The sequence below is a fragment of the Flavobacterium aquidurense genome (genome assembly GCF_001404985.1).
In the GTDB taxonomy this organism is placed as follows: Bacteria; Bacteroidota; Bacteroidia; order Flavobacteriales; family Flavobacteriaceae; genus Flavobacterium; species Flavobacterium aquidurense_B.
Genome location: NZ_JRLF01000012.1, coordinates 173015 through 230685, shown reverse-complemented (window position 1 = coordinate 230685; position 57671 = coordinate 173015). Strand labels below are relative to the sequence as shown.

Here is a 57671-nt window from a genome sequence, read left to right as displayed (position 1 = left end):
TGAGGTGCTTAAACCAAAATCTAAATGAAGCCCATCTGCACCTAAAAACAATTTATTACAGGAAAATTGATTCAGTATTGCTTCAGAAATTGGCCCAATAACTGAATTTGAACTTTTCCTGACATCACCACCCAACTGTATTGTATCTACATTTGTTTCATTACTTAGTTCTAATGAAACCTTTAAAGAAGGCGTTAGCACTGTTAATTTTTGAAATCCTGAAATAATCTGCGCTAAGTATTGAATATTAGATCCTGAACCTAATATGATGTAATCGAAATTATTAATGTACTTTAAAGCTTCTTTTGCAATTTGCTTTTTTTGCTCTACCTGCAATCCTTCTTTATCACTTAAATCCCTTTCGAAAGCATAAATAGGCTGTTTACTTGCACCGCCATGTGTACGGTGTAACAAGTTTTCATTTTCTAAAAAGTTCAAATCCTTTCTTATTGTTACGGTTGAAACATTAAGAATTTCACACAAATCAGCCACATTTACATGTCCATTTTTGTCCAGTTCTTTAAGTATTTCTTCTTGTCTTTTGTTTATAATAACCATAATAGCCTGATAATATTAAGATTTTTGAAGGTATAAATGTACGATAAAAAAATAATTCAAAAAAAACCTTATTTTATTACTTTAGTTTCGTTTAGTTTCGTTAATTTTGCTTTAAAGAAACAAAAAACAACAAAAGAAACAAAAACAAACACTATATGAAACGTTCAGAACAGTTATCGAAACTAAAAAACACTGAAAAGTGGGATGTAATTGTAATAGGTGGTGGAGCTAGTGGTCTTGGAACTGCTCTTGATGCAGCAAGCAGAGGGTATAAAACCATTTTAGTAGAAGCGATAGATTTTGCAAAAGGTACTTCAAGCAGAAGCACAAAATTAGTTCATGGCGGTGTACGTTACTTAGAACAAGGTGATGTACACTTAGTAAAAGAAGCCCTTAAAGAAAGAGGTTTAATGGCACAAAATGCCGGACATTTAGTTAAAAACCAATCTTTTGTAATTCCAAATTACAATTGGTGGGGCGGTTATTTTTACACCATTGGTTTAACCATTTACGATTTACTGGCCGGACGTTTGAGTTTGGGCCGTTCAAAATATATTTCGAAAAGAAAAACAATCGAAATGCTTCCTAACGTAGAAGAAAAAGGTCTAACAAGCGGAGTAATTTATCATGACGGACAATTTGATGATTCACGTCTTGCTATCAATATTGCCCAAACAGCAGCAGAAAAAGGCGCCTGTATTTTAAATTACTGTAAAGTTGTAAACTTATTAAAAGATGACAACAATCAAGTTATTGGTGTACAAGTACTAGATCAGGAAACAGGAGACAAATATGATTTAAAAGGATCTGCCATTATTAATGCAACAGGAGTTTTTACAAATGCTATAATGAAACTAAACGATACCGTTTATAAAAAATATATTGTTCCAAGTCAGGGAATTCACCTGGTTTTTGACAAATCGTTTTTACCTGGCGATCATGCTTTAATGATTCCTAAAACAAGCGACGGAAGAGTTTTATTTGCTGTGCCGTGGCATAATCGAATCGTAGTTGGAACAACTGATACATTAATCAAGAAACAAAGTTTAGAGCCAATTGCCTTAGAAAGCGAAATTGAGTTTGTACTGGAAACAGCACAACGATTTTTAGCAAAAAAACCAACCAGAGCCGACGTTTTATCTGTTTACGCTGGTTTACGTCCTTTGGCAGCACCAAAAGAAGAAGGAAAAAGCACCAAAGAAGTTTCAAGAAGTCATAAAATCATAGTTTCTGAAACCGGTTTAATAACCATTACAGGCGGAAAATGGACCACTTATAGAAAAATTGCCGAAGACATTATAGACAAAGCAATTAAAACACGAAAAATACCTGCAAAAGGATGTAATACAGAACATCTTTCTATTCATGGAAATCAGCCTACTACAACTTTAGACAGAGAAAACCACTTATACATTTATGGTTCTGATATTCCTAAAATACGCCAATTGCAACAAAATGAACCTGAATTAAACGAAAAAGTACATCCAGATCACGAGTTCACAATGGCAGAAGCAGCCTGGGCGATTCGATACGAAATGGCAAGAACTGTCGATGATATTTTAGCAAGACGTGTTCGTTTATTATTCTTAGATGCAAGAGCAGCAGTTCAGTCTTCTGAAAAAGTAGCAAGATTACTTGCTAAAGAACTAGGACATGACGAAGCCTGGATAACTCAGGAGATTGCAAATTTCAAAGATATTTCAAAAGGATTTTTTCTATCTGAATTTCGATAGAAGAATCTGAATTTCAATAGAACTTTATTAACTTAAATATATACTATAAACCATGCAAAACAAACTAATTTTAGCTCTAGATCAAGGAACAACTTCCTCCAGAGCTATTCTATTTAATCATGGAGGAGAAATCGTAAGTCTTTCTCAAAAACCATTTGAACAAATTTTTCCAAAACCAGGATGGGTAGAACATGATCCTAACGAAATCTGGTCTTCGCAAATAAGTACAGCCGCAGAAGTAATTGCCAAAGTTGGAATTTCAGGCAGAGAAATTGCTGCGATTGGAATAACCAATCAGCGTGAAACTACTATTGTGTGGGACAGAGAAACCAGTGAACCTGTCTATAATGCTATTGTTTGGCAAGATCGCAGAACAGCAAAATTTTGTGACGAATTAAAAGCGCAAGGTCATGCTGATATGATTCAAAACAAAACAGGCTTAATTCTGGATGCTTATTTCTCCGGAACAAAAGTAAAATGGATTTTAGATAATGTTCCCGGAGCACGTAAAAAAGCAGAAGAAGGAAAACTTTGTTTTGGAACTGTTGATACATGGTTAATATGGAAATTAACCCGCAGCAAATTATTCATGACTGATGTTTCTAATGCCAGCAGAACTTTATTATTCAACATTCATACTTTAGAATGGGACAATGAATTATTAGAATTATTCGACATTCCAAGAGCGATGTTACCTGAAGTAAAACAAAGCAGTGAAATTTACGGTGAAACCTGCACTACCCTATTTGCAACAAAAATTCCTATTGCAGGAGTTGCAGGAGATCAGCAAGCTGCCCTTTTTGGTCAATTGTGTACTAGTTCAGGTATGGTAAAAAATACTTATGGAACAGGTTGTTTCATGCTAATGAATACGGGCGAAAAACCCATTCTTTCCAGAAATAACTTATTGACTACAGTAGCCTGGAAAATTAACGGAAAAACGACCTATGCTTTAGAAGGAAGTGTCTTCGTTGGAGGTGCAGCCGTACAATGGTTACGAGATGGAGCAAAAATGATTAACTCATCAGAAGAAATTGAATCTCTTGCATCAAGCGTACCTGACAACGGCGGAGTATATTTTGTTCCTGCCTTAACCGGTTTAGGAGCTCCATACTGGGATCAATATGCCAGAGGTGCAATGTTTGGAATAACAAGAGGAACAACAAATGCACATATTGCCAGAGCAACTTTAGAAGGAATTGCCTATCAGGTAAATGATTTAGTGAAAGCGATGGAAGCTGATTTTGGAGACAAAGGAAAAGAACTGAGAGTTGACGGAGGTGCTGCTACCAATAATTTATTGATGCAATTTCAATCGGATATTTTTGGATCTACGGTTACCCGACCAAAAACACTGGAAACAACAGCCCTTGGCGCCGCTTATCTCGCCGGACTTGCTGTAGGATATTGGGCAAGCTTAGATGATTTGAAAGAACAATGGTCTATAGATAAGGTCTTTTCGCCAGAAATGGAAGAAAAACAAGTAAATATACTTGTGAAAAACTGGGACAAAGCTGTTGGACGCGCATCAAACTGGATTGAAGAATAACTAAAAACTAACGATATGACCCCTTTTATAGCAGAAATTTTAGGTACAATGGTAATGATTTTACTAGGAAATGGCGTTGTTGCAAACGTCAATCTTAAAGGTACAATTGGTAATAATTCAGGTTGGATTGTTGTTACAACCGCATGGGCTTTTGCCGTATTTGTAGGCGTAACTATTGCAGGACCTGTGAGCGGCGCACATTTAAATCCTGTTGTTACAATTGGTTTAGCACTTATAGGAAAATTTAGCTGGAGTTTAGTTCCTACCTATATATTAGGTGAAATAATCGGTGCAATGTTAGGCGCACTTTTAGTATGGTTATCCCATAAAGACCATTTTGCCGCAACAGAAGATGAAGGTGCAAAACTGGCTTGTTTTTCTACAGGACCAGCCATCAAAAATAATTTCTCTAATTTGCTAAGTGAAGCAATTGCGACTTTCGTTTTGATATTTTCTATTTTTTATATCGCCGGACCAAGTTTACAAATTACAGCTGATACTAATGCAACAATTGGCTTAGGAACTATAGGTGCACTTCCTGTTGCTATAGTCGTATGGGCAATTGGTCTTTCGTTAGGAGGTACTACCGGATATGCTATAAATCCTGCAAGAGATTTAGGACCAAGAATTATACATGCTATTTTACCTATAAAAGGAAGTAGCAACTGGGGATACGCCTGGATACCTATCGTAGGTCCAATAATTGGAGCTTCATTGGCTGCTGGATTATACCTCATTCTTAATTAACAATATCCTCTTTTAATCTAAAAATTTCATGAAAAATCTTTTTCTTTCTATGATCACAATCATAGGACTAGCTGGCTATGCTCAAGAAACAACGCCGGAAATTGCGACCAGTAAAGAACCAAGCCGATTAAATTTTAATGTTACACTTGCAACCAGTCACCTTTGGAGAGGATTAATCATTAGCCCTAGCATGACTGCCATGGGAGATATTCATTACACCTTTGATAAAAAACGAAAATTTTCGGTTGGGGTTTGGGGTGGTAACAGTTTTGATGGTAAATATACTGAGGTAGATTATTATGTTCAGTACAAACATAAAGGTTTTACAATTGGTCTGTGGGATTTATTCAACACTACAAATGTGGAACATCCGGAGGTTTTTAATTACGATAAAAACACTACAACACATCTTATTGATTTAAGAACTTCATATCGCTTTTCTCAGGAATTTCCTTTACGAATAGAGGCTGACATAATTCTATATGGAAATGATAAAGAACTAAAATCTGATCTTGATTATAAAAGCAGATATTCAACTTACGTAGAATTAGGATATCCGTTGATAAAAAACAACGAAATAACATTAGACGCTTATGTAGGTGCAGGATTTTCGCTTGACGGAAAAACAAATCTCTATGTTAAAGATTCTGATAGTAATTTTAATATCGTAAATACAGGACTTAAAGCCTCTAAAGATATTTCGATATTTCAATATAAACTTCCCGTTTTTGCAGGTATTATGTGGAATCCAGCTGAGAAATATACTCGTATGCAACTTGGAGTTTCATTATTCTAAAGCTAAACAGCAATTATTTTTTCCACTAAACCCAACAAGCCTTTAAAAACTTGTTGGGTTTAGTGTTTTTATATCAATCTTTAAAAAAGGAAACTCAAAAATATTAAAGAACTTTAAACTATCGTTAAATATCAAACAATCAATATTTTAAATTAAAAAATATAGTATTTTTATTGCAGTTTTTAAGGAATCACATTACTATCAATTCTAAGTTATTTGAATTAACAAAAAATTAACATGACATTTGTATATACAACTATTAAAAGATATACATTTGTATATACAAATTATACACTTACGACTATGACAATTGAAGAGGTTATAAAAAGTACAGTTAAGATGGATAATGCGAAAAAAGTTATTCTGAATATCATGTACACGCAAAACGTGATTCAGGATCATTTCAACGAGTTGATAAAACCGTATGATTTATCCGGAGAGCAATATAATGTGTTACGTATATTAAGAGGACAAAAAGGAAATCCTGCTAATATGTGTGTAATACAGGAACGTATGCTTGCTAAAACAAGTAATACAACGCGATTAGTAGACAAACTATTATTAAAGGATTTTGTTACAAGAAATGTTTGCCTTGGCAATCGTCGTAAAATTGAAGTTCTGATCACCCAAAAGGGATTAGATGTTTTGAAAGAATTAGACCCGAAAGTAGATGAACACGAGCGTGCATTTGCCGAGAATATAAGTCCTGAAGAATTAGAATTACTGAATAAATTATTAGAAAAATACCGAACCCAACAAAATTAATATTTATGAGCACATTATTAGACAATCTAAACTGGAGATATGCAACTAAAAAATTTGATGCAACCAAAAAAATCTCTGCAGAAGATTTAAATACCTTAAAAGAAGCTGTTAGACTAAGTGCTTCTTCATACGGATTACAACCTTACAAAGTAATTATCGTAGAAAATCCGGAAATTAGAGAGCAATTAAAAGCTGCTGCTTACGGACAAACTCAAATTACAGATGCTTCTCAACTATTTATTTTTGCAAACGACTTAAACGCCGGAGCAGAATCTGTAGATGCTTACATCAAAAATATCAGCGAAACAAGAGGTGTTCCTGTTGATGCTTTGGCTGGATTTGCTGATATGATGAAAGGTACAATCGCTAACTTATCACAAGATGCTAAAAATATCTGGACAGCAAAACAAACTTATATCGCTTTAGGAACTTTATTAAGTGCTGCATCTGAATTAAAAATTGATGCAACGCCAATGGAAGGTTTTAATCCTGCTGCATTCAATGAAATCTTAGGCTTAGATAAATTAGGTTTAAACGCTTCAGTTATTGCTACTGTAGGATACAGACATAATGAGGACGACGCTCAACATTACAAAAAAGTTAGAAAATCTCACGAGGAATTATTTATCACTATATAATTATTATTAATCCAAAATCAATTTTAACAACATGAAAAATTTAAAAACAATTGCAATAGCATTATTCGTAGCAGCGGCTAGTATTTCAGTAAATGCTCAAACTAAAAAAATCGACGTAAAAGCATCTACTATCAAATGGGTAGGTAAAAAAGTAACTGGAGAACACTCTGGAACTGTAAACTTTAAAGATGGAGCTGTAGTTTTTAAAGGAAAAAAATTAACTGGTGGATCTTTCACTGTTGATATGACTTCTTTAACTTCAACTGACTTAACTGGAGAATATCAAGGAAAATTGAATGGTCACTTAAAAGCTGACGATTTCTTTGGAACGGATAAATTCCCAACTGCAAAATTAGTTTTCAAAACTATCGGAGCTAAAGCAACTGACGTTTATACTGTAACTGCTGACTTAACTATCAAAGGAATTACTAAACCAGTAACTTTTGACATCGCTGTAAACGGAAACACTGCTACAACAGCTTTCAAAGTTGACAGAACTAAATACGATATCAAATACAACTCTGGTAACTTCTTCGAAAACTTAGGAGATAAAACTATCAATGACGATTTCGAATTAACTGTAGCTTTAAAATTCTAATTTTAAGATTTACTAATTCTTATAATAACACCCCAATAGTTAGTAACTATTGGGGTTTGTTTTTTTTATTTATTTTCAAAAACATAACCTCCTTAACAATCACGTAACACTTTCGTAACAACATACAGGACTTTGATTAACATTCGGCTTCTAATTTTGGGGTAATTAAAAAACAAAACTAGAAATTCAAAATCATAGTTATGAAAACAAAAACATGTATTGTAATTATTACTCTTCTAAGCACTTTATTTATACAAGCCCAACAACCTAAAGGAATTATAGGCAACACAAACTGGATGAGCAACTGGACCAATTTTAAACCAGCCAACACTGAATATAGCGAAGCTACAAACATTATTGCAGGAACTATTGATAAAGACACTAAACTTACCAAACGTAATACATATCAATTAGTTGGAGTTGTTTACGTAACCAAAAATGCAGTTTTAACCATAGAGCCGGGAACAGTTATTCGCGGCGATGACAAAACTTGTGGAACACTCGTTATTACCAATGGATCAAAAATAATAGCCGAAGGATTAGAAACTGATCCTATTGTTTTTACTTCGAATAAAGAAATAGCAGACAGAAAACCAGGAGATTGGGGCGGCATCATTATACTTGGAAAAGCGCCAATAAACACGATTGGAGGCATACACACGTTACCATTTGATTTAGAACCAATGTTAAATCATTACGGAGGACAAGATGCTGAAGATAATTCAGGAATTTTAAAATATGTTCGTATCGAATATTCCGGCAGAAAACTAAGTGCTGCCAAGGAACTTAACGGACTTTCATTAGCCGGTGTGGGTAAAAAAACAGTTTTAAGTAATATTCAGATTAGTTTTTCTAACGACGATTCTTTCGAATGTTATGGCGGAGATTTGAATATGAATAATCTTGTTTCATACAGAACTACAGATGATGATTTCGATTTTACACAAGGAGCTCAGATTAATATCAATAATAGTATTGCTGTTCGTCATCCATTTTCATCTGATGTTTCAGGATCAAGATGTTTTGAAGTAGATTCATATGATAAAATTGGAAACACTGATATGACTAAAAAAATGACCAAAATAAATGCCAGTAACATTACTTTGGTGAATTTAGAAGAAAACAACCAAGGACTTGTCAGAGAATCCGTTTATGTTAGAGAAGATACTTTTTTTACTTTATCCAATAGTATTATTTCAGGCTTCACTCCGTTTGCGTTATTGGAAGGAAATATTGGAAATGGAGAAGCTAATTTAGCTAAAATAGCTTTCAAAAATTTAATTGTGAATAATTGCAATGGAGGAATTACAAGCGAAGCCGGAGGTGCTAATACAACAATTCAGAAATATTATAATAATCCTGATTTTGAAATTAATTTTACAAGAATAAAAAATATTGAATTGTTTACAATGCCTAATATCAAAGGGAATCCTGATTTTCGAATGAACCAAAACAATACACTGGCAATTGGGAATTAAGCCTTTAAACAAATAATATTTTACAGAATTTAACAATTTTATGGATTATTAAAAGATTTTTTTTACAAATCATGTATTGTAATTCAAATTACATTTATATATTTGTGACATCAAAAATAAGATATGAAAACAATAATGAACAATACTTGGTGGTGGAAGAATTTACGTCAAACGTCGTGAACAAAGCTTCCTATGGTATTGTAAAACTATAAATATAAAAGGCTTGTCATCACGACAAGCCTTTTTTTTTTGGTAAAAACTCAAGCAAAAATATATTAAACTAAAAAACAACATACTTTGAAACCATTTATACTCAACACGCATTACAAACAAATTCTGGCAGATACAATTACTCCGGTAAGTATTTATTTTAAAATCAGAGATAAATTCCCTAATAGTTTATTATTAGAGAGTAGTGATTATCACGGAAATGATAATAGTTTCTCCTACATATGCTGTAACCCTATTGCTACTATTAAAATCGAAAATGAAGTCATATCAAAAACTTTTCCTGATGGAACAACATCACAGGTTAACATTGATTCTTCGACAAACATTCCAGAAGTAATTCAGGAATTTTCGAGCCAGTTTAAATCTGAGAAAAACGATTTTAAATTCATTAATAATGGTTTATTCGGATACATTTCTTACGATGCAGTTCGCTATTTCGAAAAGGTTTCCATCGCTAAAAAAGATAGTGCAACTTTAATTCCGGATGTGTTTTATGCAGTATATCAAAATATCATCGCCATAAATCACTTCAAAAATGAAGCATACATTTTTTGTCATAGTGTAGATGGAAAAAACAATATCTCGGAAATTGAACAATTATTACAATCCAGAAATATTGCATCTTATAAATTCTCTAAAGAAGGCGAAGGTTTCTCTAACTTAACCGATGATGAATTTAAACACAATGTAGCTTTAGCCAAAAAACATTGTTTCCGTGGAGACGTTTTTCAATTGGTATTATCACGTCGTTTCACACAAGGTTTCAAAGGTGATGAATTTAACGTTTACCGCGCTTTAAGAAGTATCAATCCATCACCATATTTATTCTTTTTTGATTATGGAGATTTCAAAATATTTGGTTCTTCGCCCGAAGCACAAATTATCGTAAAAAACAGAAAAGCTGAGATTCACCCAATCGCCGGAACTTTTAAAAGAACCGGAAATGATGAGCGTGATGCCGTTTTAGCAAAACAACTTTCTGAGGATAAAAAAGAAAACAGCGAACACGTAATGTTGGTCGACTTAGCCAGAAATGATTTAAGTAGAAACGGACATGATGTAAATGTCGAAAAATACAGAGAAGTGCAATTTTTCTCGCACGTAATTCATTTGGTTTCTAAAGTTACAGGCCATCTGCATGAAAAAGCAACCACAATGCAGGTTGTTGCAGATACTTTTCCGGCGGGTACTTTAAGCGGTGCTCCAAAACACAGAGCGATGCAATTAATAGAAGATTACGAAAAAACAAATCGTAATTTTTACGGAGGCGCAATTGGTTTCATGGATTTTGAAGGCAACTTTAATCACGCGATTATGATTCGAACATTCCTGAGCAAAAACCATCAGTTACATTGTCAGGCCGGAGCCGGAATCGTAGCAAGTTCTGACGAAGAAAGTGAAATGCAGGAAGTTTATAATAAATTAAGAGCATTGAATACAGCGCTTGAAATGGCGGAGAAAATTTAGTTTTCAGTCGCAGTTTTCAGTCACAGTTGCAAACTTGAAACTTGAAACAAAACAAACAATAAACCATAAAACCTATGAAAAATTTAATTGCTATTGCTTTTGCTTTCGTTCTTTTAGTATCATGTGAATCTAAGAAAGAAACAACAGTAATTCCGTTGGTTGGAACCTGGCGTCTGATATCAGCAGAAACCACTGAAAAAGATTCAACGTTCTCGACTTTCAATCCAAAAACGAAGATGATAAAAATTATAAATAACACTCATTTTGCATTTTTCAATCATGATTTAAATAATGGTAAAGATTCAACAAATGCAGTATTTTTTGGCGGAGGCGGAAAATATACTTTAAAAGATAGTATTTATACTGAGAATTTAGAGTTCTTCAATAACAGACAATGGGAAAATGGAAAATTTGAATTTGTGGTAAAAATTAAAAATGACACTTTAACTCAAAAAGGAATTGAAAAAGTAGAGAAATTAGGAATCGATCGCATTATTACAGAAAAATACGTTCGAGAAAAGTAAAAAAAATAGTTTTCAGTTACAGTTTTCAGTTACAGTTTTCAGTTACAGAACTTGAAACATGAAACAAAAGAAAACTTGAAACAAAATAAAAACAAAATGAAAAAAATATTAGTTATAGACAATTACGATAGTTTCACTTATAATTTAGTGCACTATTTAGAGGATTTAAATTGCGAGGTTACGGTTTACAGAAACGACGAATTCGAAATTGATGAAATCGCTGCTTTCGATAAAATACTTCTTTCCCCAGGTCCCGGAATTCCGGATGAAGCAGGTTTATTAAAAGCAGTAATCGCAAAATATGCTCCAACAAAAAGCATTTTAGGCGTTTGTTTGGGACAACAAGCCATTGGAGAAGTTTTTGGCGGAACACTTTCTAACCTTGATAAAGTATATCATGGTGTTGCAACAAACGTAAAAACAGTAGTTTCAGATGAAATTTTGTTTGAAGGTTTAGGAAATGAATTCGAAGTAGGACGTTATCATTCATGGGTTGTTGATTCAAATTTACCAGATGTTCTGGAAGCAACTTCAATCGATGAAAACGGACAAATTATGTCACTAAGACATAAAACTTATGATGTAAGAGGCGTTCAGTTTCATCCGGAAAGCGTGCTTACGCCAAAAGGGAAATTGATTTTAGAGAACTGGATAAAGAGCTAGTTTACAGTATTCAGTCTCAGAAAAAACCTTAGCAACTTAGAATCTCAAAAAATGATAACTATTTCAGAAACTAAAGAAATCAATCTTGAAGATATATTGGTTTTATACAAAGCAAACGAATGGAGTTCAGCAAATAAGCCAAACGAATTATATAATGCTCTTTTAAATTCAGAAACCTTAATTACGGCTTGGGAAGGAAAAAAATTAGTCGGACTTGGGAATGCAATTTCTGATGGATTTTTAACGGTTTATTATCCGCATTTATTAGTGCTTCCAGATTATCAGGGAAAAGGAATTGGGAAATTGATTGTAGATAAAATGCAGGAAAAATACAGTCACTTTCATATGCAAATGTTAACCGCTGACGGTAGATCTGTTGATTTCTACAAGAAAAACGGATTTGAAAGAGCCGGAAAAACAGAGCCCATGTGGATTTATCAGGGAAATGAACATTAAAGCAGTTTACAGTCTCAGTTTACAGAAAAAAGCCTAGCAACTTAGAACCTTAAAAAAATGAAAAATATACTAAATAAATTAATCAACCACGAAGTGCTTTCTAAAGAAGAAGCTAAAAACGTATTGATTAATATTTCGAGCGGTCAATATAATCCAAGTCAGATTTCGGCATTTTTGACCGTGTTTATGATGCGAAGCATTACAATTGATGAACTTTCCGGATTTCGTGAAGCATTATTAGAATTGTGCGTTCGTGTTGATTTATCAGCTTACAATACAATCGATTTATGCGGGACAGGCGGTGACGGAAAAGACACTTTCAATATCTCAACTTTAGCTTCGTTTATATCTGCAGGAGCAGGAATAAAAGTAGCCAAACACGGAAATTACGGTGTTTCATCGATTTCAGGATCAAGCAACGTAATGGAAAAAATGGGAATTAAATTCAGTAATGATCCTTCATTTTTAGAAAAATGTATAGATAAAGCCGGAATTTGCGTCTTGCACGCTCCCCTATTTCACCCTGCTATGAAAAACGTTGGACCAATCCGTAAAGAATTAGCGGTAAAAACCTTCTTTAATATGTTGGGACCAATGGTGAATCCTTCGTTTCCACAAAATCAATTAGTAGGTGTTTTCAATCTTGAATTAGCTAGAATGTATGCTTATTTATATCAAAATACGGATATCAATTTCACGATTTTACATTCGCTTGACGGATATGACGAAATCTCCTTAACCGGTCCAACCAAAACGATCACATCACATATGGAAGGAATGTTAAACTCTTCAGATTTTGGCGTTAGACTTTTATCTCAAAGCGAAATCGAAGGTGGAAAAACAATCGAAGAGTCGGCAGAAATGTTTACCAATATCATTTCAGGAAAAGGAACTGAAGCACAGAATAATGTAGTTTTAGCCAATGCTGCAATGGCAATCGCAACGGTTACAAAGTGTTCTCCGCTCGAAGGTTTTGAATTGGCAAAAGAGAGTCTGTTCTCAGGAAAGGGATTAAAAGCATTGCAGACATTACAAGAATTAAGCAAATAAGAAACAAACACAAATTTCACGAATTAGCACAAATTAACTTTGCGTCTTTGTGACTTTGTGGCAAAACAAAAGCCATGAATATTTTAGATAAAATAATATTTGATAAACAACGAGAAGTCGTTCTTAAAAAATCGATCATTCCGGTTTCGCAGTTGGAAAGTTCTGTTTTTTTCGAAAGACAAACGATTTCTTTGAGTCAGAAACTAAAAACAAGTTCAACCGGAATTATCGCTGAACACAAACGCCGTTCGCCTTCAAAATCAGTAATCAATCATAGTTTTACGGTTGAAGAAGTTGTGAAAGGTTACGAAAATGCAGGCGCTTGCGGAATTTCTGTTTTAACGGACGGAAAATATTTTGGAGGTTCACTTGATGATTTACTTTTGGCAAGAGCGAGTGTAAATATTCCGCTATTGCGAAAAGAATTTATTGTCGATGAATACCAGATTCTCGAAGCTAAAGCTTTTGGCGCCGATTTAATTTTATTGATTGCTGCGGTTTTAACACGCGAAGAAATCAAATTGTTATCAGAATTTGCAAAAAAATTGGGTTTAGAAGTTTTACTTGAAGTTCACAATCAGGAAGAATTAGAAAAATCGATTATGCCTAGTTTAGATATGATTGGTGTAAACAACAGAAACTTGAAAACTTTTGAAGTAAGTCTGGATTTCAGTAAACAACTGGCATCACAAATTCCGGATGATTTTGTAAAAGTATCCGAAAGCGGAATCTCATCAATAGAAGCCATTTCAGAACTTAGACCTTACGGTTACAACGGATTCTTAATTGGAGAAAACTTCATGAAAACCGACAACGCCGGAAAAGCAGCTATTGACTTTATTAGTCAGCTCTAGGCTTTAAGCTATAAGCAATACCCCTTCTTAACATTACTAATTTAGCCTAAAGCCTACAGCTTAAAGCTTAAAGCATCAAAAAAAATGAAACTCAAAATATGCGGCATGAAATATCCTGAGAATATTCTCGAAGTAGGCGCACTCCTACCCGATTATATGGGATTTATTTTCTATGAGAAATCTGCTCGATATTTTACCGGAAAGATTCCAGAACTTATAAAAACAATTAAAAAAACTGGTGTTTTTGTACATGAATCTATTGAGAATATCATAGTCAAAATAAAAGAACACAATTTACAGGCCATTCAGTTACACGGCGATGAATCTGTTGAATATTGTGAGGAATTAAAAAATAAAATCGATAAGGAAGTCGAAATCATAAAAGTGTTTTCAGTTGGAGACAATTTTGATTTCGAAAGTATAAAGCCTTTTGAAAATGTCTGTGATTATTTTCTGTTTGATACCAAAGGAAAATTACCGGGAGGAAACGGAACAATTTTCGATTGGAAAATATTAAAAAATTATAAATCTGATAAGCCCTTTTTCTTAAGTGGTGGTATTGGAATAGAAGAAATAGCAGCGATTAAAAATCTAAAATTACCGGTTTACGCCATTGATGTAAATAGTAGATTTGAAATTGAGCCCGGATTAAAAAACAAAAACCTATTAACCAATTTCAAACGAAAACTTGAAATTGTCAACCTTTAAAATTTCGAAAAAATGAATTTTAACGTCAACGAAAAAGGATATTACGGAGAATTTGGAGGAGCTTACATTCCTGAAATGCTGTATCCAAATGTAGAAGAATTACGCCAGAATTATTTAAAAATAACAAGCGAGCCTGATTTTAAAGCCGAGTTTGACCAATTACTAAAAGATTACGTTGGGCGTCCAAGTCCGCTTTATTTTGCAAAACGTTTATCTGAAAAATACAATACCAAAGTTTACTTAAAAAGAGAAGACTTAAACCATACCGGAGCACATAAAGTAAACAATACAATTGGACAAATATTAGTAGCGAAACGTTTGGGTAAAAAAAGAATTATCGCCGAAACAGGAGCTGGTCAACATGGCGTGGCAACTGCTACTGTTTGTGCTCTTATGGGAATGGAATGTATCGTGTATATGGGCGAAATCGACATTGCACGTCAGGCACCAAACGTGGCTCGAATGAAAATGTTGGGCGCTGAGGTTCGTCCCGCACTTTCAGGTTCAAGAACCCTAAAAGATGCTACAAATGAAGCCATTCGCGATTGGATTAATAATCCTGTTGACACACATTATATTATTGGATCTGCAATTGGTCCACATCCATATCCGGATATGGTTACCCGTTTTCAGAGTGTAATATCTGAGGAAATAAAATGGCAGTTAAAAGAAAAAGAAGGACGTGAAAATCCTGATTATGTAGTCGCTTGTATTGGTGGCGGAAGTAATGCAGCTGGAACATATTATCACTTTTTGCACGAACCCGAAGTTGGAATTATTGCCGTAGAAGCAGCCGGAAAAGGCGTTGATAGCGGTCATAGTGCAGCAACAAGTAAATTAGGAAAAGTAGGCGTTATTCATGGTTGTAAAACCCTTTTAATGCAAACTCCTGACGGGCAAATTACAGAACCCTATTCAATTTCTGCAGGTTTGGATTACCCCGGAGTTGGACCAATGCACGCACATTTGGCACAAACCGGTCGTGGAGAATTCTTTTCGGTTACAGATGATGATGCAATGAATGCTGGTTTACAATTGACAAAACTAGAAGGAATTATTCCGGCGATTGAAAGCGCGCATGCTTTTGCCGTTTTAGACCAAAAGAAATTTAAACCAACTGATATCGTAGTTATCAGTCTTTCTGGCCGTGGCGATAAAGATTTAGACAATTATATTGATTATTTTAAATTATAAGATTAATTTGGGCGTTCCCTTCGGTCGGGCTGTCTGCTATATTCCCAATTAACAAAAACTATGGCTAAAAAGCCATGTTTTTCTAAATTGGGCGATGCCGCTCCCATCCCTAACGCAAACAAATAACGAGAAAAATAGTAATTTATGGAAAAGTTATTCTCATACGGAACATTAAGATCAAAACAAATTCAGATGCAGCTTTTTAATAAAGTGCTAACCGGAACTCGTGATGAGCTGCTGGGTTACAAACTAAAAAGTCTGCAAATTGAAGAAGAATTTGGAATGGCAGACTATGTTGTAGCAGTACCCAGCGCAGATTCTTCAGATCCTATACATGGTGTTGCTTTTAATATTTTGGCTTCAGATTTAGCTAAAGTAGATATATTCGAATCGAATTCATACAAAAGAGTTCAGGTAACATTGAAGTCTGGGAAAGTGGCCTGGGTTTATATAGAAAATAAATAAAAAGTTGATATGATTTTAGCTGCAGCACAAACAAAACCAACAAGAGGAGACATTAAAACTAATTTATTAGATCATTATCGTCTTGTAGAATTGGCTGTGCAAAACGGAGCGCAATTAATTGCATTTCCTGAAATGTCTATTACAGGTTATGAAAGAGAACATGCTCAAAAATTAGCTTTTGAAAAAGATGATTCACGTTTAGATCATCTGAAAAAATTGGCTTTTGAAAATAATATTATTATTGTTGCCGGAGCTCCAATTCAAATTGATTTGGAAATATTTATTGGGGAATTTATAATTTTTCCGGATAATAGAATTGAAATCTACACAAAGCAGTTTTTACATGAAGGAGAAGAGGAATTTTTTCAACCTTCTTTTGATTATAATCCGATGATTAAGATTGAAAATCAAAACATTTCATTTGCTATTTGTGCCGATATTGATAATCCGCTGCATCCGCAAAAAGCCTCTAAAAGAGAAACTGATATTTATATTGCCAGTATTTTCTTTTCGCCAAACGGAATTCCGAATGCATACAGAGATTTGCAAAACTATGCTCAAAAACATCAAATGAATATTTTGATGTCGAATTTCAGTGGTGAATCCTGGGGTTCACCTTCCGCTGGACAAAGTGCTTTCTGGAATAACAAAGGCGAATTGGTTGCTCAAATGAATGATTCAGATTCCGGATTGTTATTACTAGAAAAACAAAATGATAATTGGACAAGTAAGATTATAAAAAATTAAAAAGATACCACAGATTAGAATGATGTTACTGATTCTTGTTGCAAATTATTTCACGCAGATTTAAATGGATTTAAGCTGATTTGCGCAGATTTATTTTTACTAAATCTGCTTAGTCTGCCAAATCTGCGTGAAATAAAAAATCTGAAACAATCTTTTTAACCTCTGGCTAAATAATAACATACTTAACAAGTTTTGGAAACCTGTTAGGATAAAAAATAAAAATGATGAATAGAATAACTCAAAAATTACAAGAAGATAAAAAGATACTTTCGATTTATTTTTCGGCTGGATATCCTAATTTAAATGACACCGTTCAAATCATTCAGGATTTAGAAAAAAATGGTGTTGACTTAATCGAAATTGGTTTGCCTTTTAGTGATCCTTTGGCAGATGGACCAACTATTCAGGCAAGTTCAACTCAGGCGCTTCATAACGGAATGACGACTCAAATTCTTTTTGATCAGTTGAAGAATATCCGCGAAAGCGTAAAAATTCCGTTGATTATTATGGGATATTTTAACCCGATGTTACAATACGGAGTGGAAGAATTTTGTAAAAAATGTGCTGAAATTGGTATCGACGGATTAATTATTCCTGATTTACCAGTTGATGTTTATGCAGACGAATACAAAGCAATTTTCGAAAAATACGGCTTAATAAATGTGTTTTTGATCACACCGCAAACATCTGACGAACGCATTCGTTTTATCGACAGCGTTTCAAACGGATTCATATATATGGTAAGTTCTGCTAGTGTTACGGGATCTCAATCAGGTTTTGGAAACGTTCAGGAAGATTATTTTGAAAGAATCTCAAACATGAACCTTAAAAATCCACAAATTATTGGTTTCGGTATTTCAAACAAAGAGACCTTTAATCAGGCAACTAAATTTGCAAAAGGAGCGATTATTGGCAGTGCTTTTATCAAACATTTAAGCGAAAGCGGTTCCGGGAAAATTGAAGAATTTGTTGGTGAGATTCGATAATCGAAAGTTCAAAAATCAACAGATTTATGAGCGAAATCAGATAAATAAAATGTAATTTACACGGATTTTATAATTCTTAAAAATCCGTGTATGCTGATATATTTGATAATTAATAAAAAAACATCTTTTCTTTTTATTCTGAATTTGTTGCTTTGCTCGCTTCAGGCACAGGAAAATACATCTCTTAGAATCCCAACTAAGCACGATACACTTAATGGCTCTATTACTCCGGAAAGAATTTGGTGGGATATTCAACATTATGACTTAAGTATTAATCCTGATTACATCAATAAAACGATCACAGGAAAAAATGTAATTGAGTATAATATTACAAGCAAGAAGCATTCTCATTTAATGCAGATTGATTTACTAAGTCCGCTTAAAATAGACAGCGTATTTCAAAAAGGTAAAAAAGTCGATTATACACAAAATCAGAATATCTGGTACTTGAAAATTCCACAAAATCAAGCTTCTAAAAAAAATAAAATTACCATTTATTATTCGGGCAAACCCACAGAATCTATTAAACCACCGTGGGATGGCGGATTAGTTTGGGCAAAAGATTCATTAAATCGTCCATGGATTTCAGTTGCATGCCAATATAAAGGAGCCAGTTTGTGGTATCCCTGCAAAAACACGATGTATGACGAACCTGACAAAGGAGCTACAATTTCTATTACGGTTCCGGATAATTTAAGTGCAATAGCAAACGGACGTTTAAAAAATAAAACCAAAAACAGTAATAATACATCTACTTATAAATGGGAAGTTAAAAACCCAATAAGTCATTATGCGATTTCATTTTATGTAGGTAATTATGTAAATATCAGCAAGGTTTATAAAGGTAAAAAAGGAAATTTATCCATGAATTACCACTTTCTTGATTACAACAAACAAAAAGCTGAAAATCATATGATTCCTGAGGTAAACACAACCATGAAATCTCTGGAACATTGGTTTGGTCCCTACCCTTTTTATGAAGACGGTTTTAAAATGGTTGATGCGCCTTATATTGGCATGGAACATCAAAGTGCGATTGCATATGGCAGTTCCTACAAAAGAGGAACCAATAAAAAAGGAGGAGATATTTCTAATACGGGCTGGGGCAAAAAAACAGATAAAATTATCGTTCATGAAATGGCCCATGAATGGTTTGGTAATAGTATTACCGCTATAGATATCGCTGACAGATGGATTCAGGAAGGCTTTTCAGGTCTGGCAGAAGAACTCATTATTGCAGACATATCAGGTAAACAGGCCGGAAATGAATTTATGGCTGGCAGATTTAGAACTATAGCAAACGACAAACCTATTATTGCGCGATACGGCATAAATGAAGATGGAAGTCAGGATAATTATGTAAAAGGATGGGCAATTTTACATATGATTAAAACGATTGTAAATAATGATTCGAAATTTCTCGAAATATTACAAGGCTTAAATCGCACTTTCTATCATAAAGTGGTTACAACAAATGAGATAGAAAATTATATAAGCGCATCATCAGGAATTGATTTTAAATATCTTTTTGATCAATATCTTAGAACGAACAATGTTCCGGTTTTTGAATATAAAGTACATAATGGTGAATTGATATATCGCTATGCAAATTGCAACGAAAATTTTGCTATGCCTATTAAAACAAACTTGACAAAAGATGTTTGGATTTATCCAAATACAAGTTGGAAAACAACGAAAGCAGAGTTACAAAATAATATAAATCCTTTACAAGTAGATATTAATTTTTACATAAAAGTCAAAGAAATCAATGGATCTGAGTAGTTTTAAAGGCAAAAAACAGTTTCAAATTACTACATGGTTTTCTGTTAAAATTATGTTAAAATAAAATTAAACAACTGTTTAAATTAAACGCTTGTTTAATTTTGTACCCGATTAGAAACAATACCATGTCAAACTTCGAATTTAACGATAAAAAAATTCAGATTCTTGAGGTTGCTGAAAAGCTATTTTCTGAAAAAGGATTTGAAGGTACATCGATACGGGATATCTCCAAACATGCAAAAATAAATATTGCAATGGTTTCGTATTATTTTGGTTCTAAAGAAAGATTGCTAGAGGCTTTAATTATCTACAAAACATCAGATTTAAAACTACAACTGGAAAATTTATTACAGGAAAATCTCGAACCTATTGAAAAAGTCAATAAATTAATCGAAATTTACATTAACAGAATTAGCTGTAACAAAGGAATTTTCAGGGTTTTACATTTTGAACTGAACTCAAAAAACAGAGAAAAAAGCATGGCAGCTTTTACAGAATTAAAAAAAGGAAATTTAAAATCTGTTGAAAGTATTATTACACAAGGTCAGTCAAAAGGTGTTTTCAGGAAAGATGTTATCATTCCGCTTATTACTCCTACTATCATTGGAACCTTTTTTCACTTTCATATGAATAAACCTTTCTTCGAAGAATTATTGAATCTAAAAACAGACGCATTGTACAATGATTATATTAAAACCAGTCTTACAAAGCACATTCAACAAACTATAAAAGCGCTACTTGTTTATGAAAATTAGTCAATTAATGCTCTTTGGGATTTTCTTTATCGGAATTTCATCAATAGAAGCACAAGAAAAAACAAGTTTAACCTTGGACGAAGCCGTTAAATTGGCCTGGGAAAAAAGTAACGAAGTTACGCTTGCCAGCACTAAGGTAAACACAAAAAAGTACGAATTACAATCGGTAAAAAACAATCAATATCCTGATATTAAAGTTTCAGGACAATATCAACGCCTTACAAAAGCATCGATTGATATGCCTAATCAGGGAGAAAATGCATCTTTGGCATCTCCTGACAGAGCAATGATTGGAATGGCTAATTTAAGTCTGCCTCTTTTTGCCGGATTTAAAATTCAAAATAGCATTAGTGCATATGATAACTTATATGAAGCTGAAAATGCAAATGCTTCTAAAACAAGAGAAGATGTAGCTTTAAGAGTTATTACATATTATACTGCTTTATACAAAGCTCAAAAAACTTTGGATGTTTTAAATGAAAATCAAAAAAGCGCCAAACAGCGTGTTACTGATTTTACAGAATTAGAGAAAAACGGAATCATCCCAAGAAATGATTTATTAAAGTCACAATTATTAGTTTCAAAAACACAATTATCTATTGATGAAGCTACTAATAACCTTAATAACATCAACTTTTATCTAACTACTTTACTTAAGCTGGATCCAAGTACAAAACTTCAGGTTAATGAAGATGATTTCTTTAATTTAAAAACTAGTAATGCTCCAACATCTGATGCTTTAGCATTACAAAACAGAAAAGATTTAGAAGCGATTCGTTTTCAACAAAAAGCTTCTGAAGCAAATATTAAAGTCGCAAAGGCTGCATACTATCCTACATTAGCATTACTTGGAGGTTATACTGCTTTAGACCTTAAAGATATTATTACTGTAAAATATGCCATGAACTTTGGTTTGGGCTTAACGTATGATATCTCTGGAATTTACAAAAATAGTGCTCATGTAAGAGAAGCTGAAAGCAGAGCATTAGAAGTTAAGAATACAGAAGCTGTAATGACAGATCGCATTAAAGTTGAGGTTCAAAAATCTATTGAAGATTATGACCTTGCTATTAATCAAAGTGTTGTTTATGACGAAGCGCTTCAACAGGCATCTGAAAATTACAGACTTGTAAAAGATAAGTTCGACAATGGTTTAGCGGACACCAATGATTTGGTTGAGGCTGATGTTGAGCAATTAAGCGCTAAAATCAATACTGCTGTATCTAAAGCAACTATAATTCAAAAATATTACGAATTACTTTCAGTATCAGGACAATTATCACAATCATTCAATCTTTCTAAAATATAATCGATAGCTCTCATGGAAAAGAAAAAAACAAATACTAAATTCATCATCATACTAACCGTATTGATTTTAGTGGGCGGAACTTACGGAATAACAAAATACATGCACTCATTGGCTCATGAAGAAACAGATGATGCCCAAATCGAGAAAAAAATGAATCCAATTATTCCTAGAGTATCTGGATATATTAGCAAAGTGTATGTAAAAGATAATGACTTTGTAAAAAAAGGAGATACATTATTTACTATCGATAAAAGAGATTACCAATTAAAGATTGATGAAGCTAATGCTGCATTATTAGGTGCTGAAGGTCAATATGAAGCTGCAAAAGCCGACATTGGAAGTGCAAATGCAAACATCTCAGTTTCTGATGCTCAAATGAGATCTGCAAGTGGTTCTATCGAAAGTGCTAAAATTAGATTGAGACAAATTACAAACGATTATAACCGTTACAGCAATTTGTATAAAACGCATACAATTACAAAACAACAATATGAGCAGGCATTATCTGCAAAAGATGAAGCTGAAAATCAAGTACGTGTTTTAGAGCAACAACAAAGAGCAAGTTCTTACCAAAAATCAGTGATCCAGTCTAAATCTAAAGTTTCAGACAAACAAACTGAAGTTGCTGCTGCAAATATCAAAAGAGCAAAAACGATGTTGGATGTTGCACATTTAAACTTAACATATACTGTTGTAACTGCAGCAATTGATGGTCAGGTTTCTAAAGTAGATATTCAGCCTGGACAATTGGTTCAGCCAGGACAATCATTATTTTATATTATCAATAACAACGAAGCTTGGGTTGTTGCAAACTTTAAAGAAACACAATTGAACAAAATGGTTGTGGGACAAAAAGTAAGCTTAAAAGTTGATGCTTATCCTAAATATGAATTCAAAGGTACATTAACTTCATTTTCTCCTGCTACAGGATCACGTTTTTCATTATTACCTCCTGATAACGCGACTGGTAACTTCGTAAAAACAATTCAGAGATTACCTGTAAAAATTAGTTTAGATGAATCAAACGATCCTGAAAAAGTAAAATTACTAAGACCAGGGATGAATGTTGACGTAGACGTACATTTAAAATAAAATAATGACAGCAGTACAAGGAGACGACGATTTAGTAGAATACGGTTATAGACGTGTGATCATTACGATTACTGCAGTACTTTGTGCACTGCTGGAAATTGTAGATACCACGATTGTAAACGTAGCACTAACAGACATGCGAGGTAGCCTTGGTGCTACTTTGACTGATGTGGCTTGGGTAATTACAGCATACGCAATTGCGAATGTAATTGTAATTCCGATGACGAGTTGGCTTTCGCAGCAATTTGGGAGACGTAACTATTTTGTGGCTTCTATCATAATATTTACAGTCTGCTCCTTTTTGTGTGGTAACGCCAGTAATATTTGGGAACTGGTCGCCTTTAGATTTGTTCAGGGTATGGGTGGTGGTGCCCTGCTTGTAACAGCTCAAACGATTATTACCGAAAGTTATCCTGTGGCAAAACGTGGTATGGCGCAAGCTATTTACGGAATGGGTGTAATTGTTGGTCCAACTTTAGGCCCGCCTTTAGGAGGATATTTAGTAGATAATTACTCTTGGCCTTATATATTTTATATCAATATTCCGTTAGGAATTATTGCTACAATTCTGGCACTTACTTTTGTAAGAAGTCCTAAATATGGAGAAAAATTAAAAGCAAATCAGGTTGACTGGTGGGGAATTATATTATTAGCCGCATTTATTGGATCGTTACAATTCGTTTTGGAACACGGACAACAAGATGATTGGTTTAATGATTCGCTTATTGTAACCTTAAGTGTAGTTACAGTTCTTGGATTAATTTTATTTGTATGGAGAGAGCTTACTTATAAACATCCAATTGTAAACTTAAGTGTTTTAAAAGATGGTAACTTAAGAATTGGAACCGTAATGTGTTTTATTCTTGGTTTTGGTTTATACGGATCAACTTTGATTATCCCAATTTACACGCAGTCAATTTTAGGATGGACAGCCACTGATGCCGGATTATTATTGATTCCGGGATCGATTACAACAGCGATCATGATGCCATTTGTAGGTAATATGATTCAAAAAGGGGTTCCGCAAGGATATATGGTTGGAATAGGATTTTTAATTTTCTTCTTCTTTACCTTTATGATGAGAAACCGTCTTACGCCTGATACCGGAGTTGAACATATGTATTGGCCTTTGATTTTAAGAGGAATTGGATTAGGATTACTTTTTGTACCAATTACAACACTTTCGCTTTCTACATTAAAAGGAAAACATATTGGTGAAGGAGCTGCTTTTACCGGAATGATGAGACAATTAGGAGGATCATTTGGTATTGCAATCATTACCACTTTTATCACTCGTTTAAGCCAGGAACACAGAGTTAATTTATTAACGAATTTAGATCCTGCCAATTATCAGGTTCAACAACGCATTATAGGAATGCAAAGAGCTTTTGAAGCGAAAGGCTATAGTGCTGATGTTGCCCTTAAAAAAGCCTATCAGGCAATAGATTACGCAGTCTTGAAACAAAGTACAGTGATGTCATACATGGATATATTTATGTATCTGGGAATCATGTTCTTATTCTGTATACCAATTATTCTTTTCATTAAAAAAGGAAAAAACAAAATTAATCCTGCTGATGCAATGCATTAATAATAATTGATTTATAATACGAAAAAGCCGGGCTATTTAATTAGTCCGGCTTTTTTATTTTTTATTTGATTCAGGAGTAATATTTTATAGTTGATTCAATTATATCTAGATCAGATTCTTTGTAACCTAAAACTTCAGCAAAATTCTTCAAAGAAATTTTTCCTTTTTGGTAATAATTAACTAATTCTTTTTTTGCGGAAGCCATTTCATTATTTTTATCTTGTTGAAAGTGAACTTCTACATTTTTCCCTGAAATTAATTTTATTTTGAAAAGATTTCCAATTCCATTTGATAACGTTCCATTATAATTTCCTTTTCCACCATAATTATGGTCACCCTTAAAATCAAAATTTAGAATTTCTATAGATTTGATTTCATCTAAAAAAAAATATCCTTTTTTACAACAATATAATTTTCATGAAGCTCTAAAAAGGAATCTAATTTTCCTTTTAATGGTTCATAAGTATGCCAACTAAAAAATATGACGAAAAAAATTCCTATCAACCATATTGAAAGCAAAATAAACCCTAAAATTTTTTCAGGAATTAAAAAATAACTAAAAACATATTTTTGTAAAATAAATAACAAAAATCCAACGATTAAGGAAGAGTATAAAATCACATTGTTTGTTACAACAAACTTCTTACTTTCTGTAAAAACCCTATATCTAACCATTTATAATTTTAGTATTTGAATTTTTACTCCTTAAAAAGAAGGGATTAAAATGCCTCCCTAAAATATTCTTGAATTTGAAGAGATTAAAATCTCTCCCTACAATATGGCCCGAATCTCCGATTCTCTAATAAGAAACTTAGTACCTCAGAGCCTTTGCAACTTTGAACCTTTGAGCCTTTTTCAAAAAAAACCTATCTTGTAAAAACCAAATGATTCGCTTCAGAAAGATTGGCATCAAAATGATATCCTTCATAATTGAAACCTTTTAAATCATCAATAGTTTCGGCATTCGTATCAATAATATAACGAACCATCATTCCTCTTGCCTTTTTAGCAAAGAAGCTGATTATTTTTAATTTTCCGTCTTTATAATCTTTGAAGTCCGGAGTGATAACAGGAACTTTTAAAGCCTTTACATCTACTGCCGAAAAATATTCATTACTAGCCAAATTCACAAACAATTCTCCTTTTTCAAGTTCTTTATTTAGAGCTTTAGTAACAGTTGGTTTCCAGAATTCGTGCAGATTTTTGTATTCACCAATTGGCAGTTTTGTTCCCATTTCTAAACGATACGCCTGCATTAGATCTAATGGTTTTAAAACACCATAAAGACCGGATAAAATTCTAAGTTTGTTTTGTAAAACTTCTACCTTTTCCAGCGGAATTGTATACGCATCTAATCCTGTATAAACATCTCCGTCAAAAGTATAAATTGCCGGACGTGCATTTTCAGGAGAAAAAGGCGTTTTCCAATCCTGATTTCTTTTCCAGTTTAGATCTGATAATTTATCCGAAATCGACATTAATTCAGATAATTCAGCCGGTTTTTTTTCTTTTAAAACTTTATGAACCTGACGTGCTTCTTTTAAAAAAGCTGGTTCTGTATATTGAGGAGTTGGTAATTCTTTTTCGAAATTTAATGACTTCGCTGGCGATATAACAATTTTCATGTGTACGTTTTTATAGAATTCAAAAATACAAATTGAATTTCTAAAAAAATGTTATTGCAATTGATTTGTTTGATAGTAGTATACATCTTTTTTCGTTTTATTTTCGCCACAAATTCCACTAATTTTCACAAATTTCTTTTTTCTACATTCAATCTAATTCGCGAAAATTAGTGCAATTCGTGGCTACCATTTTTATTTTGATAAAATTCTTCACCTCAAACTGTGAATTTCTATAAAAAAGTGCCCTTTACATTATAATAGGCATTTTCTATGTTGTAAATTTGCGGACGTTTCATTCTCTTCAAGAAAAGAAATGTAATTTTTTAAATTAGTGAATTCGTGGCTATACAAACAAACTATAAAACAGCATTAGAACATAAAATCTTCGGAATAATTTCGAAAGCTTCTCAGGAACTCAACGTAGACAGTTATGTGATTGGTGGTTTTGTCAGGGATTTGCTTTTAAACCGGGGCTCAAAAAAAGACATTGATGTTGTTGCTGTTGGTAGCGGTATCGAACTGGCTTTGAAAGTTTCTGAATTACTTCCAAAAAAACCAAAAGTACAAGTTTTTAAAACGTACGGAACGGCAATGTTACGTTTTGAAGATACAGACATTGAATTTGTTGGCGCCAGAAAAGAGTCTTATAATTTTGACAGCAGAAATCCTATTGTTGAAAACGGAACTCTAGAAGACGATCAAAATCGTCGTGATTTTACCATCAATGCTTTGGCATTATCACTAAACGAAAAAACATTCGGAGATCTTTCTGATCCTTTTAATGGTTTGGCAGATTTAGAAAACAAAACAATTAAAACACCTTTAAATCCAGATATTACTTATTCTGATGATCCTTTGAGAATGTTACGTGCAATTCGTTTTGCAACGCAATTGAATTTCGAAATCGAGAAAAACTCTCTTGACGCGATTACTAAAAATGCAGATCGTATTAAAATTATCTCTGGCGAAAGAATTGTTGATGAATTAAATAAAATATTGTCTACAGATAAACCTTCGATTGGTTTTTTACTTTTATATCAAACCGGACTTTTAGATATTATTTTACCTGAATTAACAGCTTTAAATCAGGTGGAAGAAATTGAAGGTCATACACATAAAAACAATTTTTATCACACTTTAGAAGTTGTTGATAATATTTGCCCAAATACAGATGATGTTTGGTTGCGTTGGTCAGCTTTGCTGCATGATATTGGAAAAGCACCAACAAAACGTTTCACTAAAAAACAAGGATGGACGTTTCACGGACACGAATTTTTAGGCGGTAAAATGGCTAAAAAAATATTCGAACGTTTGCATATGCCATTAAACCACAAAATGAAATTTGTGCAAAAAATGGTTATTATGAGTTCCCGCCCAATTGTTCTGGCGCAGGATATTGTGACTGACAGCGCAGTTCGTCGTCTGGTTTTTGATGCCGGTGAAGATGTAGAGGACTTAATGACATTATGTGAAGCTGATATTACTACCAAGAATCCGTCGAAATTCAAGAAATATCATAAGAACTTTGAAATTGTTCGCAAGAAAATTGTCGAAGTAGAAGAACGAGATCATGTGCGTAATTTTCAACCGCCAATTTCTGGCGAAGAAATTATGGAAATGTTCGATTTAAAACCTTCGCGGGAAATTGGAGTTTTGAAAGAAGCGGTGAAAGAAGCTATTTTAGAAGGTGACATCCCGAATGAATATCAGGCTGCATATGATTTTATTATTAATAGAGCTGCAAAATTAAATTTAACGCCTAAAAAGTAAATGGATCTATTAGGGGCTGTTTTTTCTATTATTTTAATATTAATAGTCTTAGTAACTAATATTATTTTTATTAGAAAAATTAATAGAACGAACGATAGTCACTATAAATATAAAATCTTCTTTTTTTTAATGAGTATTGCTTCGATATCTGCTATAATGATTATAGGTGCAATATTTCAAAATGTAGTTTTAATTGATTATTTTAAAATAACAATGAATATTAAAAGCTATCAATATAGAATAATAATTATGACAGTGATCTTAATTATCAATATTATAGCAAACTTTACTTTATTAAAACTTTATTTAAAAAGAAGAGAAAGAAAAAGCAAAAACAAGATTAACGAGATTGAATTAATTGGAAAAGAATGAAAAAAAAGAATAAATCAGTAATCATTTGGTTACTATCAGGTTGTGTTTTATTATTTTTAATGGTTGTTGTTGGCGGAATTACGCGTTTGACCAATTCAGGTTTATCAATGACGGATTGGCATTTAGTAACAGATACTTTTCCACCATTGACTGAAGCAAAATGGAATGAAGCTTTTGAGCAATACAAGAAATTTCCTGAGTATCAAAAAATCAACATTCACAATGATTTTCAATTAGCCGATTATAAATTTATTTACTTCTGGGAATGGTTTCACCGTTTTATTGGTCGTATCATCGGACTTGTTTTCTTTGTTCCTTTTGTTTATTTCCTAATTAGGAAAAAACTGGATAAAGCTACCATCAAAAAATGTATTGTTCTTCTGGCAATGGGAGGTTTTCAAGGTTTTCTTGGATGGTTTATGGTTCGTAGCGGATTAATTGATAATCCGGATGTTAGTCATTTCAGACTTTCTTTGCATCTTACTTTTGCCTTTATCACTTTTGCATATACTTTATGGGTAGCCTTGGATTTAATTTATCCGGAAAGAACTATTACTAAAGTGATTCCGCTTCGAAATATCGCACGATTTGCACTTGTTGCACTTTTAATTCAGATTATTTATGGTGGTTTTGTAGCAGGTTTAAATGCCGGATTAATTCACAATCATTGGCCTTTAATGAGTGACGGGCAATTTATACACGATTCTGTTTTTATAGAACAATCAACTTTGGTCAAAAATTTAATCGAGGGTAAAAGCGGTGTTCAGTTTGTACACAGAACTTTTGCATATGTTGTCGTTGCTTTTATTTTGTTCTTGTATTATAAAAGCACAAAATTTTCGCTTTCCAGAACACAAGCAAACGGAATTAAAACTTTAGTCGTTTTCGTATTTATTCAATTTGCGCTAGGCGTTTTTACACTTTTATATAGTGTTCCGTTAGCTTTAGGATTAATTCACCAGATTATGGCCTTCTTCCTTTTGAGTGCCATGACTTTTACTTTGCACAGATTGAGTAAGTAAATAACTTTAAACAAAAAAATCCTTCAGCTGAAGGATTTTTTTGTTTTTTATAATGCGATTTAGAGATACTTTTATCCCAGCCAGGCTTTAAAATCCTGTACTTTTTCCCGGCTTACAATTACCTCATCTTCTTTGTAAGTAGGCAAAATCACTTTTAAGCGAGAATTTGTGTAAACCTGAATTTCTTTAATTGCTATAAGCGGAACTATAAATTTACGGCTAACACGAAAAAAATCTTTCATATCCAGTTCCTGCTCCAGAACTTCTAAAGTGGAATCAATTAAATAGTTCCTATTATCGAAAGTATGAATATAAGTTCCTTTGTTTTCACTATAAAAACATTCGATTTCATCAGCAGTAATTACTTTTAAATGCTGACCGATTTTAACGGTAAATCTCTTTTTATAATTCTTCTCGAAAGGATTTGACAACATTTGGCGTATTTGCTCAAAATCAAGCTGCAGATTTTGATTTCCGGAATCTGTTTTAGGAATTCGGGATTTAAATTTCGTAACGGCAATTTCTAAATCATCTTCGTCAATTGGTTTTAAAAGATAATCGATACTATTTAGTTTGAATGCTTTTAAAGCATATTCATCATAAGCAGTGGTAAAAATAATGGCACTTTGAATGTTTATTTTTTCGAAAATTTCAAACGACAAACCGTCTGATAACTGAATATCGAGAAAAATCAAATCAGGATGTTCATTATTGGTAAACCAATGAATTGATTCTTCTACAGAGTGCAGCATGGTTTCTACAGCAATATCTAACTTTTCGAGTTTACGCTGTAATAATCTCGCTGCCGGTTTTTCGTCTTCTATAATTAATGTGGTCATTTAATACAATGCAAAAATTGAAAAATTCAGTCTAAAATTACTCCCATTTATTTTTATTCTGAGCATCTTTATCCATATATTTTTGAATTTTCTTTTGCTCCCAATCATTACTAAAAAAAATATTTGGCCCAAAAACTGTAAATGCATGAATCAGCAACCCAATTCCCCAATAAAATGCTGTCGAATAAATTTCCCAATCTCTAAATCCTCTTACTTCAAAATTATTTCCGGCATAAAAATGACTTCCCAGATAATCTCTATTCAAGCTTGAAACAATTATAATAATATTTACCAAAATGTAAATTTTCAAATGCGAATAAAATCCTTTAATCTTCTTAACTTTTCTGTACGCAACATTATAACTTTCATCTGTACTAAATTCGTGTCTGTAATCTTCATACATACGTTGTCTAAATCGTCCCATTTTATCTTGAATTAAATTATTGCCATTTATTTTTATTCTGTCTTTCTTTTTCCATCAATTCCTGGATTTTTCTTTCTTCCCATCCTTTACCAAGAACCGGAAATACTTCAAAAACCTTTAATCCATGAAAAACAACTCCAAATCCCCACCATATTAAAGGCCAGTAAAACCACAAATGATTGGGTGATGTATACAAATTGATAAAAATTAAAATTGCATTTACGAATAAAAACGAAGTCAAATTCCCATAAAATCCTTTAATATTCTCAACTTTCTTTTTTGCGATATAATATTTATCCTCGTCGTTTAAATTTACTTCCATGATTACTCCCATTTTTGTTTTTTTTCTTTTTTATCTAAAATACTTTTCATTTTGCGTTCCTCCCATTCTTCTCCAAAAATTTTATAAGAGGCAAACAAATCAATAGCCGAAGCTAAAAACACACTGGTCCAGATTACCATTACAACATTATTTAAATATTTTATCGGAAAGAAATTTAAGGGTATCCCGTAATATTCTTTTAATCCATAATATTCCTTTAAGGCATAAATAATTAATCCGATAGTATAAATAAAGGCATGAATATAAAAGGATCTAAGTTTAATGACCTTTTTGCTGAAAAATTCCTCGAATTCAAATTTCTCATAATCTTTATTACAATTTGTTTCCATGATTATTTCCAGCTTTGTTTGTTATTTTCTTTTTGTAAAATCTCTCTGATTTTTCGTTCCTCCCAATCTGAGCTGTAACCAAAAACTTTAAAAGCATGCATTACTACTCCAAATCCCCAACCTAAAGCCGAAAACCAAAACCATTGAAATCCGGGAGAAAATCTTAGATTTATAAATATCAAAAACGGAATCACACAACAATATGATATTATATTAGCATAAAATCCTTTTAATTCTTCTACTCTTTTTTTAGCTCTGAAATAAGCTTTATTTTCATCGCTGTATTCTGCACTTGTTTCCATAACTGTAACTTGTTTGGTTAAAATTGGAATTTTGACTGTGAAATTTTTCTCATTTTGTTCAATCAATACTTTTCTGTTGGTTACAATTCCGTATCGATTAACAATATTCTGCAAACCAACTCCTTGCCTGTCCTGTAAAACTTCTTTCTTTTGAAAATCATTTTGAATCGCCAGATAATCTCCATCAATAAAAATCCTGATATGCAATGGTTTTTGCTCGCTTACTACATTATGTTTTACTGTATTCTCTAATAAAAGCTGCAGCGATAAAGGAACCACTTTTGCATCCGGGTTTATGTTTGTTGTTGGCAATTCGTAAAACAAACTATTCTCGAAACGCATTTTCAGCAAATTCATGTAGGTTTTTGCAAATGATAATTCATCTTCTACTGAAACCAGCTCTTTATCTTTTTGCTCTAAAACGTAGCGGTAAATCTTGGATAAAGAAGTTGTAAATCGCTGTGCATTATCCGGATTTTCTTCGATTAAAGAACTTAAAACATTTAAACTATTAAAAAGAAAATGCGGATCGATCTGATTTTTTAAACTTTCAAATTTAGCATTTGCCGTTCCTGCAATAATCTTTTGTTGTGTTATTTCAAATTTTGATGCCTGTTTCCATTTTACCATAAAGCTTCTGGCTTGCAGGAAAGTTGAAACTCCCAAGGATAAGATGATGTAAAAAAGATGCACCCAAATCATTCTTTCGTTAAAAAACTTTTCTACAGGTAAATGTTGAATTATAACAAAAATGATATAATTGATACCTAAAACAGCTGGAACAGTATATAAAACGGTAACTAAAATTCCGTAATAAACTCTCAGATTTGTTTGTTCCAGCCAATCCCATTTTTTATCTAAAAGAACATTTAGAAATCCATTTCCAAAACCAAGTCCAAATGAATACAAACAGCTTAAAAAGAACGTGATTGCTATATTTCTTACATTTAAATCAGCTCCTAAAAAAGCAGAAAATATTACTGTAAAGACCATAGAAATCCTGAAACAAATTATTGTTCCACTTTTTAAGCTAGAAAATGAGTTTCTATGATCTTTCATTATAATCCGTTTTTATTTAATTTTATTTTTTACAATTTTTCTGAACTTCTAAAGCTCTGTCTAATCCCCATTTTGGAGAAAAAGGAGTTTCAGGTTTAAAAGTAGCAAAAAGTTCAACAGCTTTATCAACTTGTGCACAAAGTGGTTTTGTATCAACTCCGGACCATTTTGCACCACCTATTTGATAATCAGCTTCACCAAAAACGATTCTTGGATTATTAGGATCTATTGCTTTTCCTTTAGCATAAGCTTCCATCACTTTGGCAGAATATTTCATTCCGTTTGTCATTGGATCTGCAACTACCCAAGCAGTATAAATCAATGCCTGCATTGCATATAATTCAGCATTATTTTGATCTTTTATCAATTCTACATCCAATGCATCTTGTGCTTTTGTCAATAACAAATCAATTTTCGTTTTATCTTTTTCTTTAAATGCAGATGTAGTGTTGACTAAAGCTACATAGTAATTGGGTAAATAACTTGTTTTTTCTGCTGCAGCGATTCTTTCGAATAATGCCGAAGCTTCTGTATTTTTTCCTTCTTTCCAAAGCCCGAAAGCTTTTCCCATTCCTTGTTCAAACTGTGTCTGTGCAGAACTTACTACGACTACAAATAATGCTGCTAAAGTGATGATTTTTTTCATTTTTATAAATAATTAAAATGGTTGTTTTTAAGTTGTTTTGTTCGTTATTATTATAATATTATTTCAATTTTTGAATCTTTCGCAATGTCAAATTTAGCATCTTTATATGAAGGCGGTCCCATAAATCCTTTTGCATTATTTGAAGCGGCATAATCTTCAGATGGAATTCCCATCATATTCTTATCTAGTTTTCCGTTATTATTTTCATCGTGATATGTCGAAATTGCATATTCTCCTGCAGGAAGATTATCGAATGTTACAACTACTTTGTTGTTTTTAATTTCAGACCCAAGACTTTTGTACGTCGTTTTAAGAAACGTACCGTCTGAGTTATATAAACCCACCTTAACTGTTCCCGTATTATTTTTTAAACCTGAAATAGAAACGGTTAGTTTTACATTTTGAGCAGATATCAAACTGCAGATAAATAATGTGATTATTGTAATAATTTTGGTCATGATTTCTTTTTTAAAGTTAATAAGATGCTAAGGTTCTGAGATTCTAAGTTTTGTTGATGATTAAAACTCTTCTTTTTAAGTTGTTAAGGTTTTAAGGAGATAAGCTTCTTTTTTTGTTTTTGTCTTAGAGGCTTAGCAACTTAGTCGCTTATTATTTTATACTTCAAAAGTATGCTGGTTTTTATTGTTTTAAAATTAAATGATACTGAGTTGTTGATTTTTGCTACTGAATTGTTTTTTTAGGAACAAAGGTTCAAAGGTTACTCTTAAATCTTAAATTTTGAGCTTACAAATCTTTGTACCTCTGGATCTTTGCCACTTTGTACCTCCTTTTACAAATTCTTCAATTGATTCTCATTCTTATTATCACTGATCGTCCAGAAGAAACCTATAAAAAAGAATCTGTCTGCGTTTGGTACAACCGCTTGTCTTTGGTACACTCCATTTGGATCCGGTAATTTTGCGTAATCGTAACCAAAAACATTTTGAGTTCCCAATACATTCGAAACAGAGAAATACAGGATTTTTTGGGTAGTTAATAAATATGCCCAGTTAAAACTCAAACTGTTGTATGATTTTGTTTTTCCGTTCATGAATTGAGTTTGGTTTGGATCATTATAAGGTCTTCCTGAACTATAACTGTTGGTAAAACCTATTTGCGATTTCCAATCGGTGATGAAATATTTGGTAACAATTGATAACGTATGATTGGCTACGAAACTTGGAGTCGCCATGTTTGGAAAATTCTTGTATTGTCTTTCAGAATCAATGTACGAATAAGATATCCAATATTCCAGGTTTTTGTATAAATTGCTGTCTCTCCAAAACAAATCCAATCCTTTTGCATAACCCGATCCGTTATTATTAAAAACAGAATTATACTGAATATCTCTGGTATCATATTGAACTAAATTGCTGTAATCTTTATAATAAGCTTCTGCCCTAAAAGTCTGACCTGGTTTGGTAAACTGATAATTCAGGATATAATGTTTTGCTTTTTCACTTTCGAACTGATGGTATTTAGAATATTTGATATAATCAACCACCGGAGTTTGAGAAAAATCTCCATAAGCAAAAGAAAACTGACTGCTTTTAGAAACTTTGTAAGCAATTGAAGCCCTTGGAGCGATATTAGTTTCGTCCAGCAAATTGTTGTTCGAAAGTCGGAAACCTACTTTGGCTGCGAGCTTTTTAGAGAATAAGATATCTCCTTCTGTATAAAAAGCAGCAATATTTGAGTCATAACCGTTTGCCGTTTTTATAGCAACATTATCATTAAAATTTTCATTGTATTTGGTAATAAAATAGTCGGCTCCAAAAGACAATTTAAAATAGTTAGAGATATTTTTTCTTAATTTCAATTTTAACTGTGCTGCATTTTCATTGCTGTCAACATCATTTATATCATATTTTACTTTGTTATTGCTGTAGCCGTAACTAATTCCGGAGGTAAGCTGCCATCCTGTTCCAAAATCTCCTTTATACGAAGCATTTAAATAAAAATTATTATTATTTAAATCTGTTCTGATTGGATTTGTAAAATTTACATTCTTCTGATTCAGATCGAATTTTTCAGCATCAAAAGCAGCATAGAATTTAAAGATCCCTCTTTCAAAATGATATCTGTAAACTGCTTCTCCTCCCAAAGACTGATACGGATTATTCCAGTCTACATTTTGAGGAATTGCAGCCTGATAAGGAGCAAGATTAATATAATTGGTGTTGATACTAAACGAACTTTTTTTCCATTTTTTCGTATTTCCAATTCCTAAACCCACCGTCATTAAAGCAATATCAGTTTTATTTTGATCCGGTTCATCTTGTGTATTTAATAATAAAACACTTGATAGAGCTTCGCCATATTCAGCTGAATAACCACCGGTAGAAAAAGCGATTCCGCTAAACAAAAAAGGGGAAAATCGGCTTCTGGTTGGTAAATTATTAGTGGTCGCGCCATAAGGCTGTGCTACACGAAGTCCATCTACAAATGTTTGTGTTTCGCTGGCTTCACCTCCACGAACAAATAAACGTCCGTCTTCGCCAACAGTTTGTGTACCCGGTAAAGTTTGCAAAGCAGCAATTATATTCCCGGCAGAACCTGCTGTTGTTACAATATCTAAAGGTTTTAAAACAGATACTCTGGCTTTGTCTCCGGATTCTAAAGTTCCGGCGGTAATTACAACGGCATCAAGCGCATTTACATTTTCTCTGAGTTTTACAATTTGATCCTTGTAATTTGTAACATCAATTTCTTTTTTGAAAGTTTCATAAAGTAAAAAACTAACCACTAAAGTCTGATTTCCTGTCGAGGTGGTTTCAAAAGAAAAATCCCCGGTTTCAGAACTCGTTGCCCCGTCATAAGTTCCGTCTATATAAATATTTGCACCCGGAACCGGTTTGCCTTTTTGATCTGTTACTTTTCCCGAAACAGTATTCTGGGCATAAATGAAAGAAGCAAGTAATAATAAAATTAAAGTAAATTTGGTTTTCATATCATTGGTTTTGATGAGACAAATATATTTTAACAGTTTTAGTTAAAAAATATTAAATAACCCAATTGTAGAATTTCAGGGATGAGTTGTAAAATACTTATTTGTATCTTAGCTTTTAAGTTTTAAAAACGAACTATTATGTCAGAAAGTAAAAGAGTTTCGAATTTATATCAATCCATTTATAATGGAAATCCGTGGCTGGAGGTTACTTTGGCACATACTTTAGAAAATGTAACTGCTGAACAGGCTTACAGAAAAATAAACCCAAAATTAAATACCATTTGGGAAATCGTAAATCATCTTATCCAATGGAGAAGAAATATCCTAAGGCGTGTTCAGGGAGAAACAGTGATTACGCCGGATCATAATTATTTCGTGCCTATTCTGGATTCATCTGAAGCAGCCTGGGAACAGTCGTTACAAAGTCTTGGGAAATCACAGGAATTATGGGATGCTTTCTTTGAAGATTTTGATGATCATGATTTCGAAAAAATATATCCGCATAATAATCATACTTATTACGAGCACATACACGGAATTATACAGCATGATGTTTATCATTTAGGACAAATTGTTATTTTGAAAAAACTACTTTAAATAAAAAACAATTACCTTCATGAATACTGAAAAAGAAAAAATGATTTCGGGAGAATATTACATTGCAGGTGATCCTGTTTTAGTGAAAGAGCGTCGAAAAGCAAAAAATTTATTGCATCGCCTAAACGTGACCGAATATCGTTTAACAAAAAAAGCGAAAGAAATTTTAGCCGAATTAATCCCAAATGTTGGAAAGAGTTTTTATATAGAGCCTCCATTTCATTGTGATTATGGTTACAATATTTTTTGTGGAGACAACGTTTATTTTAATGTCAATTGTGTTGTTTTAGATTGCGCTCCCGTAAATATTGGATCGAATGTTTTTTTCGCTCCCAATGTTCAAATTTACACTGCAACTCATCCACTTGACGCCGAATTAAGAAAAACACTCGAAAATGCTTTACCAATTTCTATTGGTGACGATTGCTGGATTGGCGGAAACTCTGTTATCTGTCCAGGTGTTACTATCGGTAATGGATGTGTTATTGGCGCAGGATCTGTTGTAACAAAAAATATTCCGGACAATTCATTAGCCGTTGGGAATCCGGCAAAAGTAATTCGAAAATTAAATCAGGAACCTGAAAAAAACATCTAATGCTTACCTTAAATAAAGTTCATCATATTGCCATTTTATGCTCTGATTATCAAAAATCCAAAACTTTTTATACTGAAATTTTAGGATTAACTATTATTAGAGAAATCTACCGCGAAGAACGTCAATCTTACAAACTTGACCTGGCGTTGAACGGTACTTATATTGTCGAGTTATTTTCGTTTCCAAATCCGCCACAACGTCCTTCAAGACCCGAAGCTGTTGGTTTGCGACATTTGGCTTTTGAAGTTATTAACCTCGAAGAAACAATTGCATTTTTAAACACTAAAAACATCGAATCAGAACCCATCAGAATTGATGAAATAACCGAAAAACGATTTACTTTTATCGCTGATCCTGATTTGTTGCCTATTGAGTTTTATGAAAGATAGGAACTAAGGCTCAGATTTGCAAAGATTTAAAGAGACAAAGGTTTTCTTTAAAACTAATAATTAAATCTTCAGTTTGCCATTTAGAAGAAGGAGAAATCTTTGTAAGGAGCTCCACAAAGATTGACGATTTTGATTGTGTAGTTACTTATGTAGATTTCTCCTTCGTCGAAATGGCATAATTAAGGAGAAAAAATGGCGACTTTGCGTTTTTATCAGAATATTTACTCGGTTAAGTTCAAGTTAATTCAACAAATCCAACTTGAGAGAATTTTCCTTAATTAGTAACTTTAACACAATATACTGAGTGTTTTTCATTAAAAAACGAATATGATTCTTTAATTTTGTGAAATCGCAAATATAATCCTGCGATCTACAAATCAACATCTGATGAACAAAACGGCGAAAATCAAAAAAAATCATCAATTCATTGTCCTTCAAAAATTAATTATTGTTTCTGTTTTAATTGGCTTTCTTTCTGCCTTTTTAGGAATTTCACTAAAAAAAATAACAGAGTATTACGAAGAAATCTTCTTGCATGAAGTATCTGTAAATCCGATATTTTATGTCATTTTTCCGGTTTTCGGATTATCTGTAATTTATTTTCTAAGGCAATATTTATTTAAGAAAAAAGAAAACAAAGGAATCAAAGAAGTTTTTGAAAGCACAAAGTCAACTTCAAAAAATTTACCTTCATACAAAATTCCATCACACTTTATAAACGGATTACTAACCGTTGTTTTTGGCGGTTCAACCGGAATCGAAGTTTCTACAGTAGTTGCAACTGCCACAATTGGATCTGTTGCACAACAAAAAGAAAATGTATTTCGCAAATACAAAACAGAGCTTATTTGTGCCGGAGTTGCGGCCGGAGTTACAGCTTTATTCAGCAGTCCGATTGCAGGAATCTTATTTGCCCTCGAAGTTATCTCCAGAAAAGTAACCCGCGCTTTTATTATCTCAAACATAATTGCCGTTTCAGTCGCTTTTGGATTACTTACTATATTAAAGGAAGAACCTTTATTTGCTGTTTCTATTACAACCTGGCATTTAAAAGCTATTCCGTATTTTATTCTATTAGGAATTTTAGCCGGATTAAATTCTGTTTACCTAACCCGATGTGTATTATTCTTTAAATCTCAATTTGGTAAAATCGATACACATTACTATAAAATCTTAATTGGTTCAGTAGTTTTAAGTGTTTCATTATTTATTTTTCCACAATTATATGGCGAAGGATATCATGCTATAAAAGGCATTTTCAGCAATTCAGCCGAAATTCCGTTAACACTAACTTTAGCTTTTACTTTTGTGGGCGTTTTACTTTTAAAACCTATTGTAACTTCTATAACACTTGCTTCTGGAGGTGACGGAGGAGTTTTTGCTCCAAGTCTTTTTATTGGTGCTTTTTTAGGTTTATTACTGGCATCCGTTTTAAATACCTTTTTTCAGGTTCATGTACTTCCGGTTAATTTTATGATTATTGGTATGGCAGCTGTATTAAGCGCCAGTATTCATGCCCCATTTACAGCAATTTTCTTAGTATGCGGATTAACAAATGACTATACTTTATTTTTACCGATTTTAGTAGTTTGCCTAATTTCAAAATATACAGCAAAAACGATTTATCCTTATACTGTTTATAGTTACGCTCCAAGCTTGACGAAATAATTTTTTTTTGCCTCGAATTCACGAATCTTCATTTACAAACTAGGAAAATTCGCGGCTTATAATACCACAAAAAATATTAAGCATCTATGCCAACTCCAAAAATAAAAAGAGGGTATCGTAAAACACGCTATATACTTTACAAAGAAACTTTAATAGATTACAAAGAACATTTCTGGTCATTTATAGGATCGTTTGTCGGCATCGGAATTCTCTCTTATCTTGAATCTATCCGTTTTTCAGGTAGTGATATTGTTTTTCTAATTGGTTCTTTTGGAGCATCGAGCGTGTTGGTTTATGGAATTATCCAAAGTCCGTTCTCGCAACCCCGAAATTTAATTGGCGGTCATGTAATTTCGGCCGTTATTGGGGTTACTATAAATAAATTGGTACCGGACATTATTTGGCTTTCAGCACCTTTAGCAGTTTCTCTTTCGATTATATTTATGCAAATTACCAAAACACTTCATCCTCCTGGAGGTGCGACGGCGCTTATTGCAGTTACGGGCTCTGCACAAATAAAAGATTTAGGTTATATGTATGTACTTTCGCCGGTCTTAGACGGCGTACTGATTCTGTTTATAACAGCATTAATCTTCAACAATATGACTTCTACAAGAAGGTATCCAAATCATAGTACCTATCATAAACGTTATCACAAGATCAGGAAAAGATTGGTAGGGAGGTGATTTTTCAGGAGCTAATCCCGCTATCCGTTGCAATCTTTTGTAACTCCCGAAGCCTCGGGACCGCCACAAAAGGATTTTCACTTCTGTCGGGGCTAGGACACTCGTTTTCAAAACAATATTTCCGGATAGTTTGTCATTCCGAAAATCTTTTCAACAAATCGTAATTCACAATTCGGATTTCGTTTTTTATATTTTACCTTTGACTTTTCAAAAAAACAAAGATTATGGTTTATAAATTTAGAGTAATTCTAGACGCCGAAGAAGATATTTTTAGAGACATTGCAATTCTTGAAGATGATACTCTGGAGGATTTACACAATGCGATCTTCAACGCTTTTGGTTTTGACGGAATGGAAGTAGCTTCGTTTTATACCTGCGATGAAACTTGGAATCAGGAAGACGAAATTGCTCTTTTTGATACTGGCGATGTTCCCGGAGAGCAAAAAACCATGAGTGACTATCAATTATCTGATATCTTAGATAAGGATAATACCAAAATTATCTATGTATATGATTTTATTAATATGTGGACTTTCTTAGTTGAATTAGCCGCTATTGAAGATCAAATTGCAGGAGTTCCTTATCCCGAAACTTTATTCTCTCACGGAGAAATGCCAGATGAAGCTACAGAAAAAAGTTTTGAAGCAGATATGCACGACGATATCTACGGCGAATTTGAAGATGACCTTGACGAAGACGATCTGGATATGTTTGAAGGAGATGACAGCTTTGAAGATTTTGGATTTGAGGAAAATTGGAACTAACGTTAGTTGCTAAGATTCTGAGGTACTAAGATTCTAAGTTTTTTATTTTGAGAGATTTTTCTTATTTTTAAGAATAATTTAAAAATAAAAAAATGAGTCATTTTAAAAAAATCTTAGTTTGGCAGAAGTCAATTTCCTTAGTTACTAAAATTTACAAAGCAACAAGAACGTTTCCCAAAGAAGAAATTTTTGGACTAACTTCACAAATACGCCGAAGTTCAGTTTCTATTCCGAGCAATATTGCCGAAGGATCAGGCAGAGAAAGTAATAAAGATTTTTTGCGGTTTTTATATATTTCTATGGGTTCTATATTTGAAATGCAGACCCAGCTTGAAATTGCAAAAAACATTATTTATATAAAAGAAGAAGAATTTAACAATTTATACGAGGATAGTCGAGAGATCGAAAGAATGTTAGCGTCGTTAATTAGAAAATTAAAAGACACTATTTAAAAAACTTAAAATCTTAGAGACTTAGAATCTCAGTAACTCAAAATATGAGGACAGTCGAGAAGTAGAGAGAATGTTGGTTTCCTTTATTAAAAAATTAAAAGATAGAAACTAAAAACTCAGAAACTTAGCAACTTAGACACTCAGCACCTTTAAATATGATCAACTTATTCAACACCCACATCGAGACGCTTGCGATACACCGCGTAGGAAACAAAAGCAGAAACGAAGCGATTTTTTTATCGGAACAGCCTTTTAACTTAAATGATGAAATTGTGCCTTTGATAAAAGAGTACTTTTTTAAGCCTTTTAGAGAGAAAGAAGAAAACTATTATCAGTTTGCGCACGAAGTCGATTTGGATTACAACGACATGTTTAAATATGCAACGGAGATTTTTGATAATCCGAATAATTTGCAGGAGATTTCTAAAAGAATCACCACGCATTTATTCGAACAATCCAATCATCCGCACATTAAAAACGGAGAAGTTTACGTAACTTATTTAACAAATTTAAGTATTGACAACAATGTTGTAGATGCTATTGGAATTTTTAAAAGTGAGTTACAAGCCGACTTTTTACAGTTTGAAGAAAAAAACAGTAACCTGGAAATGATCTTGCAACAAGGAATTAACCTGAGCAAATTAGATAAAGGCTGTTTGATTTTTAATTATAAAAAAGAAGAAGGATACAAAATTCTAACTGTAGACAGTAACCGTTATGATGCGCGTTACTGGTTAGAGCACTTTTTATCTGTTGATGCTTTTGAAGATGAAAACTTCATCACTAAAAAATACTTGAAATTTTGTCAAAACTTCGCAAAAGATGTTGTTTTACCTGCAGAAGACAAAAAAGAAGAAGTAATGTTTATGAACAGATCTGTGAATTATTTCGCTAAAAATGATCAGTTCGAAGAGCAAAACTTTTTAAATGAAGTATTAGACAATCCGGACTTGATTCCTGAATTCAAAAATTATAAAGTTGATAAAGGAGAAAAATACAGCATCGAAGATGTAACCTCATTCCCTATTGCTAACGCAGCAGTTTCTGACGCCAGAAAATCGATTAAAAACGTTATTAATCTGGATACTCATATTCAGATCAAAATGGATTTTATCAATCCTGAAAGTGCAGAGAAATTTGTTGAAAAAGGCTGGGATGAAGAAAAACAAATGTATTACTACTTAGTTTATTTCAATAAAGAAGAAAAAAGCTAGTAGTTATTCATTTTCTATTACTTACTTAAAACAAAAAACGGCAACTACATTAGTAATTGCCGTTTTTTTTATTGCCCCATATTTCGATCCATAAACTAAGATTAATTTACAGCAATCATAAACATTATTTTAGCAGATTTAAAAAAGAAAAACTGATTGAAAAATTCAGTAGATTTGATAAGATCCATATTTAAGAATAAAAAAATGGCAGCTCTAAAAAACACAGAATCTACATTAGAAAAACGCGCTTTTGAGTGTGCCAAAACATTACTCCACAAATATCCGAATCCACATGTTCCCAAACTTCAAGAAAATTCAAATTTAGAGGATTCCTATACTATCCTAATTACTCTTTTATATACAGAACAGTTGAAAGCAGAAGAGCAATCAGAGATTGCAACTATTATAGATGAGATGAAATTACTTGAAGGAAACAGGTAATTATTTTTAAATGATATTTTAAGCTAAAAAGACATTTTCTAATCCTTTAGAAATAAAAAATCTGATTATTTTCTATTTTCATTCTCTATTAAAAACAAAAAACGTTAATCACGATTGTAATTAACGTTTTTTGTTTTAACAGTTTCCTTAAATCATTACAATATAGAAAACATGGCTTTTATAATATCATCGTAAACTTGTTTGTCTTTTTCACCGGTTCGGGCTAAAACCCTGATCCCGGAATATGTATTAAAAATGAATCGGGCTAAAACTGTCGCACTATTTACCTTTGAAATATGTCCTGCATCCTGACCTTTCTGCACTGCTTTTGTAAAAACATCTTCCATAATCTGGCTGTTATTTTTTACAATTTTAGCAATCTCTTCATCATGCATTGCTAATTCTACAGAAGAATTTACCATAAAACAGCCTTTTGTAATCCGGTCTTCTAAACTTTCTATAACAGCTTGTTTAAAAATCTCCTTTAAAGTCTCTTTAATATTATCTGACTGCTCTAACAAATCAATGATTTGGTTTTGAGCATTTTTTTGATAACGCTGCAAAGATTGTGCAAATAGCTTTTGCTTGTCTCCAAAAGTATCATACAAACTGGAACGACTTAACCCTAAATGTGTTACTAAATCCTGAGCCGATGTTCCGTTATATCCTTTGTGCCAGAAAATTTCGATTGCTTTATCTAAAGCCTGATCTTCGTTAAATTCTTTAGTTCTTGCCATGACTTCATAATTAAATTCTTTTACAAAGATATTAAAAATACGGAACAATCGTTCCTGAATTAGGTAAAAAATTATAATACGGTATTTACAGTAAGTCCACCGTCTACAACAATTTCTGTCCCTGTAATGAATGAAGCATCATCAGAAGCCAGAAAACTAATGGTTTTTGCAACCTCTGCCGCTTGTCCAAAACGTTTCAATAAAATCTTTTGTCCCAAAGCTGCTCCTAAACCTTCTACTTCTTCTTTTTCTAAACCTACTTTACCATACAAAGGAGTTTCGATTGGACCAGGAGAAACTGCATTTACTCTAATTTTTCTTGGTGCTAATTCAGCTGCAAATATTCTGTTTAATGATAAAACTGCTGCTTTACTTGCACCGTATACACTTGAACCCGGCATTCCTAATTGAGCATTTACTGATGTATTAAAGATAATAGAACCACCATCGTTTAAAATTGGCAATACTTTTTGAACTGTAAAATAAACTCCTTTTACATTCACATTCATAATACTGTCATAATGATCTTCTGAAGCCACTTCTACTGGAGCGAAAGCTGCAATTCCAGCATTTAAAAATAGAATATCTACTTTTCCAAATTGAGCTTTTACCTGTTCTACCAAACTATCAATAGATTTTAGATCAGATTGATCTGCTACGATTCCGGTAACATTTAATTCTTTTTCGGCTTGAGCCAAAGCTTCCTTGTTTCTTCCCGTTACAATTACTTTTGCACCTTTTGCTGCTAAATCTGCAGCTGTTGCGTAACCAATTCCGCTATTTCCACCAGTTACAATAGCTACTTTGTTTTCTAAATTTTTCATTTTTATTGTTTTTAAATTATTGATTATTTCATTATTATGGTACAAAGATATAATAACGGAACGATCGTTCCGTTATTATTATTGTTAATATTTCGTTAAAATAAAAATACAGCTCAAAAACACTGATTTTCAGTGGGTAAAATCTATTGAACTATAAACTAAAGAAATAATAAAATGATGTACATTCTTAATATTTGCTTAATTTTGTATCCTAAAATAAAAATAAGATGGATATTCAAATGTTCAACGAAAGCCCCTTTAAAACCATAATTTCATTTCATAAACTAATTGAGTCTTTTGAAGAAATTGCTTTATCAGATGTGGATTATCGTTCGAACTATGCCAAAGCTATTTTAAAAGAGATAGAACCTATTCCTGAATTTAGAACAGGTATTGAGGATTTTTCTCTTATTAAAAACAATGAAGCCTTAATAAAAAATTTACTGGCTGACTTATTCCCTACTGCTTTAAGTCAAAACGAAATAAAAGCAGTTACGATCCCATTTCAAAATATATCTTTTAATTATACAGACCGTTTCAGGAAAATTTTACGCAATGCCGGTGACGAGTTTTATATGGAAATTCGTGATTTTGATGATCACCAATTCTATATTAATAACTGTTGCCTTATTTTAGGTGTATATTACAAACAGCGAATAGATTTTAATAAACCTTTTTTCTACGATATTCCGGATGAAGAGGGAGTTGAAAAGCATTATCGCATTTTGTATAATGCAGATTTTATGGAGATAATTCCAACTGAAAACTCCATTCACCTTACTCAGGATGATATCGATTTATTGCTGGATAATTATAATGATATTGAACTCTGGAAATCAAAATTCCCTAAAGGGAGCTGGATTTTAAAAGGATTTGGAATCGTTTCTTTATTTGATGCAACGACAGAAAGTGCTATTTCAAATTTAAAAAGTAATTTGCTTAAACCAGATGCAAAAACAGTTGCAACAGATGAAATAGTGACGAATATTTTTAAATCTATATTTAAAATTCCAGATTTAAAAGTTGGTTTTATTATTTACAATCCTGAAGAAGAGAAATTTATAAGACCGGTTAAATTTGACAATCAATTACAGAGTTTCTTACTTTCAAATGAACAGGAAGTAGATTGTAAAAATGCATTTTTTGGCTGTTCTTTCGAAAATCTTGTAGATAACAAAGAGCCTTTTGTAATTTCGAATGTAAAAAAATTCATAGAAGAATCCTCTAATAAAAGACTTGGTGAACATTTATTAAAACAAGGTATTCAGAGTTGTGTTTTTGCACCTGTAATCAAAGATGGCCATTTATTGGGTGTTGTTGAGTTGGTTTCTTCAAATGCAAGAGATTTAAATAGTGTCAACGCTACAAAACTAGAACTGGTTCTGCCTTATCTAACAGATACGATCGATCGTTATAATACGGATATGCAACACCAGGTTGAAGCTATTATTCAGCGTGAATATACTACTATTCATCCTAGCGTTTACTGGAAATTCAAGAAAGAATCACAAAATTATTTTCAGAATATCAATCATACAAAAGATTATATTTTTAAGGAAATTGTCTTTAAAAATGTATATCCGTTATATGGACAAATTGATATTAAAGGTTCATCTGAGCACAGAAATGAAACGGTAAAAATAGATCTTAAAAATCAGCTTACCGCTATATTGAGAATTTTTGAATCTCAGGCTCCTAATACGAATCTGGTTCTTCTGGAACAACGCAAATTTGAATTGGAATCGTTTCGTGAAGAATTAGATTCACCTCTAAAAGCAGATACAGAGCAACATATTCAACGTTATATTGAAGAAGAAATTCATCCGCTTTTAAAGAACACAAAAGAAACGGAAAAGAGTCAAAAACTAGAACGTTTGTATTTTGAAAGCCTGGACGAAAAAACCGGATTATTTTATCAGGAAAGAAAGAAATTTGATAACGCAATGTCTATTATTAATAAAAGGTTAGCAACCGTTTTAGATAAAAAACAAATCGAAGCACAACAAATTTATCCGCATTATTATGAGCGTTTTAAAACAGATGGTGTAGAACATAATTTATACATTGGAGCCTCAATTGCCCCAACCAGACCATTTGATATTATGTATTTGCACAATTTACGTTTGTGGCAATTGCAGACGCTTTGCGAAATGGAGTTAGAACATCATCAGCTTAAAGAGTCATTGCCTTATGAACTTGACGTAACTTCGTTGATCCTGGTATTTAGTTCTGCACTTTCTATTCGTTTTAGAATGGATGAGAAACGATTTGACGTTGACGGAACTTATAATGCAAGATATGAAGTTGTAAAAAAACGTATTGACAAATCGAATATAAAAGGTACAAAAGACAGAATTACGGAGAAAGAAAAAATCACAATCGTATATTCTCAAAACAGTGAAGAAGCTGAATACCTGAAATATATCAAGTATTTACAACACAAGAAAATCCTTGAACCATCAATTGAACAATTTGAGGTCGAAGATCTTCAGGGTGTTTCAGGCTTGAGAGCAATTCGTGTAAAAGTGATCAATAACAATAACAATCAGGTGACTCAAAAAATCACCTATCAGGATTTATTAGATGAGCTCAACTAAATAGTTGAGCTTTTTTTAAATCGATTTAAAAGCAATTATAAAAGATACTACGGTAACGATAAGCCCCACCATAAAAAAGTTATACGCGATTCGCAGTAAATTATATTTGCGCTGTAAAACCAGTCCCAGATAATATAAATCCTTAATCATATTAGAATACAGGTAATCGCGGTCTTTCATCATTTCATTCATTGCCCAATCATATTCTTCTAAAGGCATTTTATAGAAGTTTCCGAAAAACAATAAGTTAATTTTTTTATTTTCGATATCTTCCCTTGTAAAAACACCCGAAGTTACCTTTGGTCGTGTAGAAAGTATAGCAAAGATGATGGTAATTACACTTGACATCAACATTATAAAAGTAGGAATTACCAAATGCGCATTCTTCGGACTGTCTAATTTTGGTATAATCGATGAAAGTGCTATCGAAATAATAATCGCATTTACAGATAATAAAATATTGGCTTTACTATCCGCGATTCCGCTTAAACGTGTGTGATTTCCCAGCGTAACACGAAATAGAGTATCAACACCACGATCCGGTTTTTCAACTTTATCTTTTTTCTTAATTTCCTCTTCCATTTTATCTGCTTCTTTTTTCTTTTGCTTTGCAATTTTCTTCTGAACCAAAAGCAGGTTTTTTTCTTTTAAGGGCTGCCATTTTTTAAGTGCGTAATCCGTATAAAAACGATGTTTATTCATTAAGAAATTCAAATTTTCTTTTGCCCATTCAGCATTAGAAAAATCCAGATTCCAGGTGTTCTTTAGTTCAATACGCAATAATTCACAAGTAGTTTCATATTCTGTTCCAACGAGATGGGCAAAATCTGCATCTTTAATTATTTTTTCTAAATGTGTTTTTGGAATATATTCTTTTACAGTCGCCAAAATTAAACTGGAAACCGTTGCAATAAATTTATCAGATTGTTCTTTTTCTTTCAAAAAGGCCGTAGCAATTTTCACACTTTCCTCTTCATGATTTTCATAACCATCTATATAACCTGTGTCATGAAACCAAGCGGCAACTAAAAGCATTTCTTTTTCGTCACTACTTACATCTTCCTTTTTGCATAGCTCTTTTACAGCATTTACTACGGTGAAAGTATGGTTAAAATTATGATAAGAATATAAATTAGAAAGTTTATCTTTGAGTAAATTACTGACGAAATCTTCGGATTGTTCTATTAGATTCATGGAGATTTTTTTTATACCACTAAATTATGAAATTGTTTTTGGATAATCATTTTATTACTAAAATTAAAAACCGGTCTTTAGCAATAATTGTACTGGTACTCGCTTATTCCTGTGCTACGCATAAAGCGCAATACGGAAAAGATGTTAGTGCCAACGAAACGGAAAACGCAACAGATACTATAAAAATTGCGCATACAATTTATTTAGTTGGAGATGCCGGAAATGCAGATGAAGAACAAGCACAGCAAACGCTTGAATTATTGCATCAAAAATTGAAAAAATCGAATAAAAAAGCCACGCTGCTTTTTTTAGGAGATAATATCTATCCCAAAGGTTTTCCTAGTGACGATAATGCTGCAGAAAAGGCTTTAGCCGAAACAAAACTTACCAATCAATTAAAACTTACTAAAGGTTTCAAAGGGAAAACAATTGTAATTCCCGGTAATCATGATTGGTATAATGGTATAAAAGGTCTGGAGCGCCAGGCAGATTTTGTAACTAAATATCTTAATGATAAAAAAGCCTTTTTACCAAGAAAAAGTTGTGCTATCGAAGATGTAAAAATTGATAGTACGTCAACCTTAATTACAATTGATAGTGAATGGTTTCTCGAAGATTGGGATAATCACCCTACGATAAACGACAATTGCGATATAAAAACCAGAGAAGATTTTTTTGACGAGCTTGAGAATCTTTTAAACAAAAATCAGGAAAAAACGGTTGTTATAGCTATTCATCATCCTTTGATGAGCAACGGAACACATGGCGGACAATTTTCGCTAGAGAAACAATTATTTCCGTTAGAGCAAAAAATACCGCTGCCAATAATTGGTTCTTTTATCAATTTACTTCGAAAAACATCCGGTGTTAGTCCGCAGGATATACAAAATAAGCAATACACGATTTATGCCAAGCGAATTAAAACACTTTTACAAAAACAAAAAAATGTAATAGTAGTTTCCGGACATGACCATAATTTGCAGTATGTAAATAAAGAAAACATCAAACAAATTATTAGTGGCGCAGGATCAAAATCTGAAGCCGCAAGGGCAATAAACCCTACTGAATTCTCCTATGGAGGAAATGGATATGCCACCTTGACCTTATTTAAAAGCGGTGATGCAAAAGTTTCTTTCTTTGGAAATGAAAACAATAAGGAAAAACTTCTTTTTGAGCATGAAATCATAAAAGCAAAAGAAATTAACTGGGCTGCAACTGCAGAAAACAAATTTCCTGCAACCGTTACTACATCTATTTATTCGACAAAAATGACAGATAAGAGTTTGTTTCATAAATTCTTATTCGGACAACATTACAGAAAGTATTACAGCTTACCTATAAATGCAAAGACAGCAACCTTAGATACTTTAATGGGCGGTTTAAAACCCATTCGTGAAGGCGGAGGTCATCAATCTGTATCCTTAAGAGTTTCTGATCCTAAAGGCAGAGAATATGTAATGCGTGCCCTGAAAAAAAGTGCAACGGTATTTTTACAATCTGTAGCTTTTAAAGATCAATATGTTGTAAATGATTTTGAAGATACATATGCTGAAAACTTTCTATTTGATTTCTACACTACTTCTCACCCTTACACTTCATTTGCAGTTGGAAGCATGGCAGACAAAATTGGTTTGGCGCATACCAATCCTATCTTATATTATATACCAAAGCAAAATGGTTTAAAAGAGTTTAATTCGAACTTTGGGGATCAACTCTACATGATTGAGGAAAGACCGGCGGATAATCACCTTGATGGTAAAAATTTTGGAAATCCAACTGATATTATTAGTACTGAGGATATGATGAAAAATCTTCATAAGGATGAAAAATACAGCGTTGACGAAAAAGAATATATAAAAGCCCGTTTATTTGATATGCTTATTGGCGATTGGGACAGGCATAGTGATCAGTGGCGTTGGGCTGAACATAAAAAAGATGGTAAAGTTACTTACATCCCAATTCCTCGTGACCGCGATCAGGCTTTTGTGAAATATGACGGGACTCTACTTTCTATTTTAATGAATATTCCGGCACTTCGACATATGCGAACTTTTAAAAATAAGATCGACAATGTAAAATGGCTTAACAGAGAACCTTACCCAATGGATTTGGCATTTTTAAGAACTGCTGATGAAAAAGACTGGTTGGCGCAGGCAAAATATATTCAGGAAAATTTAACTGACAGTGATATCGATAATGCCTTTAAAAAATTACCAAAAGAAGTACAAGACGGAACAATTGAAGATATCAAGCATAAATTAAAAAACAGAAAAAAAGACCTTCAAAAATATGCTTCGGAATATTTTGACATATTAAGTCATACGGTAATGATTGCCGGAACAGATAAAAAAGATAAATTCATTATCAATCATAATGCTAAAAAAAGTATCGAGATTCAGGTTTTGAGAGTTAAAAAAGAAGGAGACGAATTAGTTTACAGTAAAACAGTAACAGATGCTAAAACTAAAAATCTTTGGATTTATGGTTTAGATGACAATGACGTTTTTCAGGTAATTGGTGATCATAAATCGAAAATAAAAATTCGTTTGATTGGTGGTCAGAATAACGACACTTACAATATCGAAAATGGAAAAAGAGTTATTGTTTACGATTTCAAATCAAAAGAAAACACGTATAATCTGGATTCTAGGACGAGAACGCAACTAACAGATGATTATGATGTAAACTTATACAATTACGAAAGGCCGAAATACAATGTAGTTTCAGGACTTCCAAACATCGGTTTTAATCCTGATGATGGTGTAAAAGTGGGGATCAATTTAAATTATACCGTTAACAATTTTAAACAGAATCCATATACGCAAAGACACGTTCTAAATGCTTTTTACTATTTTGCAACCGGAGGTCTGGAATTTAATTATGTAGCACATTTTCCCGGGTTATTAGGAAAATGGGTTATTGATGTTGAATCGCAATATACTACACCAAATTTCGCAGTAAATTATTTTGGATATGGAAATGAATCTATAAACAATACTGAAGAATTTGGAATGGATTATAACAGGGTTCGTATTCAGAAATTTAATCTTTCAGGTGCTATTAGACATGTTGGCAGATACGGCAGCGAGTTTAGTATTCAGCCAATGTTGCAGCAAATGAGAGTAGAAGAAACTGAAAACAGGTTTATTGATACCCCAAATATTATAAATCCAGATGTTTTTGGCAGTCAGGTTTATGGTGGAGCAAAAATTAAATATCTTTTCAAAAATGCAGATTTTGCCGCAAAACCAACTTTAGGAGTGGCTTTTATGGTTTCTGCAGCATGGCTGTCCAATTTAGATGATACCAAACAAAACTTTCCTACTATTGAAAGTCTTTTAGGATTTACCCATAAAATTGATCACAATGGAAAATTAGTACTAGCTACACTTTTAAAAGGAAAAGCGATATTAAATAACAATTATGAGTTTTATCAAGGAGCTACTTTAGGTGGAGATACTGATTTGAGAGGATATCGAAATGAGCGATTTTTAGGAAGCTCGTATTTTTCTCAAAGTACAGATTTAAGATTAAGCATTGGTAAAATACGAAAAACAATTGCTCCTCTGACATACGGAATCCTGGGTGGTTTTGATTATGGAAGAATTTGGCTTGACGGAGAAAATTCGCGAAAATGGCATCAGGATTACGGTGGCGGACTTTGGCTGAATGCAATCAATGTTTTAACAGCAAGAATCTCTTATTTCAAATCTCCTGACGAAGAAGGAAGAGTTATTTTTGGAGCGGCATATAGCTTTTAGGAAAGATTCAAAGTTGCAAAGGCTCAAAGTGACAAAGTTTTTTAGCCACGAATTCACGAATTTTTATTATAAAAAATTCGTGAATTCGTGGCTAATTTTTTTGATGAGATGTTCTCTTATTTTAAACTTGAAAACTTAGCAGCTTAGAGTCTTAGCAACTTTTTTTCACTTTAGCTTAAACTCATAAACATTCCCTCCTACTTTGTTTGTTTTTTCATCGGCAATCAATAATGTATTATTGTCTTTGAAAACGATGGCTTCTTTTTGCGAAAAGTGATTTAGCTTTATTTCGGTCTGAGATCCTGTATGGAAGAGATCTCCCTTAAAACCTTTAAACAAAACAATTTTATCATGACTTAATAAGACTACTTTTTTACCATCAGGACTAATTGTAGCACTGGTTAAAACACAATGATTGTAATTATTACAGGTTTTAAATTCCCCGATTTTAGTTGCTTTTTGAGTTCCAGGTGCATTTAAGATTTTATAAATAAAAGCAGTTCCATCAAAGTTTTTACTTCGGTTTTTTGTAAAAAGATAAAAATAATTTCCGTGTTCAAAAAAACCTTCAACATCGTAAAACAATTCTTTTTTCTTTGGTGGAAATTCAGTTTGTTCCGGATACGAAAATGAAACTTTATATTCGGCTACTGCCAAATCTTTATTTAATTGGTTTTTATTTACTTTATAAATACACAAATCTTTGCGCTCGTTATCATTGTTTCCAAAATCCCCAATATAAATATTTCCGCTTTTGTCTTTTGTAATATCTTCCCAATCTACATTGGTTGCGTTTGTAATTGCAATCGTTTTATTAATTTTTCCTTCTGAATTTAAAGCGTAGATTTCATTTTTATTTCCACTGTCTTCTAATGTATAGATCAAATTCGATTCTGGAAAATAGGTAATTCCCGAAACCTCTTTTAATTTCTTCGGAAGTGAATACAATGTCTTTAAATCACTATTTGATTGTTGTTGACAAGCCAGTAAAACAATAGAAACTCCAAGTAAAAAAAACTTTTTCATATTATATTTTTAATTTAATTAGGGACAAATCAAATAATCATCGAAATAAGGAATTATTAATCTGAGAAAATCTAAGGCGCAAAAAACTTAGATCAAATTCGTGTTTTTAAAATTACGTGTAATAAATTCAAATGCTGCAAACATGATATGTCCCATTGATCTGGCGTTTTTAAATTTCATATCATTTGTATACCGATACAATTCCATTTTTAATTGATTCAGATGTTCTTCTGTCGAAATCGTATCGTGACACATTATATTCAGTAATTTTTTAATTCGATTTTCGGCAGAATGAATACGTTTGGCCAAAATTGCTCTTTCTTCGTCTTTATACTGTATTATAGATCTGTCTTCAAGCTTTTCTTTGATTAATTGAATCATTGGATAATTTTCTTTGAAAAACTGCGGACGATAAACTTTAAAATTCCCTTCATAACATTGCTGGTCAAAGTCTATTGGACGAATTTTATACACCACCTGATCAAAATCGTGAATAGGAACTATTACATAATTATAAGCACGCATATCGCCTAAAAGCCTGATCATACAACGCTCATTAAACTTTACAAATTCTTTTGCAATCTGAGATTTTTCGGTTTCAGTACAACTATCCAGTAAAGTATCCATAAAAACATCACCCGGAATGCCTATAATATGCTCTTCGATCAAAGTATCCTTATAAACCAGAAAGTTAATTTTATCCGGCGATAGGATATCTTCTAATTCCAGTCCGTAAATTCTCGAAGCATCTGCTTTTTTTATATAAAAATGAACATAATTATCATTGAGAATATTTCGCACTTTTATCCGGAAAGGTTTTGAGTTTCCAAAAGTACAATAGTCAATTGCATCGACGTTTAAAAACTGAATAATCTCACTGTTTCCATCAGAATGTAAAAGCGAATAGATTTTTTTCAGGTTTAAATCAATTTCATTTCTTTCAAATTCATTATAATAAACCCGAATCCATAAAGTATCCGTTTCATTTTTATCATATACGTTTACAGATCCTGAAAACCGCAATAAATCATCATAGAACACTGATACTTTCGAAATACGTTCGTATCGTTCTAAATAATTTAAAAGAGATTGCGTTAAAGGATAAGATGGCTTTTTTAAAACCATTAAAGGTTCGTTCATTTTGAATATCTTTATTACAAATTTACATTAAATAAAATTTAGCGTAACAATATACAAGTTGAATCGTCATACTTAAAACTAAAACCGAAATAAATTTGGAAACCATACTTACTATTGAAAATCTGCATAAAAGATACGGGCGAATCCAAGCCTTAAAAAATGTTTCTTTTGAAATACAAAAAGGCCGCGTTTATGGCATTTTAGGTCCTAACGGAAGCGGAAAATCGACAACTCTGGGAATTGTCCTCAACGTTGTAAACCGCACATCAGGAAATTACAGCTGGTTTGGAGGGAAAATTCAGACTCACGAAGCTTTAAAAAAAGTAGGCGCTATTATAGAACGTCCTAATTTCTACCCGTATATGACTGCGGAAGAAAACTTGAAATTAGTTTGTAAAATAAAAAGCATCGACTACTCTAAAATCACAGAAAAATTAGACTTAGTGGGTTTAACCGAAAGAAAAGACAGTAAATTCAGTGCTTTTTCGTTAGGTATGAAACAACGTTTAGCTATTGCTTCGGCACTTTTGAACGACCCCGAAATTTTAATTTTAGATGAGCCAACAAATGGTCTTGACCCACAGGGAATTCATCAGATTAGAGATATTATAAAAAAAATAGCATCACAGGGAACTACAATTTTACTTGCCTCTCATTTATTAGATGAAGTCGAAAAGGTATGCTCGCACGTGATTGTTTTAAGAAAAGGCGAGATTCTTTATTCAGGTTCTGTAGATGCAATGTCTGCAAATGAAGGCTTTTTTGAAGTTATGGCTGATGATACCGCTAAACTGAAAAACATTTTAGCAGAACATCCGGCAGTTGACAGAATTACCGAAGAAGAAGGGAAAATTTTGGTATACTTAAAGTCAGATCTTTCAGCTTCAGATCTAAATCAGTTTTTATTTTCTAAAAACATTTCATTAAGTCATTTAGTGAAACGCAAAAACAGTTTAGAAGCTCAATTTTTAGAATTAACCAAAAACGCCATTACCAAAACCAACTAACCATGAACAGACTTATCGCTATAGAATTACAAAAAATCTGGAAAAACAAAGCCAGTCGAGTACTTACATTAACTTACTTCATTTTACTTTCATTCATTGCATTGCTGGCATCGATTAAGTTTAATATCGGACCAATTCGTATTGATCCTTCAGAAATGGGATTTTTCAATTTTCCTTATATATGGCATCTGACTACTTATATTGCCGCTTTATTGAAATTTTTTCTGGCAATTGTAATTGTTTCCATGATGGCAAATGAATATAGTTATGGTACATTAAAACAAAACTTAATTGATGGTTTGAGCAAAAAAGAGTTCATTTTATCAAAGTTTTTAACCGTAGTATTATTTTCATTAATCTCAACAATTTTTGTTTTTATAATGAGCTTAATTTTAGGACTTTGTTTTTCATCCTATACTGAATTGGGTATTATTTTTACTGATTTAAATTATCTTTTGGCCTTTTTTGTAAAATTAACCGGTTTCTTTTCTTTCTGTTTATTTTTAGGAATTTTGATAAAACGTTCTGCCTTTGCATTAGGTTTTTTATTAGTTTGGAATTTTATTGAATGGATTTTTAAGCTTGTTTTAATTTTTGTAGTTTTCCCAAACAGCAATAAAGCAGATTATATCACACAATTTTTTCCTTTAGAATCAATGTCTAATTTAATAATTGAACCTATCACAAGATTATCATTAATAAGAAGTATAGGATCACAGATGGGCGTTGCGAATACAAAGGATTACAATGTTCATTATTTTTCTATTCTGATTGTTTTGGTATGGACATTTTTATTTATTTACTTTTCTTACAAACTGCTAAAAAACAGAGATTTGTAGTATATTTGTCAGACTATGAATTATTTTAAAGTTGTTTTGTTTATTACGTTAATGTGCTTGCAGTCTGCAAAGATTATGGCGCAGAATATTACTGTAGATGCCACAAAAACACCTGATGAATTAGTAAATAACATCCTGATTAACAGTTCCTGTATAAATACTGGAACTGTTAATGCCTCTGGAAATCCTGATAATACCGGAAACAGTTATGCTTATTTTAATTCCGGAAGTAGTAGTTTTCCTTTTTCCGGCGGAATTGTTTTAAGTACATCTGCCAGTAAAAATGCAGCAGGTCCTTTTAATCAATCAACTTCTCAGGGACAAACCAATAAAAACTGGAAAGGTGACCCTGATTTAGAAAAAGCAATCAATAAAGATGGAAGCACCCAGGCAACAGTTCTGGAATTTGATTTTGTAGCCTTAACAAATTCTATTAGTTTCAACTATATTTTTGCCTCTAATGAATATCAGACTTATTACCCTTGTGAATATTCTGATGGTTTTGCTTTTTTAATAAAAGAGGCAGGAAGTACAGAGAATTATAAAAACTTAGCGGTTTTACCCAATACTTCTACCCCTGTTTCATCTACTACAGTTCATACAAAAATAGAACCTGTTTTTATGAACGGGCAGAGTTTTAGCGGATGTGAGGCAGTCAATGAAAATTATTTTAACGGTTATAATACTGTAAATAGTCCTATAAATTATGCCGGACAAACAGTAGTAATGAATGCTCAGACTGAAGTAATCCCCAATAAAACATACCATCTAAAATTGGTAATTGCAGATGATCCAACTGGTCAATATAACTCAGCAGTTTTTATTGAAGCCGGAAGTTTTGTTTCAACAATAAATTTTGGAGTCGATAAAACAATTGCGAATAATAATCCTGCGTGTTTTGGAGAAAATGTAACGCTAGATACTCAATTAAACAATGCTTTGTATACCTTTAAGTGGTTAAAACAAGATGCCAGTAATAATTATGTCGAAATTGTTCCTGCACAAACGGGCTCTGTATATAATGTTCAAACAACAGGAAATTACAAAGTCGAAGCAACCTTAACCGGTACAACTTGTGTATCTACTGGAGAAATTAAGATTGAATATGCCCCGGAAATACTATCAACCAACACGAGCCTGTCACAATGTGATGATGACACAGACGGAATTTCTGATTTTAATTTAACAAAAGTTGATAACATTATCAAAAATAATGTTAGTCAAACTCTTAATAAAGGATTTTATGAATCACTAACAGATGCTCAGTCAAAGACAAATGCAATTTTAAATCCCGAAAAATACACCAATAAAGCCCCTGATCAA

Annotated in this window: 56 protein-coding genes (2 of these 56 running past the window's edge); 41 read left to right on the top strand and 15 right to left on the bottom strand. The window is 32.7% G+C overall.

The genetic code is table 11. The features are described 5' to 3' along the window. On the bottom strand, window positions 1-558 hold the 5' portion of the coding sequence (locus tag RC62_RS12850; RefSeq protein ID WP_055095747.1) for a DeoR/GlpR family DNA-binding transcription regulator. Its footprint begins 213 nt before the window's first position; the window shows 558 of its 771 coding nt (coding positions 1-558); the start codon lies at window positions 556-558; its stop codon lies off the left edge, out of view. A gap of 155 nt (window positions 559-713) precedes the next feature. On the opposite strand from RC62_RS12850, the gene RC62_RS12845 reads away from it, so the two are divergent. From RC62_RS12845 to RC62_RS12730, 24 genes are all read left to right on the top strand, one after another. Beyond that, window positions 714-2291, top strand: a complete 1578-nt coding sequence (locus RC62_RS12845; protein WP_055095745.1) for a glycerol-3-phosphate dehydrogenase/oxidase — start codon at window positions 714-716, stop codon at window positions 2289-2291. 52 nt (window positions 2292-2343) lie between these two features. Next, window positions 2344-3840 (top strand): glycerol kinase GlpK, encoded by a 1497-nt coding sequence (gene glpK / locus RC62_RS12840; RefSeq protein ID WP_055095743.1) that lies wholly within the window; start codon window positions 2344-2346, stop codon window positions 3838-3840. A gap of 15 nt (window positions 3841-3855) precedes the next feature. Next, window positions 3856-4587 (top strand): MIP/aquaporin family protein, encoded by a 732-nt coding sequence (locus RC62_RS12835; protein WP_055095741.1) that lies wholly within the window; start codon window positions 3856-3858, stop codon window positions 4585-4587. 28 nt (window positions 4588-4615) lie between these two features. Continuing rightward, complete coding sequence (locus RC62_RS12830; RefSeq protein WP_055095739.1) at window positions 4616-5383, top strand: hypothetical protein; 768 nt, start codon at window positions 4616-4618, stop codon at window positions 5381-5383. A 303-nt stretch (window positions 5384-5686) separates the two neighbouring features. Next, a complete protein-coding gene (locus tag RC62_RS12825; protein WP_055096698.1) occupies window positions 5687-6148 on the top strand; it encodes a MarR family winged helix-turn-helix transcriptional regulator in 462 nt (153 codons plus the stop codon). A gap of 5 nt (window positions 6149-6153) precedes the next feature. Beyond that, window positions 6154-6786 (top strand): NAD(P)H-dependent oxidoreductase, encoded by a 633-nt coding sequence (locus tag RC62_RS12820; protein WP_055095737.1) that lies wholly within the window; start codon window positions 6154-6156, stop codon window positions 6784-6786. 31 nt (window positions 6787-6817) lie between these two features. Further along, entirely contained in the window at window positions 6818-7384 is a 567-nt protein-coding gene (locus RC62_RS12815; protein WP_055095736.1) for a YceI family protein, read from the top strand. A gap of 200 nt (window positions 7385-7584) precedes the next feature. Further along, window positions 7585-8862 (top strand): hypothetical protein, encoded by a 1278-nt coding sequence (locus RC62_RS12810; protein WP_055095734.1) that lies wholly within the window; start codon window positions 7585-7587, stop codon window positions 8860-8862. A 297-nt stretch (window positions 8863-9159) separates the two neighbouring features. Further along, entirely contained in the window at window positions 9160-10560 is a 1401-nt protein-coding gene (locus tag RC62_RS12805) for an anthranilate synthase component I family protein (protein ID WP_055095732.1), read from the top strand. Window positions 10561-10634: 74 nt separating this feature from the next. Beyond that, entirely contained in the window at window positions 10635-11084 is a 450-nt protein-coding gene (locus RC62_RS12800) for a hypothetical protein (protein WP_055095730.1), read from the top strand. A gap of 96 nt (window positions 11085-11180) precedes the next feature. Next, window positions 11181-11747, top strand: coding sequence for an anthranilate synthase component II (locus tag RC62_RS12795; RefSeq protein WP_055096696.1), 567 nt, complete (start codon window positions 11181-11183; stop codon window positions 11745-11747). A 51-nt stretch (window positions 11748-11798) separates the two neighbouring features. Then, entirely contained in the window at window positions 11799-12203 is a 405-nt protein-coding gene (locus tag RC62_RS12790) for a GNAT family N-acetyltransferase (RefSeq protein ID WP_055095728.1), read from the top strand. 57 nt (window positions 12204-12260) lie between these two features. Continuing rightward, on the top strand, window positions 12261-13253 hold the full coding sequence (trpD, locus tag RC62_RS12785; protein WP_055095726.1) for an anthranilate phosphoribosyltransferase: 993 nt from the start codon (window positions 12261-12263) through the stop codon (window positions 13251-13253). Between the two features lie 74 nt (window positions 13254-13327). Continuing rightward, window positions 13328-14107 (top strand): indole-3-glycerol phosphate synthase TrpC, encoded by a 780-nt coding sequence (trpC, locus tag RC62_RS12780; RefSeq protein WP_055095725.1) that lies wholly within the window; start codon window positions 13328-13330, stop codon window positions 14105-14107. 84 nt (window positions 14108-14191) lie between these two features. Then, complete coding sequence (locus RC62_RS12775; RefSeq protein WP_055095723.1) at window positions 14192-14815, top strand: phosphoribosylanthranilate isomerase; 624 nt, start codon at window positions 14192-14194, stop codon at window positions 14813-14815. A gap of 12 nt (window positions 14816-14827) precedes the next feature. Further along, window positions 14828-16009 (top strand): tryptophan synthase subunit beta, encoded by a 1182-nt coding sequence (trpB, locus tag RC62_RS12770; RefSeq protein ID WP_055095721.1) that lies wholly within the window; start codon window positions 14828-14830, stop codon window positions 16007-16009. 144 nt (window positions 16010-16153) lie between these two features. Further along, the gene (locus RC62_RS12765; RefSeq protein ID WP_055095719.1) at window positions 16154-16474 is read left to right on the top strand and encodes a gamma-glutamylcyclotransferase family protein; all 321 of its coding nucleotides are present in this window, start codon (window positions 16154-16156) and stop codon (window positions 16472-16474) included. 9 nt (window positions 16475-16483) lie between these two features. Further along, window positions 16484-17221: a carbon-nitrogen hydrolase family protein gene (locus RC62_RS12760; protein WP_055095717.1), complete on the top strand. Its 738-nt coding sequence runs from the start codon at window positions 16484-16486 to the stop codon at window positions 17219-17221. A 224-nt stretch (window positions 17222-17445) separates the two neighbouring features. After that, window positions 17446-18207, top strand: coding sequence for a tryptophan synthase subunit alpha (trpA, locus tag RC62_RS12755; RefSeq protein WP_055095715.1), 762 nt, complete (start codon window positions 17446-17448; stop codon window positions 18205-18207). A gap of 90 nt (window positions 18208-18297) precedes the next feature. Continuing rightward, on the top strand, window positions 18298-19989 hold the full coding sequence (locus RC62_RS12750; protein WP_055095712.1) for a M1 family metallopeptidase: 1692 nt from the start codon (window positions 18298-18300) through the stop codon (window positions 19987-19989). A 125-nt stretch (window positions 19990-20114) separates the two neighbouring features. Further along, entirely contained in the window at window positions 20115-20744 is a 630-nt protein-coding gene (locus tag RC62_RS12745) for a TetR/AcrR family transcriptional regulator (RefSeq protein WP_055095710.1), read from the top strand. Continuing rightward, window positions 20734-22053, top strand: a complete 1320-nt coding sequence (locus RC62_RS12740) for a TolC family protein (protein WP_055095707.1) — start codon at window positions 20734-20736, stop codon at window positions 22051-22053. Before RC62_RS12745 ends, RC62_RS12740 begins: the two co-directional genes overlap by 11 nt. A gap of 12 nt (window positions 22054-22065) precedes the next feature. Further along, window positions 22066-23145, top strand: a complete 1080-nt coding sequence (locus RC62_RS12735; protein ID WP_055095702.1) for an HlyD family secretion protein — start codon at window positions 22066-22068, stop codon at window positions 23143-23145. Window positions 23146-23149: 4 nt separating this feature from the next. Beyond that, the gene (locus RC62_RS12730; RefSeq protein ID WP_055095700.1) at window positions 23150-24736 is read left to right on the top strand and encodes a DHA2 family efflux MFS transporter permease subunit; all 1587 of its coding nucleotides are present in this window, start codon (window positions 23150-23152) and stop codon (window positions 24734-24736) included. Between the two features lie 866 nt (window positions 24737-25602). Here the strand turns inward: RC62_RS12730 and yaaA are convergent. Next, on the bottom strand, window positions 25603-26361 hold the full coding sequence (gene yaaA / locus RC62_RS12720) for a peroxide stress protein YaaA (RefSeq protein WP_055095696.1): 759 nt from the start codon (window positions 26359-26361) through the stop codon (window positions 25603-25605). A gap of 339 nt (window positions 26362-26700) precedes the next feature. On the opposite strand from yaaA, the gene RC62_RS12715 reads away from it, so the two are divergent. Genes RC62_RS12715 through RC62_RS12705 form a run of 3 tightly spaced genes read left to right on the top strand, consistent with a single transcriptional unit; the run spans window position 26701 to window position 29525 of the window. Next, window positions 26701-28131: a CCA tRNA nucleotidyltransferase gene (locus RC62_RS12715; protein ID WP_055095694.1), complete on the top strand. Its 1431-nt coding sequence runs from the start codon at window positions 26701-26703 to the stop codon at window positions 28129-28131. Then, complete coding sequence (locus tag RC62_RS12710) at window positions 28132-28503, top strand: hypothetical protein (RefSeq protein WP_055095692.1); 372 nt, start codon at window positions 28132-28134, stop codon at window positions 28501-28503. It abuts the gene before it with no gap. After that, a complete protein-coding gene (locus tag RC62_RS12705; protein ID WP_055095690.1) occupies window positions 28500-29525 on the top strand; it encodes a COX15/CtaA family protein in 1026 nt (341 codons plus the stop codon). The genes RC62_RS12710 and RC62_RS12705 overlap by 4 nt, the downstream gene beginning before the upstream one ends. A 71-nt stretch (window positions 29526-29596) precedes the next feature. Here the strand turns inward: RC62_RS12705 and RC62_RS12700 are convergent, their stop codons facing one another. From RC62_RS12700 to RC62_RS12665, 8 genes are all read right to left on the bottom strand, one after another. Beyond that, window positions 29597-30364: a LytR/AlgR family response regulator transcription factor gene (locus RC62_RS12700; protein WP_055095689.1), complete on the bottom strand. Its 768-nt coding sequence runs from the start codon at window positions 30362-30364 to the stop codon at window positions 29597-29599. A gap of 37 nt (window positions 30365-30401) precedes the next feature. Then, complete coding sequence (locus RC62_RS12695) at window positions 30402-30788, bottom strand: 2TM domain-containing protein (RefSeq protein ID WP_055095687.1); 387 nt, start codon at window positions 30786-30788, stop codon at window positions 30402-30404. Window positions 30789-30804: 16 nt separating this feature from the next. Further along, window positions 30805-31110, bottom strand: coding sequence for a 2TM domain-containing protein (locus tag RC62_RS12690; RefSeq protein ID WP_245176823.1), 306 nt, complete (start codon window positions 31108-31110; stop codon window positions 30805-30807). 2 nt (window positions 31111-31112) lie between these two features. Beyond that, window positions 31113-31460 (bottom strand): 2TM domain-containing protein, encoded by a 348-nt coding sequence (locus RC62_RS12685; protein WP_055095683.1) that lies wholly within the window; start codon window positions 31458-31460, stop codon window positions 31113-31115. A 2-nt stretch (window positions 31461-31462) separates the two neighbouring features. Continuing rightward, window positions 31463-32821 (bottom strand): histidine kinase, encoded by a 1359-nt coding sequence (locus RC62_RS12680; RefSeq protein ID WP_055095681.1) that lies wholly within the window; start codon window positions 32819-32821, stop codon window positions 31463-31465. Window positions 32822-32843: 22 nt separating this feature from the next. After that, entirely contained in the window at window positions 32844-33467 is a 624-nt protein-coding gene (locus RC62_RS12675) for a hypothetical protein (protein WP_055095679.1), read from the bottom strand. A gap of 50 nt (window positions 33468-33517) precedes the next feature. After that, on the bottom strand, window positions 33518-33925 hold the full coding sequence (locus RC62_RS12670; RefSeq protein ID WP_082421290.1) for a DUF2141 domain-containing protein: 408 nt from the start codon (window positions 33923-33925) through the stop codon (window positions 33518-33520). A gap of 332 nt (window positions 33926-34257) precedes the next feature. Next, window positions 34258-36417 carry a TonB-dependent receptor gene (locus tag RC62_RS12665; RefSeq protein ID WP_055095677.1) on the bottom strand — a complete coding sequence of 720 codons (2160 nt, stop codon included), beginning with the start codon at window positions 36415-36417 and terminating at the stop codon, window positions 34258-34260. A gap of 138 nt (window positions 36418-36555) precedes the next feature. Between RC62_RS12665 and RC62_RS12660 the strand changes: the two genes are divergently transcribed. From RC62_RS12660 to RC62_RS12620, 9 genes are all read left to right on the top strand, one after another. Next, window positions 36556-37014, top strand: coding sequence for a DinB family protein (locus tag RC62_RS12660; RefSeq protein WP_055095676.1), 459 nt, complete (start codon window positions 36556-36558; stop codon window positions 37012-37014). 19 nt (window positions 37015-37033) lie between these two features. Beyond that, entirely contained in the window at window positions 37034-37609 is a 576-nt protein-coding gene (locus tag RC62_RS12655) for a sugar O-acetyltransferase (protein WP_055095674.1), read from the top strand. Beyond that, window positions 37609-37998, top strand: a complete 390-nt coding sequence (locus RC62_RS12650) for a VOC family protein (protein ID WP_055095672.1) — start codon at window positions 37609-37611, stop codon at window positions 37996-37998. Before RC62_RS12655 ends, RC62_RS12650 begins: the two co-directional genes overlap by 1 nt. A gap of 387 nt (window positions 37999-38385) precedes the next feature. Beyond that, window positions 38386-39666: a chloride channel protein gene (locus RC62_RS12645; protein WP_055095670.1), complete on the top strand. Its 1281-nt coding sequence runs from the start codon at window positions 38386-38388 to the stop codon at window positions 39664-39666. An 86-nt stretch (window positions 39667-39752) separates the two neighbouring features. Beyond that, window positions 39753-40352: an HPP family protein gene (locus tag RC62_RS12640; RefSeq protein ID WP_055095668.1), complete on the top strand. Its 600-nt coding sequence runs from the start codon at window positions 39753-39755 to the stop codon at window positions 40350-40352. Window positions 40353-40576: 224 nt separating this feature from the next. Next, entirely contained in the window at window positions 40577-41116 is a 540-nt protein-coding gene (locus RC62_RS12635) for an IS1096 element passenger TnpR family protein (protein ID WP_055095666.1), read from the top strand. Window positions 41117-41208: 92 nt separating this feature from the next. Beyond that, a complete protein-coding gene (locus RC62_RS12630; RefSeq protein WP_055095664.1) occupies window positions 41209-41568 on the top strand; it encodes a four helix bundle protein in 360 nt (119 codons plus the stop codon). Between the two features lie 155 nt (window positions 41569-41723). Further along, window positions 41724-42782 carry a nucleoid-associated protein gene (locus RC62_RS12625; protein WP_055095663.1) on the top strand — a complete coding sequence of 353 codons (1059 nt, stop codon included), beginning with the start codon at window positions 41724-41726 and terminating at the stop codon, window positions 42780-42782. 156 nt (window positions 42783-42938) lie between these two features. After that, complete coding sequence (locus RC62_RS12620) at window positions 42939-43223, top strand: hypothetical protein (protein WP_157472505.1); 285 nt, start codon at window positions 42939-42941, stop codon at window positions 43221-43223. A 155-nt stretch (window positions 43224-43378) separates the two neighbouring features. Here RC62_RS12620 and RC62_RS12615 read toward each other — a convergent pair whose 3' ends face one another. Together RC62_RS12615 and RC62_RS12610 are read right to left on the bottom strand one after the other, a co-directional pair. Further along, entirely contained in the window at window positions 43379-43960 is a 582-nt protein-coding gene (locus tag RC62_RS12615; protein ID WP_055095658.1) for a TetR/AcrR family transcriptional regulator, read from the bottom strand. A 71-nt stretch (window positions 43961-44031) separates the two neighbouring features. Next, on the bottom strand, window positions 44032-44784 hold the full coding sequence (locus RC62_RS12610; protein ID WP_055095656.1) for an SDR family oxidoreductase: 753 nt from the start codon (window positions 44782-44784) through the stop codon (window positions 44032-44034). A gap of 227 nt (window positions 44785-45011) precedes the next feature. On the opposite strand from RC62_RS12610, the gene RC62_RS12605 reads away from it, so the two are divergent. Then, a complete protein-coding gene (locus RC62_RS12605) occupies window positions 45012-47381 on the top strand; it encodes a GAF domain-containing protein (protein WP_055095654.1) in 2370 nt (789 codons plus the stop codon). A gap of 15 nt (window positions 47382-47396) precedes the next feature. On the opposite strand, the gene RC62_RS12600 is transcribed toward RC62_RS12605, so the two are convergent. Beyond that, on the bottom strand, window positions 47397-48575 hold the full coding sequence (locus RC62_RS12600; protein ID WP_055095652.1) for a Pycsar system effector family protein: 1179 nt from the start codon (window positions 48573-48575) through the stop codon (window positions 47397-47399). 26 nt (window positions 48576-48601) lie between these two features. On the opposite strand from RC62_RS12600, the gene RC62_RS12595 reads away from it, so the two are divergent. Further along, complete coding sequence (locus RC62_RS12595; protein ID WP_055095650.1) at window positions 48602-52336, top strand: metallophosphoesterase; 3735 nt, start codon at window positions 48602-48604, stop codon at window positions 52334-52336. A gap of 165 nt (window positions 52337-52501) precedes the next feature. On the opposite strand, the gene RC62_RS12590 is transcribed toward RC62_RS12595, so the two are convergent. Further along, window positions 52502-53362, bottom strand: coding sequence for an SdiA-regulated domain-containing protein (locus RC62_RS12590; RefSeq protein WP_055095648.1), 861 nt, complete (start codon window positions 53360-53362; stop codon window positions 52502-52504). Window positions 53363-53449: 87 nt separating this feature from the next. Next, entirely contained in the window at window positions 53450-54502 is a 1053-nt protein-coding gene (locus RC62_RS12585) for a hypothetical protein (protein ID WP_055095646.1), read from the bottom strand. 95 nt (window positions 54503-54597) lie between these two features. On the opposite strand from RC62_RS12585, the gene RC62_RS12580 reads away from it, so the two are divergent. The 3 genes in view from RC62_RS12580 to RC62_RS12570 are tightly spaced (at most 15 nt apart) and all read left to right on the top strand, a layout consistent with a single transcriptional unit that may run on beyond the window. Further along, window positions 54598-55509 (top strand): ABC transporter ATP-binding protein, encoded by a 912-nt coding sequence (locus tag RC62_RS12580; protein ID WP_055095644.1) that lies wholly within the window; start codon window positions 54598-54600, stop codon window positions 55507-55509. 2 nt (window positions 55510-55511) lie between these two features. Next, a complete protein-coding gene (locus tag RC62_RS12575; RefSeq protein WP_055095642.1) occupies window positions 55512-56348 on the top strand; it encodes an ABC transporter permease in 837 nt (278 codons plus the stop codon). Window positions 56349-56363: 15 nt separating this feature from the next. Beyond that, a protein-coding gene (locus RC62_RS12570) for a T9SS type B sorting domain-containing protein (RefSeq protein WP_055095640.1) crosses the window boundary here: on the top strand, window positions 56364-57671 show its 5' portion. The gene runs 1047 nt beyond the window's last position; 1308 of the gene's 2355 nt are visible here — the first part of the coding sequence; the start codon lies at window positions 56364-56366; its stop codon lies beyond the right edge, outside the window.

Coding starts and splice junctions, on each gene's coding strand:
- RC62_RS12830 (WP_055095739.1), top strand. CDS start 4,616: ATGAAAAATCTTTTTCTTTCTATGATCACAATCATAGGACTAGCTGGC.
- RC62_RS12750 (WP_055095712.1), top strand. CDS start 18,298: ATGCTGATATATTTGATAATTAATAAAAAAACATCTTTTCTTTTTATT.
- yaaA (WP_055095696.1), bottom strand. CDS start 26,361: ATGAAAATTGTTATATCGCCAGCGAAGTCATTAAATTTCGAAAAAGAA.
- RC62_RS12815 (WP_055095736.1), top strand. CDS start 6,818: ATGAAAAATTTAAAAACAATTGCAATAGCATTATTCGTAGCAGCGGCT.
- RC62_RS12630 (WP_055095664.1), top strand. CDS start 41,209: ATGAGTCATTTTAAAAAAATCTTAGTTTGGCAGAAGTCAATTTCCTTA.
- RC62_RS12670 (WP_082421290.1), bottom strand. CDS start 33,925: ATGACCAAAATTATTACAATAATCACATTATTTATCTGCAGTTTGATA.
- RC62_RS12810 (WP_055095734.1), top strand. CDS start 7,585: ATGAAAACAAAAACATGTATTGTAATTATTACTCTTCTAAGCACTTTA.
- glpK (WP_055095743.1), top strand. CDS start 2,344: ATGCAAAACAAACTAATTTTAGCTCTAGATCAAGGAACAACTTCCTCC.
- RC62_RS12660 (WP_055095676.1), top strand. CDS start 36,556: ATGTCAGAAAGTAAAAGAGTTTCGAATTTATATCAATCCATTTATAAT.
- RC62_RS12625 (WP_055095663.1), top strand. CDS start 41,724: ATGATCAACTTATTCAACACCCACATCGAGACGCTTGCGATACACCGC.
- RC62_RS12825 (WP_055096698.1), top strand. CDS start 5,687: ATGACAATTGAAGAGGTTATAAAAAGTACAGTTAAGATGGATAATGCG.
- RC62_RS12705 (WP_055095690.1), top strand. CDS start 28,500: ATGAAAAAAAAGAATAAATCAGTAATCATTTGGTTACTATCAGGTTGT.
- RC62_RS12735 (WP_055095702.1), top strand. CDS start 22,066: ATGGAAAAGAAAAAAACAAATACTAAATTCATCATCATACTAACCGTA.
- trpA (WP_055095715.1), top strand. CDS start 17,446: ATGAATAGAATAACTCAAAAATTACAAGAAGATAAAAAGATACTTTCG.
- RC62_RS12595 (WP_055095650.1), top strand. CDS start 48,602: ATGAAATTGTTTTTGGATAATCATTTTATTACTAAAATTAAAAACCGG.
- RC62_RS12800 (WP_055095730.1), top strand. CDS start 10,635: ATGAAAAATTTAATTGCTATTGCTTTTGCTTTCGTTCTTTTAGTATCA.
- RC62_RS12710 (WP_055095692.1), top strand. CDS start 28,132: ATGGATCTATTAGGGGCTGTTTTTTCTATTATTTTAATATTAATAGTC.
- RC62_RS12605 (WP_055095654.1), top strand. CDS start 45,012: ATGGATATTCAAATGTTCAACGAAAGCCCCTTTAAAACCATAATTTCA.
- RC62_RS12845 (WP_055095745.1), top strand. CDS start 714: ATGAAACGTTCAGAACAGTTATCGAAACTAAAAAACACTGAAAAGTGG.
- trpB (WP_055095721.1), top strand. CDS start 14,828: ATGAATTTTAACGTCAACGAAAAAGGATATTACGGAGAATTTGGAGGA.
- trpD (WP_055095726.1), top strand. CDS start 12,261: ATGAAAAATATACTAAATAAATTAATCAACCACGAAGTGCTTTCTAAA.
- RC62_RS12685 (WP_055095683.1), bottom strand. CDS start 31,460: ATGGAAACAAATTGTAATAAAGATTATGAGAAATTTGAATTCGAGGAA.
- RC62_RS12610 (WP_055095656.1), bottom strand. CDS start 44,784: ATGAAAAATTTAGAAAACAAAGTAGCTATTGTAACTGGTGGAAATAGC.
- RC62_RS12690 (WP_245176823.1), bottom strand. CDS start 31,110: ATGGAAGTAAATTTAAACGACGAGGATAAATATTATATCGCAAAAAAG.
- RC62_RS12730 (WP_055095700.1), top strand. CDS start 23,150: ATGACAGCAGTACAAGGAGACGACGATTTAGTAGAATACGGTTATAGA.
- RC62_RS12695 (WP_055095687.1), bottom strand. CDS start 30,788: ATGGGACGATTTAGACAACGTATGTATGAAGATTACAGACACGAATTT.
- RC62_RS12745 (WP_055095710.1), top strand. CDS start 20,115: ATGTCAAACTTCGAATTTAACGATAAAAAAATTCAGATTCTTGAGGTT.
- RC62_RS12820 (WP_055095737.1), top strand. CDS start 6,154: ATGAGCACATTATTAGACAATCTAAACTGGAGATATGCAACTAAAAAA.
- RC62_RS12775 (WP_055095723.1), top strand. CDS start 14,192: ATGAAACTCAAAATATGCGGCATGAAATATCCTGAGAATATTCTCGAA.
- RC62_RS12740 (WP_055095707.1), top strand. CDS start 20,734: ATGAAAATTAGTCAATTAATGCTCTTTGGGATTTTCTTTATCGGAATT.
- trpC (WP_055095725.1), top strand. CDS start 13,328: ATGAATATTTTAGATAAAATAATATTTGATAAACAACGAGAAGTCGTT.
- RC62_RS12635 (WP_055095666.1), top strand. CDS start 40,577: ATGGTTTATAAATTTAGAGTAATTCTAGACGCCGAAGAAGATATTTTT.
- RC62_RS12795 (WP_055096696.1), top strand. CDS start 11,181: ATGAAAAAAATATTAGTTATAGACAATTACGATAGTTTCACTTATAAT.
- RC62_RS12585 (WP_055095646.1), bottom strand. CDS start 54,502: ATGAACGAACCTTTAATGGTTTTAAAAAAGCCATCTTATCCTTTAACG.
- RC62_RS12655 (WP_055095674.1), top strand. CDS start 37,034: ATGAATACTGAAAAAGAAAAAATGATTTCGGGAGAATATTACATTGCA.
- RC62_RS12575 (WP_055095642.1), top strand. CDS start 55,512: ATGAACAGACTTATCGCTATAGAATTACAAAAAATCTGGAAAAACAAA.
- RC62_RS12680 (WP_055095681.1), bottom strand. CDS start 32,821: ATGAAAGATCATAGAAACTCATTTTCTAGCTTAAAAAGTGGAACAATA.
- RC62_RS12645 (WP_055095670.1), top strand. CDS start 38,386: ATGAACAAAACGGCGAAAATCAAAAAAAATCATCAATTCATTGTCCTT.
- RC62_RS12600 (WP_055095652.1), bottom strand. CDS start 48,575: ATGAATCTAATAGAACAATCCGAAGATTTCGTCAGTAATTTACTCAAA.
- RC62_RS12790 (WP_055095728.1), top strand. CDS start 11,799: ATGATAACTATTTCAGAAACTAAAGAAATCAATCTTGAAGATATATTG.
- RC62_RS12835 (WP_055095741.1), top strand. CDS start 3,856: ATGACCCCTTTTATAGCAGAAATTTTAGGTACAATGGTAATGATTTTA.
- RC62_RS12640 (WP_055095668.1), top strand. CDS start 39,753: ATGCCAACTCCAAAAATAAAAAGAGGGTATCGTAAAACACGCTATATA.
- RC62_RS12665 (WP_055095677.1), bottom strand. CDS start 36,417: ATGAAAACCAAATTTACTTTAATTTTATTATTACTTGCTTCTTTCATT.
- RC62_RS12760 (WP_055095717.1), top strand. CDS start 16,484: ATGATTTTAGCTGCAGCACAAACAAAACCAACAAGAGGAGACATTAAA.
- RC62_RS12650 (WP_055095672.1), top strand. CDS start 37,609: ATGCTTACCTTAAATAAAGTTCATCATATTGCCATTTTATGCTCTGAT.
- RC62_RS12675 (WP_055095679.1), bottom strand. CDS start 33,467: ATGAAAAAAATCATCACTTTAGCAGCATTATTTGTAGTCGTAGTAAGT.
- RC62_RS12700 (WP_055095689.1), bottom strand. CDS start 30,364: ATGACCACATTAATTATAGAAGACGAAAAACCGGCAGCGAGATTATTA.
- RC62_RS12590 (WP_055095648.1), bottom strand. CDS start 53,362: ATGAAAAAGTTTTTTTTACTTGGAGTTTCTATTGTTTTACTGGCTTGT.
- RC62_RS12765 (WP_055095719.1), top strand. CDS start 16,154: ATGGAAAAGTTATTCTCATACGGAACATTAAGATCAAAACAAATTCAG.
- RC62_RS12615 (WP_055095658.1), bottom strand. CDS start 43,960: ATGGCAAGAACTAAAGAATTTAACGAAGATCAGGCTTTAGATAAAGCA.